This is a genomic window from Gordonia marina, assembly GCF_052036135.1.
In the GTDB taxonomy this organism is placed as follows: domain Bacteria; phylum Actinomycetota; class Actinomycetes; order Mycobacteriales; family Mycobacteriaceae; genus Gordonia.
In genome coordinates, this window is the sequence record NZ_JBPSDN010000026.1 from 1 (window position 1) to 56,809 (window position 56,809).

General features: G+C 71.2%; 50 protein-coding genes, 1 other RNA gene and 1 pseudogene (1 of these 52 cut by a window edge). 23 read left to right on the plus strand and 29 right to left on the minus strand.

Annotated elements, in window-relative coordinates; genetic code table 11:
• Positions 1-995: 995 nt before the first annotated feature.
• Together ACSEEN_RS15540 and ctaC are read right to left on the minus strand one after the other, a co-directional pair.
• A complete protein-coding gene (locus tag ACSEEN_RS15540; RefSeq protein ID WP_247864078.1) occupies positions 996-1,412 on the minus strand; it encodes a cytochrome c oxidase subunit 4 in 417 nt (138 codons plus the stop codon).
• Between the two features lie 17 nt (positions 1,413-1,429).
• Positions 1,430-2,590, minus strand: a complete 1,161-nt coding sequence (gene ctaC, locus ACSEEN_RS15545) for an aa3-type cytochrome oxidase subunit II (RefSeq protein WP_247864079.1) — start codon at positions 2,588-2,590, stop codon at positions 1,430-1,432.
• Between the two features lie 297 nt (positions 2,591-2,887).
• Between ctaC and asnB the strand changes: the two genes are divergently transcribed.
• Entirely contained in the window at positions 2,888-4,813 is a 1,926-nt protein-coding gene (gene asnB, locus ACSEEN_RS15550; RefSeq protein WP_298446416.1) for an asparagine synthase (glutamine-hydrolyzing), read from the plus strand.
• Positions 4,814-4,859: 46 nt separating this feature from the next.
• Here the strand turns inward: asnB and ACSEEN_RS15555 are convergent, their stop codons facing one another.
• The 5 genes from ACSEEN_RS15555 to ACSEEN_RS15575 form a co-directional block, all read right to left on the minus strand.
• The gene (locus ACSEEN_RS15555; RefSeq protein ID WP_247864081.1) at positions 4,860-5,831 is read right to left on the minus strand and encodes a carbohydrate kinase family protein; all 972 of its coding nucleotides are present in this window, start codon (positions 5,829-5,831) and stop codon (positions 4,860-4,862) included.
• 89 nt (positions 5,832-5,920) lie between these two features.
• Complete coding sequence (locus ACSEEN_RS15560; protein WP_247864082.1) at positions 5,921-6,271, minus strand: HesB/IscA family protein; 351 nt, start codon at positions 6,269-6,271, stop codon at positions 5,921-5,923.
• Between the two features lie 138 nt (positions 6,272-6,409).
• Entirely contained in the window at positions 6,410-6,625 is a 216-nt protein-coding gene (locus ACSEEN_RS15565) for a ferredoxin (protein WP_247864083.1), read from the minus strand.
• 7 nt (positions 6,626-6,632) lie between these two features.
• Positions 6,633-7,757, minus strand: coding sequence for a 3-ketosteroid-9-alpha-monooxygenase, oxygenase component (locus ACSEEN_RS15570; protein WP_440713664.1), 1,125 nt, complete (start codon positions 7,755-7,757; stop codon positions 6,633-6,635).
• A 53-nt stretch (positions 7,758-7,810) separates the two neighbouring features.
• Complete coding sequence (locus ACSEEN_RS15575; RefSeq protein ID WP_440713665.1) at positions 7,811-8,332, minus strand: VOC family protein; 522 nt, start codon at positions 8,330-8,332, stop codon at positions 7,811-7,813.
• 65 nt (positions 8,333-8,397) lie between these two features.
• On the opposite strand from ACSEEN_RS15575, the gene ACSEEN_RS15580 reads away from it, so the two are divergent.
• Both ACSEEN_RS15580 and ACSEEN_RS15585 read left to right on the plus strand, forming a co-directional pair.
• Positions 8,398-9,018, plus strand: a complete 621-nt coding sequence (locus tag ACSEEN_RS15580; RefSeq protein ID WP_440713666.1) for a TetR/AcrR family transcriptional regulator — start codon at positions 8,398-8,400, stop codon at positions 9,016-9,018.
• A gap of 11 nt (positions 9,019-9,029) precedes the next feature.
• Positions 9,030-9,779 (plus strand): SDR family NAD(P)-dependent oxidoreductase, encoded by a 750-nt coding sequence (locus tag ACSEEN_RS15585; protein ID WP_440713667.1) that lies wholly within the window; start codon positions 9,030-9,032, stop codon positions 9,777-9,779.
• Here ACSEEN_RS15585 and ACSEEN_RS15590 read toward each other — a convergent pair.
• A complete protein-coding gene (locus tag ACSEEN_RS15590) occupies positions 9,773-10,852 on the minus strand; it encodes a glycerate kinase family protein (RefSeq protein WP_440713668.1) in 1,080 nt (359 codons plus the stop codon). The genes ACSEEN_RS15585 and ACSEEN_RS15590 overlap by 7 nt on opposite strands.
• Before the next feature lie 67 nt (positions 10,853-10,919).
• Here ACSEEN_RS15590 and ACSEEN_RS15595 point away from each other — a divergent pair, with 67 nt between their 5' ends.
• The 3 genes from ACSEEN_RS15595 to ACSEEN_RS15605 are packed head-to-tail and all read left to right on the plus strand — an operon-like array spanning position 10,920 to position 14,155.
• Complete coding sequence (locus ACSEEN_RS15595) at positions 10,920-11,597, plus strand: DUF3043 domain-containing protein (RefSeq protein WP_371308644.1); 678 nt, start codon at positions 10,920-10,922, stop codon at positions 11,595-11,597.
• 6 nt (positions 11,598-11,603) lie between these two features.
• Positions 11,604-13,370, plus strand: a complete 1,767-nt coding sequence (cobT, locus tag ACSEEN_RS15600; RefSeq protein ID WP_247864090.1) for a nicotinate-nucleotide--dimethylbenzimidazole phosphoribosyltransferase — start codon at positions 11,604-11,606, stop codon at positions 13,368-13,370.
• Positions 13,367-14,155 (plus strand): adenosylcobinamide-GDP ribazoletransferase, encoded by a 789-nt coding sequence (locus ACSEEN_RS15605; protein WP_440713669.1) that lies wholly within the window; start codon positions 13,367-13,369, stop codon positions 14,153-14,155. Before cobT ends, ACSEEN_RS15605 begins: the two co-directional genes overlap by 4 nt.
• A gap of 37 nt (positions 14,156-14,192) precedes the next feature.
• Here ACSEEN_RS15605 and ACSEEN_RS15610 read toward each other — a convergent pair whose 3' ends face one another.
• The gene (locus tag ACSEEN_RS15610; protein WP_440713670.1) at positions 14,193-15,293 is read right to left on the minus strand and encodes a branched-chain amino acid aminotransferase; all 1,101 of its coding nucleotides are present in this window, start codon (positions 15,291-15,293) and stop codon (positions 14,193-14,195) included.
• A 37-nt stretch (positions 15,294-15,330) separates the two neighbouring features.
• Entirely contained in the window at positions 15,331-16,440 is a 1,110-nt protein-coding gene (gene gcvT / locus ACSEEN_RS15615; RefSeq protein ID WP_247864093.1) for a glycine cleavage system aminomethyltransferase GcvT, read from the minus strand.
• A gap of 72 nt (positions 16,441-16,512) precedes the next feature.
• Here gcvT and ACSEEN_RS15620 point away from each other — a divergent pair, with 72 nt between their 5' ends.
• The 6 genes from ACSEEN_RS15620 (at position 16,513) to ACSEEN_RS15645 (ending at position 23,714) form a co-directional block, all read left to right on the plus strand.
• A complete protein-coding gene (locus ACSEEN_RS15620) occupies positions 16,513-18,069 on the plus strand; it encodes a leucyl aminopeptidase (protein WP_371308645.1) in 1,557 nt (518 codons plus the stop codon).
• Positions 18,070-18,175: 106 nt separating this feature from the next.
• Positions 18,176-19,909, plus strand: coding sequence for a 2-oxoglutarate dehydrogenase, E2 component, dihydrolipoamide succinyltransferase (gene sucB / locus ACSEEN_RS15625; protein WP_440713671.1), 1,734 nt, complete (start codon positions 18,176-18,178; stop codon positions 19,907-19,909).
• A 27-nt stretch (positions 19,910-19,936) separates the two neighbouring features.
• Positions 19,937-20,818 carry a TIGR01777 family oxidoreductase gene (locus ACSEEN_RS15630; protein WP_298446029.1) on the plus strand — a complete coding sequence of 294 codons (882 nt, stop codon included), beginning with the start codon at positions 19,937-19,939 and terminating at the stop codon, positions 20,816-20,818.
• Complete coding sequence (gene lipB / locus ACSEEN_RS15635) at positions 20,811-21,518, plus strand: lipoyl(octanoyl) transferase LipB (protein WP_440713672.1); 708 nt, start codon at positions 20,811-20,813, stop codon at positions 21,516-21,518. Before ACSEEN_RS15630 ends, lipB begins: the two co-directional genes overlap by 8 nt.
• Positions 21,476-22,570 (plus strand): lipoyl synthase, encoded by a 1,095-nt coding sequence (gene lipA / locus ACSEEN_RS15640; RefSeq protein ID WP_440713673.1) that lies wholly within the window; start codon positions 21,476-21,478, stop codon positions 22,568-22,570. The genes lipB and lipA overlap by 43 nt, the downstream gene beginning before the upstream one ends.
• A 385-nt stretch (positions 22,571-22,955) precedes the next feature.
• Positions 22,956-23,714 carry a DUF4191 domain-containing protein gene (locus tag ACSEEN_RS15645; RefSeq protein ID WP_440713674.1) on the plus strand — a complete coding sequence of 253 codons (759 nt, stop codon included), beginning with the start codon at positions 22,956-22,958 and terminating at the stop codon, positions 23,712-23,714.
• Positions 23,715-23,796: 82 nt separating this feature from the next.
• Here the strand turns inward: ACSEEN_RS15645 and ACSEEN_RS15650 are convergent, their stop codons facing one another.
• The 6 genes from ACSEEN_RS15650 to ACSEEN_RS15675 all read right to left on the minus strand — a co-directional run bounded on the left by ACSEEN_RS15650 (position 23,797) and on the right by ACSEEN_RS15675 (position 29,801).
• Positions 23,797-24,078, minus strand: a complete 282-nt coding sequence (locus tag ACSEEN_RS15650; RefSeq protein ID WP_440713675.1) for a DUF2277 domain-containing protein — start codon at positions 24,076-24,078, stop codon at positions 23,797-23,799.
• Positions 24,079-24,166: 88 nt separating this feature from the next.
• Entirely contained in the window at positions 24,167-25,606 is a 1,440-nt protein-coding gene (locus ACSEEN_RS15655; RefSeq protein WP_298446040.1) for an amino acid permease, read from the minus strand.
• 148 nt (positions 25,607-25,754) lie between these two features.
• Positions 25,755-27,263: a flavin-containing monooxygenase gene (locus ACSEEN_RS15660; RefSeq protein WP_440713676.1), complete on the minus strand. Its 1,509-nt coding sequence runs from the start codon at positions 27,261-27,263 to the stop codon at positions 25,755-25,757.
• Entirely contained in the window at positions 27,260-28,219 is a 960-nt protein-coding gene (locus ACSEEN_RS15665; RefSeq protein ID WP_440713677.1) for a patatin-like phospholipase family protein, read from the minus strand. Before ACSEEN_RS15665 ends, ACSEEN_RS15660 begins: the two co-directional genes overlap by 4 nt.
• Complete coding sequence (locus ACSEEN_RS15670) at positions 28,216-29,151, minus strand: SDR family oxidoreductase (RefSeq protein ID WP_440713678.1); 936 nt, start codon at positions 29,149-29,151, stop codon at positions 28,216-28,218. Before ACSEEN_RS15670 ends, ACSEEN_RS15665 begins: the two co-directional genes overlap by 4 nt.
• 107 nt (positions 29,152-29,258) lie before the next feature.
• Complete coding sequence (locus tag ACSEEN_RS15675; RefSeq protein WP_440713695.1) at positions 29,259-29,801, minus strand: RDD family protein; 543 nt, start codon at positions 29,799-29,801, stop codon at positions 29,259-29,261.
• 557 nt (positions 29,802-30,358) lie between these two features.
• On the opposite strand from ACSEEN_RS15675, the gene glnA (ACSEEN_RS15680) reads away from it, so the two are divergent.
• The 3 genes from glnA (ACSEEN_RS15680) to ACSEEN_RS15690 all read left to right on the plus strand — a co-directional run bounded on the left by glnA (ACSEEN_RS15680) (position 30,359) and on the right by ACSEEN_RS15690 (position 33,900).
• Positions 30,359-31,792 (plus strand): type I glutamate--ammonia ligase, encoded by a 1,434-nt coding sequence (gene glnA / locus ACSEEN_RS15680; RefSeq protein ID WP_247864102.1) that lies wholly within the window; start codon positions 30,359-30,361, stop codon positions 31,790-31,792.
• Positions 31,793-32,119: 327 nt separating this feature from the next.
• Entirely contained in the window at positions 32,120-33,121 is a 1,002-nt protein-coding gene (locus ACSEEN_RS15685) for a serine hydrolase (RefSeq protein WP_440713679.1), read from the plus strand.
• 200 nt (positions 33,122-33,321) lie between these two features.
• Positions 33,322-33,900 (plus strand): FKBP-type peptidyl-prolyl cis-trans isomerase, encoded by a 579-nt coding sequence (locus ACSEEN_RS15690; protein ID WP_440713680.1) that lies wholly within the window; start codon positions 33,322-33,324, stop codon positions 33,898-33,900.
• A gap of 30 nt (positions 33,901-33,930) precedes the next feature.
• Here the strand turns inward: ACSEEN_RS15690 and ACSEEN_RS15695 are convergent, their stop codons facing one another.
• Both ACSEEN_RS15695 and glnA (ACSEEN_RS15700) read right to left on the minus strand, forming a co-directional pair.
• On the minus strand, positions 33,931-36,933 hold the full coding sequence (locus ACSEEN_RS15695; RefSeq protein WP_440713696.1) for a bifunctional [glutamine synthetase] adenylyltransferase/[glutamine synthetase]-adenylyl-L-tyrosine phosphorylase: 3,003 nt from the start codon (positions 36,931-36,933) through the stop codon (positions 33,931-33,933).
• Between the two features lie 36 nt (positions 36,934-36,969).
• Positions 36,970-38,307, minus strand: a complete 1,338-nt coding sequence (gene glnA, locus ACSEEN_RS15700) for a type I glutamate--ammonia ligase (RefSeq protein WP_247864109.1) — start codon at positions 38,305-38,307, stop codon at positions 36,970-36,972.
• 187 nt (positions 38,308-38,494) lie between these two features.
• On the opposite strand from glnA (ACSEEN_RS15700), the gene panB reads away from it, so the two are divergent.
• The 3 genes from panB to ACSEEN_RS15715 are packed head-to-tail and all read left to right on the plus strand — an operon-like array spanning position 38,495 to position 41,861.
• A complete protein-coding gene (gene panB / locus ACSEEN_RS15705) occupies positions 38,495-39,346 on the plus strand; it encodes a 3-methyl-2-oxobutanoate hydroxymethyltransferase (protein ID WP_247864110.1) in 852 nt (283 codons plus the stop codon).
• A 44-nt stretch (positions 39,347-39,390) separates the two neighbouring features.
• On the plus strand, positions 39,391-40,377 hold the full coding sequence (pip, locus tag ACSEEN_RS15710) for a prolyl aminopeptidase (protein WP_440713681.1): 987 nt from the start codon (positions 39,391-39,393) through the stop codon (positions 40,375-40,377).
• Positions 40,374-41,861 (plus strand): CYTH and CHAD domain-containing protein, encoded by a 1,488-nt coding sequence (locus tag ACSEEN_RS15715; protein WP_440713682.1) that lies wholly within the window; start codon positions 40,374-40,376, stop codon positions 41,859-41,861. The genes pip and ACSEEN_RS15715 overlap by 4 nt, the downstream gene beginning before the upstream one ends.
• Before the next feature lie 109 nt (positions 41,862-41,970).
• Here the strand turns inward: ACSEEN_RS15715 and ACSEEN_RS15720 are convergent, their stop codons facing one another.
• The 6 genes and pseudogenes from ACSEEN_RS15720 to cobC all read right to left on the minus strand — a co-directional run bounded on the left by ACSEEN_RS15720 (position 41,971) and on the right by cobC (position 47,672).
• Positions 41,971-43,398: an RNB domain-containing ribonuclease gene (locus ACSEEN_RS15720; RefSeq protein ID WP_440713683.1), complete on the minus strand. Its 1,428-nt coding sequence runs from the start codon at positions 43,396-43,398 to the stop codon at positions 41,971-41,973.
• Positions 43,399-43,548: 150 nt separating this feature from the next.
• Positions 43,549-43,960, minus strand: an RNA gene (gene rnpB, locus ACSEEN_RS15725) — RNase P RNA component class A.
• 15 nt (positions 43,961-43,975) lie between these two features.
• A pseudogene (locus ACSEEN_RS15730) lies at positions 43,976-44,722 on the minus strand (bifunctional RNase H/acid phosphatase); the annotation flags it as partial.
• A complete protein-coding gene (locus ACSEEN_RS15735) occupies positions 44,668-45,426 on the minus strand; it encodes a zinc ribbon domain-containing protein (RefSeq protein WP_247864115.1) in 759 nt (252 codons plus the stop codon). The pseudogene ACSEEN_RS15730 and the gene ACSEEN_RS15735, both read right to left, overlap by 55 nt.
• A 30-nt stretch (positions 45,427-45,456) precedes the next feature.
• Positions 45,457-46,572 (minus strand): Nif3-like dinuclear metal center hexameric protein, encoded by a 1,116-nt coding sequence (locus ACSEEN_RS15740; protein ID WP_247864116.1) that lies wholly within the window; start codon positions 46,570-46,572, stop codon positions 45,457-45,459.
• Positions 46,569-47,672 (minus strand): Rv2231c family histidinol phosphate aminotransferase CobC, encoded by a 1,104-nt coding sequence (cobC, locus tag ACSEEN_RS15745; protein WP_247864117.1) that lies wholly within the window; start codon positions 47,670-47,672, stop codon positions 46,569-46,571. Before cobC ends, ACSEEN_RS15740 begins: the two co-directional genes overlap by 4 nt.
• A 55-nt stretch (positions 47,673-47,727) precedes the next feature.
• Here cobC and ACSEEN_RS15750 point away from each other — a divergent pair, with 55 nt between their 5' ends.
• Genes ACSEEN_RS15750 through ACSEEN_RS15760 form a run of 3 tightly spaced genes read left to right on the plus strand, consistent with a single transcriptional unit; the run spans position 47,728 to position 49,853 of the window.
• On the plus strand, positions 47,728-48,399 hold the full coding sequence (locus ACSEEN_RS15750; RefSeq protein WP_247868052.1) for an HAD hydrolase-like protein: 672 nt from the start codon (positions 47,728-47,730) through the stop codon (positions 48,397-48,399).
• The gene (locus tag ACSEEN_RS15755) at positions 48,389-48,874 is read left to right on the plus strand and encodes a low molecular weight protein-tyrosine-phosphatase (protein WP_283255219.1); all 486 of its coding nucleotides are present in this window, start codon (positions 48,389-48,391) and stop codon (positions 48,872-48,874) included. The genes ACSEEN_RS15750 and ACSEEN_RS15755 overlap by 11 nt, the downstream gene beginning before the upstream one ends.
• A 28-nt stretch (positions 48,875-48,902) precedes the next feature.
• A complete protein-coding gene (locus ACSEEN_RS15760; protein WP_440713684.1) occupies positions 48,903-49,853 on the plus strand; it encodes an SURF1 family cytochrome oxidase biogenesis protein in 951 nt (316 codons plus the stop codon).
• A gap of 41 nt (positions 49,854-49,894) precedes the next feature.
• Here the strand turns inward: ACSEEN_RS15760 and ACSEEN_RS15765 are convergent, their stop codons facing one another.
• Together ACSEEN_RS15765 and ACSEEN_RS15770 are read right to left on the minus strand one after the other, a co-directional pair.
• Complete coding sequence (locus tag ACSEEN_RS15765; protein ID WP_440713685.1) at positions 49,895-51,817, minus strand: FUSC family protein; 1,923 nt, start codon at positions 51,815-51,817, stop codon at positions 49,895-49,897.
• Between the two features lie 80 nt (positions 51,818-51,897).
• On the minus strand, positions 51,898-52,866 hold the full coding sequence (locus tag ACSEEN_RS15770; RefSeq protein ID WP_440713686.1) for a cobalamin biosynthesis protein: 969 nt from the start codon (positions 52,864-52,866) through the stop codon (positions 51,898-51,900).
• 3 nt (positions 52,867-52,869) lie between these two features.
• On the opposite strand from ACSEEN_RS15770, the gene ACSEEN_RS15775 reads away from it, so the two are divergent.
• Together ACSEEN_RS15775 and ACSEEN_RS15780 are read left to right on the plus strand one after the other, a co-directional pair.
• Positions 52,870-53,673 carry a spermidine synthase gene (locus ACSEEN_RS15775; RefSeq protein WP_247864121.1) on the plus strand — a complete coding sequence of 268 codons (804 nt, stop codon included), beginning with the start codon at positions 52,870-52,872 and terminating at the stop codon, positions 53,671-53,673.
• Positions 53,674-53,716: 43 nt separating this feature from the next.
• Entirely contained in the window at positions 53,717-54,961 is a 1,245-nt protein-coding gene (locus ACSEEN_RS15780) for an arginine deiminase (protein WP_440713687.1), read from the plus strand.
• 22 nt (positions 54,962-54,983) lie between these two features.
• Here the strand turns inward: ACSEEN_RS15780 and ACSEEN_RS15785 are convergent, their stop codons facing one another.
• The 3 genes in view from ACSEEN_RS15785 to ACSEEN_RS15795 are tightly spaced (each overlapping or abutting the next) and all read right to left on the minus strand, a layout consistent with a single transcriptional unit that may run on beyond the window.
• Positions 54,984-55,970, minus strand: a complete 987-nt coding sequence (locus ACSEEN_RS15785) for a glycine betaine ABC transporter substrate-binding protein (protein ID WP_247864122.1) — start codon at positions 55,968-55,970, stop codon at positions 54,984-54,986.
• Positions 55,967-56,728 carry an ABC transporter permease gene (locus ACSEEN_RS15790; RefSeq protein ID WP_440713688.1) on the minus strand — a complete coding sequence of 254 codons (762 nt, stop codon included), beginning with the start codon at positions 56,726-56,728 and terminating at the stop codon, positions 55,967-55,969. Before ACSEEN_RS15790 ends, ACSEEN_RS15785 begins: the two co-directional genes overlap by 4 nt.
• Positions 56,725-56,809, minus strand: the 3' end of a protein-coding gene (locus tag ACSEEN_RS15795) for an ATP-binding cassette domain-containing protein (RefSeq protein WP_440713689.1). It continues 1,142 nt past the right edge of the window; the window shows 85 of its 1,227 coding nt (coding positions 1,143-1,227); its start codon lies beyond the right edge, outside the window; it ends in the stop codon at positions 56,725-56,727. Before ACSEEN_RS15795 ends, ACSEEN_RS15790 begins: the two co-directional genes overlap by 4 nt.

Here is a 56,809-nt window from a genome sequence, read left to right on the forward strand (position 1 = left end):
ACCGGACCCGCTCCCGACGGGAGCTCCTCACAACTTCGCCCGAACCGGGCGAACAGCAGTAACCAACCATCAAAGGGGGTCAGGTTTCAGACGTCGATAGGGGGTCAGATTTCACCCGCCGTTGACACGGGACGATCTCCGTCGTGCCGGTGAACCGCTTACGTACCAGGTACGCGATCATTGCTCCGTTGGTGGCCGGGTACCTGATCGCGATAGTCCGCACCCTCCGGCGCCCGAGCTAGCTTCAGCCCGGGGCCGGCATCGCAAGAACACGGCGGCCGGCCCGCTGCGCCTCGATCAGCAGGCGCGCCGGCCGGTCGCCTGACTACGACGCATCGAGTCGACGGTGACCGTTCTCGCGTATCCCGCGATCAGTGGTCGCGAGCACGTCGTCGGTGAATCGCACCACGGCACGCGCTACGGCCTGATCCCGGTCACCCGGTCAGCGGCCACCCGCTGACGGTACGGGTTTTTGCGGCAGCCACGACCACCGTCTCGAAGCACGGCGCACAGGCCCACAGTGAGCGCAGCGCGCACGGGCACGCGAAACCCCTGGGTTACGCATTATGGCGCCACGGAAGCAAATACCGGGGTCCTGTGGGCTGCCGCGTAGTGACGTCGAGCAACGAACGCGGCCGGAGCCTCTGCCCGCGCCACCGTCGTCGTATTATCGTCGGCCGGCGTCGACACGAGGCGTGGGCTCGACGGAGCGATCCGACGACAGCGGGCCGAATACGCGACGAGGACCGTCCCGATTCCTCCCGTCGCCACCACCCCACCACGACGCCGCGGGCAGCCCCGTCTGGCGTGCGACTGATCATCGTCACCGAGAACCGACGGTGCCCGTCCGCTGCCCATGCGGCGTCTCACGGAGTGCGGTCGCCACGCGGACACCGGCCCGACCCGCGACTTCAGCCCCCCATCGGCTGATACCCCCAGACGACGAAGGCCGCACCCGGCGAACCGGGTGCGGCCTCGACGACTCGGGAGCGACGTCAGTGCTTCTCGGGCCCCACGTGGTACTCCATCACCAGGCCGACGACGGCGGCCACCAGGAACAGGGCCACGCCGATCGAGAACCAGAAGTTGCCAGTGGCGAAGCCGATGGCGAACAGCGCGGCGGCACCGGCGATCATGATGGGCCAGTAGCTGTGCGGGCTGAAGAAGCCCAGCTCGCCGGCACCGTCTTCGATCTCGGCCTCGTCGTAGTCCTCGGGGCGGATCTCCACGCGGCGCGCCACGAACCGGAAGTAGCTGCCGACCAGGAGCGAGAGCGCGGCGGAGAAGAACAGGCAGGCCACGCCCGCCCATTCGACGCCGGTCCGGTAGAAGTAGGTCGCCACGGCGTAGATGATGCCCATCACGATGAAGAACACCGCGATGGCTTCAAAGATTCGAGATTCGATCTTCATAGCGAGTCGTGCTCCTCTTACTTCGCCGGAGTGCAGTTCGGGATGGACGTGTCGTTCTTGTTGCCCAGGTTCTTCGGGACATCGGTGTTCGCCACCCGGCGGGTGTTGAACGGCACCGTGACCACCGACTCCGGCTCCTGGCACACGGCCGTGAGCGCCTCGGCGTTGGTCTTGTCCGGGTTGTTCTTGCGGTAGTTGATGTACTGGTCGAAGACCTCGCGCGGCACGGCGCGGACCTCGAAGTTCATCATCGCGTGGTAGGTGCCGCACATCTCCGCGCAGCGACCGACGAAGGCGCCCTCACGCTCGATTTCGCTGATCTGGAAGGTCGACTCCTGCTTGTTCTCCTTGGGGAACGGCATGACGTCGCGCTTGAACAGGAACTCCGGAACCCAGAACGAGTGCACGACGTCCGCGGAAGCCAGATCGAACTGGATACGGGTCTTGGTCGGCAGCACCAGAATCGGGATCTCCGAGGAGGTGCCCAGGGTCTCGATCTTGTCGAAGGTCAGGTAGTTGCGGATGTCGTCGTCGCGACCACCAGCGGGGCCCGGCTTCTCCATCTCCTTGCCGTGGAACTCGATGTAGTCCGGCTGCTGCTGGATCTCGAAGGGGCCGCCCTTGCGGGACTGGTCCTTCGACACCAGGGTGTCGCCGTTCGAGGTCTTCACCTGGTTGTAGCCGAACTTCCAGTTCCACTGGAACGCGGTGACGTCGACCACCACGGCCGGATCGTCGACCTTCTTCTCCACCTTCGTCTGGGTGATGACGGTGAAGTAGAACAGGATCGCGATCAGCACGAACGGGATCGCGGTGTAGGCCAGCTCCAGCGGCACGTTGTAGCCGGTCTGGCGCGGGAACTCCGAGCCGGGATCGGTCGCGTCGAGCTCGGTCTGGTTCTTCTTGCGGCGATGGAAGGTGATGGTCCAGAAGATCAGGCCCCAGACCAAGATGCCCATCACGAGGGCCGCGATGCAGGCCCACTGCCAGAGCCGGAGCATGTCGTGGCTCTCCGGAGTCACACCGGCAGGCCAGCCGAAACGCACCGCTTCTTCCGGACTGCAACCGGTAAGGAACAGCGCGGCAGCCGCCAAAGCGCCGAGTCCGCCGACTCGCTTCACCGTGCGCGACGCAGTGATGCGCCGGGCCGACTTACGTCCACCGTGAGTCAATGTCACGCCTTCCTGCTGACAGGGAGCTGTTTGCGCGCGAGGAGTCCGTCGTGCAGCACTCGCTGATGGACATTCTCGCACCATGTACTACGCAGCGTAGACCAACACGGCGAACTGGTCGCGATTGGGTCTCCCCGTCGTGTCACCACCACCGGCGACCTGGGCGAAGGCACCGGTCCTGCGTCTTCGGCGGTGCGCCGGGTTCGCCGCCGATCACCGCTCTGCGGCATAGTAGAGAGGTTGGCACCCGATCCGGATCGGGCGCCTTTTTCACGACACCGAACAGTAAGGGGCGCGGCAGACGTGTGCGGCTTGCTCGGAATGCTCACCGCCGACGGCTCGGCGCCGTCGCTCGTCGACCTGATCGCGGAGGCCTCGCACTGCATGCGCCACCGCGGGCCGGACGATGCGCTCACCTGGAACGACCAGGACGTCGTCTTCGGTTTCAATCGGCTCTCGATCATCGACATCGAGCATTCGGCTCAGCCGCTGCGCTGGGGGCCGCCGGAGGAACCGGAACGCTACGCGCTCGCCTTCAACGGGGAGATCTACAACTACCTGGAGCTACGCGAGGAGTTGCAGCGCGAGTTCGGCGCGGAGTTCGCCACCGACGGCGACGGCGAGCCCATCGTCGCCGGCTTCCACCACTGGGGCCCGGACGTGGTGCGCAAGCTCCGCGGCATGTTCGCCTTCGCGGTCTGGGACACGGTGACCCGGGAGCTGTTCCTGGCCCGCGACCCGTTCGGCATCAAGCCGCTCTACCTGGCGACGGGCCCCGGCGGCACCGCGTTCGGCAGCGAGAAGAAGAGCCTGCTGCAACTGCTCGACGCCCTCCGACTCGACTCCGAGCTGGATCCGCGTGCCGTCGAGCACTACACGGTCCTGCAGTACGTCCCGGAACCGGAGTCGCTGCACGCCGACATCCGGCGTCTGGAATCGGGCACCTACGCGACGCTGCGGCCCGGCGAGGCGCCGACGACCACCCGCTACTTCCGGCCGCGGTTCGCCGTGCAGCCGTTCGCCCGGCCCGGCGAAGCGGCCCGGTACGACGAGATCGCCGACGTCCTGCGCGATTCTGTCGCCAAGCACATGCGGGCCGACGTCACCGTCGGGTCGTTCCTGTCCGGCGGCATCGATTCGACGGCGATCGCCGCGCTGGCCATCCAGCACAACCCGGATCTGATCACCTTCACCACCGGTTTCGAGCGCGAGGGCTACTCGGAGATCGACGTCGCCGCCGAATCGGCCGAGGCGATCGGCGCGCGACATGTGATCAAGGTGGTCAGTCCCGAGGAGTACATCGCGGCCATCCCGAAGATCATCTGGTACCTCGACGATCCGGTGGCCGATCCGTCGCTGGTCCCGCTGTACTACGTGGCCGCCGAAGCCCGCAAGCATGTGAAGGTGGTGCTGTCCGGGGAGGGCGCGGACGAGCTCTTCGGCGGCTACACCATCTACAAGGAGCCGCTCTCGCTCCGGTCGTTCGAGAAGCTGGGACCGCGGATGCGCCGGGCCGCAGGCAAGCTCAGCCAGAAGATCCCCGAGGGCACCCGCGGGAAGAGCCTGCTCGACCGGGGATCGAAGACCCTGGAGGAGCGCTACTACGGCAACGCCCGCAGCTTCGACGACGAGCGGCTGCGCCGCGTGCTCCGCAATTACCGCGCGGACTGGACGCACATGGACGTCACCGCGCCGATCTACGCCACGAGCACCGGCATGGATCCGGTGGCGCGCATGCAGCACCTCGACATGTTCACCTGGCTGCGCGGCGACATCCTGGTCAAGGCCGACAAGATGACGATGGCGAACTCACTGGAACTGCGGGTGCCGTTCCTCGACAAGGAGGTCTTCGCCGTCGCCGAACGACTTCCGTTCGACGAGAAGATCAGTCATGGCACCACCAAGTACGCGCTGCGCAAGGCGCTGGAGCAGATCGTGCCGGCGCACGTGCTGCATCGGAAGAAGCTCGGTTTCCCGGTCCCGCTGCGCCACTGGCTGGCCGGGCCGGAGATGTACGACTGGGCGCGGTCGACCATCGTCGCCTCCGACACCGATCACCTCTTCGACAAGCGGTTCGTGTTGCAGATGCTCGACGAGCACCGGGCCGGGGTGGTGGACAACAGCCGGCGGCTGTGGACGGTGCTGTGCTTCATGATCTGGTACGGGATCTTCGTCGACGGCTCCATCGATCCGCAGATCGAGGAGCGCGACTACCCGGTCCGGCTCTGACGGGACGTCCCGGGGCCGCGGTGGCCCCGGGACCGTCCGGCCGGGTTCAGAGCACCGCGTGGATGTCGGCGGCCGCCTGATCGCCGTACGCGCCGCGGATACGCTCGACGGCGCCGTCGCGATCCCACTCCCAGCCCTGCGTCGACTCGCATTCCAGGACGAGGGTGGCGACCATCGCGCCGAGCTGGGCGGCGCGCTCGAAGTTCAGGCCGCGTGACCGGCCGGTGAGGAATCCGGCGCGGAAGCCGTCGCCGACGCCGGTGGGATCGACCGCTTCGGCCACCGGGACCACCGGGACGTGGATCGCGTCGCCGCCGGTCGGCACGATGTCGATGCCGTCGGCCCCGCGCGTGGTGATGCGGATCTTGACCAGGGCGGCGACGTCGTCGTCGGTCAGACCCGTCTTCTGCCGGAGCAGACCCCACTCGTAGTCGTTGGTGAACAGGTATTCGGCACCCTCGATGAGGTTCCGCGCGGTGTCTCCGTCGAGCCGGGCGAGCTGCTGGCTCGGGTCGGCCGCGAAGGCGATGCCGTGGTCGCGGCACAGCTCGGTGTGCCGGACCATGGCCTCGGGGTCGTCCGGGGCGATCAGGACCAGGTCGGGACGGCCGGTCTCGTCGAAGACCTCGGTCACGTCGATGCGGCGGGCCTCAGACATCGCACCCGGGTAGAACGAGGCCAGCTGCGCCATCGTCTCGTCGGTGGTGCACATGAATCGCGCGGTCTGCTGGGTGCCCGAGATGCGCACACCGCGGCAGTCGACGCCGTGGTCGCTGAGCCAGTCGCGGTAGTCGCCGAAGTCCTCACCGGCCGCGCCGATCAGCAGCGGATTTCCGCCGAGCGCACCGATCGCGAAGGCGATGTTGCCGCCCACGCCGCCGCGGCGGACCACCAGGTCCTCCACCAGGAAGCTCAGCGAGATGTGCTCCAGCTGGTCGGCGACCAGCTGTTCGGAGAACTTTCCGGGGAACTTCATCAGATGGTCGGTCGCGAGCGACCCGCATACGGCAATGAACATTCGCTCAGCCTAAACGGAGGCGGAACGACGACGGCCGCCTCCCCCTGTTCGGGGGACGGCGGCCGTCGGGGTCGCTGCGCTGCGCGCGATCAGTTGAACGAATCGCCGCAGGCACAGCTGCCGGTGGCGTTCGGGTTGTCGATGGTGAAGCCCTGCTTCTCGATCGAATCGACGAAGTCGATGGTCGCGCCCTTCATGTACGGGGCGCTCATCCGGTCGACGGCCAGCTTGACGCCGCCGAAGACGTCGACGATGTCGCCGTCGAGGGTGCGGTCGTCGAAGTACAGCTGGTAGCGCAGGCCGGCGCAGCCGCCGGGCTGCACCTCGATGCGCAGGGCCATGTCGTCGCGGCCCTCCTGGTCGAGCAGGGCCTTGGCCTTGGCGGCGGCGGAATCGGTCAGGACCACACCCGACTGTGCGGTCTCGTTCTGGACGGTCATGGGTGCTCCCTCATGTCTGCGGGCAAAGGCGGTGACGCCTTCCGATCTACCGGCGGCGCCTCCACCACGGGCGGTGAAGCGCAGCCGTCGGCTATAACGGTACTCCGCGATCGGATATTCCCCCACCGCCGTGCCCGGTCAGGCCTCCCTCGGCAGGCGCGGGTCGACCAGCCCGATGGCCCGGGCCGGGCACAGCGGCGCGACGATGCGCCGGAGATAGTCTTCGTCGTCACCGTCGACGACGATCCGGCGCAACCGGTCCGGGGTACCGCGCGGCGCGAAGACATCGGGGGCGAGCGCCGCGCAGCGGCCGCTGTTCGCGCAGCGGGCGGCATCGTGCATGACGATCTTCATGAGCGGCTCACCGCCTCTCCAGCAGATTCCGCTGGATCTCCGCGTCCCATTCCCGGCGCGCGTGACGCACGTCGATCTCGCTCTCGTACCGCGCGGTCATGTCCGCCGTGACCTCGGACTTGTCGAGATAGAACTGCTCGTACCAGCGGCGTTGCTGATATACCGGCCCGTCCTCCTCGGTGAGCAGCGGGTTGTCGATCCTCGTCTTGTGCCGCCAGACCTCGACGTCTTCGAGGAAGCCCTCGGAGAACTTGGCGGAGAAGGCCCGGGCCAGCGCGCGGGTCTGCCCGGGCCCGGCTCCGGGGAGGGCCGCCACCGCGACACCCCACTGCAGCACGAACGAGTCCTGAGTCACCGGGTAGTGGGCGTTGGTCAGCACCACCTCGATGGTCGTGCCGTCGCCCAAGTCGTTGTGGAGCCAGTTGATCATGTACGCGGGACCGAAGTAGGTCGCCTCCGACCGCAGCAGCGAGTCGGGGTGGTAGTACGGCGAATCCCCGAAGATGTCCTCGCGCGCCTTCGAATGCATGAGCTGGGTGGCCGTCTGGCCGTCGAGCACGTTCTTGAAGTACGTCGGGTAGGCGTGATGGATGTAGAAGAAGTGCGCCATGTCGACGTTGTTGTCGACGATCTCCCGGCAGTGCGACCCGGTGATGAGTTCGCTGCGCCAGGCCCACTCGCTCCAGCGGCCCTCGGCGAATCCGTCGATCGCCGGCGGCAGCAGATCCGGCGGCGGCGGGTCCTGCTCGTGGTCGTGCCAGACGAGCAACTGCCCGTTGATCTCCGCGTTGTGCCAGGTGCGGGTGCGCGCCAGCTTCGGGGTTCGTTTGGCGTACGGTACGACGGCGCAGCGGCCGGTGCCGCCGTCCCATTGCCAGCCGTGGAACGGGCACGCCACGCGACCGTCCCGCAGCGTTCCCGCGCCCAGGTCCGCGCCCATGTGCCGGCAGTAGCCGTCGAGGACGCGCAGCTCACCCCCGGCGTCGGCGAACACCACCAGCCGGGTCCCGAAGGCGTCGACCGCGTGCGGCCTGCCGTCCCGGAAGTCCTCGGCGAGCCCGAGGCAGTGCCAGCCCCGCGCGAATCTGTCGAAACCGGTTCCGGTGTCGATCTCCCGGATGTCTGTCGCCATCGATCATTCCTCCTGTCGTCCGCCGCGGTCGTCGCCGCGGCTCCGGGTGGCGGTCACGCCTGGGTCAGGTACTCGCGGAGACCGGTGCTCATCTCCAGGAGTTCGACGAGCAACCCGGCCGGCCCGTCGGGCTCGACGTACGCGAAGCGCAGTGCGCCGCCGGCCATCACCCCCTCCTGCACGATGGGGTGCCCCGCGGCGGCGAGCCGGGCCTTCGCGGCATCCAGGTCGTCCGGCAGCACCGCCACGTGATGCAGCCCGCCCGTATCCGCGCGTTCGAGGAATTCGTGGTAGACGGAGACGCCCGCCCGCGGTTCGATCACCTCGATCTGCAGATCGCCCGACATCCCGAAGGCCACCGCCGCGGTGAAGTCCGCCGGCGCACCCCGGTACCGGCACGACCCCGGCGTGAACGCGACGTCGTCGAGTCGAAGCCATCGCGGCACCCCGAGCCCGGCCCCGAGACCGGCGGTCGCACGCGAGAGGTCCGGGACGACGAAGGCGATCTGCACCACCGCCCCCAGGGCCTCGATCTGGTGAACGGCGGGGTCCGCGCAGTGCTGGTCGTGACGCATGGCCCCGACTTTAATCACATATGATTATTCTTGTAAATACTTTCGCTTAATACTAGGCTCGCGGCATGACCTCCGGCGGTACCCGACAGGGACACGAACAGCTCCTGCTCGCGGGCGAACGATTGATCGCCGAACGCGGCCCGGACGTCGCTCTGCGCGACATCGCCCTGGCCGCCGGCCAGCGCAACAACTCCGCGGTGCACTATCACTTCGGTTCCCGCGACGGGCTGATCGTCGGGATCGTCGAACGCCGGCAGGCCGGCCTCGACCAGCAGCGCATGGCGATGCTCGCCGACATCGCGACCGGCGAGACGGAGCCGGTCGGCCTGCCCGCGCTGGTACGCGTGCTGGTGGAACCGATGTTCACGGTGCCGTACGCGCAGGGCTCCACCCACTACGCGCGGTTCCTCGATCGGGTACGCACCCACCCGGAGGTCCTCACCGCCCAGCGCCTCGACCGCTGGCCCGCCACCGACAAGCTCGCGCGCCTCCTGCACGCGGAGATGCGCGATCTTCCGCCCGACGAGCGGGTGCACCGGCTGACCGGGACCACGAGCGCGCTGTTCGCCCTGCTCGCCGACTACGAAGCCACCCACGCGGGCGACCCCGCCGCCATGGATCCCGACCGGCAGCGGTCGATCATCGCGATGACCACCGGCATGCTCGGCTACCGGGCCGACGAGTGAGGAGAGAACGTATGGAGGCAGACACGAAGCGCGGGGCCGTCGTCCTCGGCGGGAGCCGCGGCATCGGCCTCGCGGCCGCGCGCGCTCTCGCCGGCGCCGGTTCGGATGTGGTGATCGGCTACCGCTCCGACCACGCCGCCGCGGACGAGGCCGCCGACTCGATCGCCGCGGAATCCGGGCGCCGGGTCCGGAGCGTGTGCGCCGACCTCGCCGACATCGCACGCACACGAGAGGCGATCGGCGCGGCGGCGCAGTGGCTCGGCGGCACGATCGACGTGCTCTGCATTCCGGCCGGCATCGAGCACCTCGAACACATCGACGAGGCCACCCCGGAGATCTACGACACGGTCTTCGGCACCAACACCCGGGGCGTCTACTTCGCGATCCAGAGTGCCCTGCCGTTCATACCCGACGGCGGGCGCATCGTGTGTCTGTCGTCGATCAGCGCCAGCACGCCGTTCGCCAACCATGCGATCTACAGTGCGAGCAAGGCGGCGGTCGAAGCCTTCGTCGGCTGCCTGGCCGTCGACCTGGCCGCGCGATCGATCACCGTGAACGCCGTGGCACCGGGCGGCACCCACACCGGGCTCGCGCTCGACACCGCGCAGCGCTTCGGCGCGCACCTCGATCCCCGGATGTTCCATCTGCCGTTCGGCCGCCTCGCCGAACCGGCCGAGATCGCCTCGGTCATCGAATTCCTCGCCTCACCGGCGGCCGGCTGGATCACCGGCCAGACCATCCGGGTGGCCGGCGGTCAATAGCCGGAACGAGCGCCACGCGCGCCGGTCCACCCCGCGGCCAGCTCCGCGGTGAGGCTGGTCAGCTCCGGCCCGGCGTTCGCGAGTGCGGCGGCGCGCGACCCGGCGTGATGGGTCAGCGAATGGACCTCACCGAACCGCGCCGCCTCGGCGTCGGTCAGCCGCGACTCGCCGACCAGCACGATCAGCGGGACGCCCGCGGCCGTCGCCTCGGCCGCGATCGCGTCGACCACCTTGCCGTGACCGGTCTGCGCGTCGATCCGGCCCTCCCCGGTGATCACCAGGTCGGCACCGGCGATCGCCGCGGGTCGCCGCGTCAGCTCGGCGATGAGACCGGCCCCGGAGACCCGCCGGGCGCCGGCGGCCAGGAGCGCCGCGCCGAGTCCACCGGCCGCTCCGGCACCCGGCAGATCGCGCACGTCGCGGCCGCCGGCCGCGGCCAGCTGGTCCGCCCAGCGCGTCATCCGCTCCTCGAGGAACGCCACGGCCGCCGGATCGGCACCCTTCTGCGGCCCGAACGTCGCGGCCGCACCGTCGGCGCCGAGCAGCGGATTGTCGACGTCGGTGGCCACGATGAGTTCCACGTCGCGGCACAGCCGGCCCGCGGCGGCCGGCCCGCCGAGCCGTTCGCAGGCCCCTCGCCCGCCGTCGGTGCTGGCCGAACCGCCGAGTCCGACGACGATGCGGCTGCTCCCGGCCAGCAGCGCCGCCGCGATCAGGTCGCCGACGCCCGCGGTGTCGGCCTCGACGGCGGTGCGCGGGTCCGGGTCGGGAACCAGGTGCAGACCGCACGCCTGGGCCACCTCCAGATAGGCGGTGCGGTCGTGCAGCAGCCACGATGCCCGCACCGGGGTACGCAGCGGACCGTCGACCGTCTGGGTGCGGACTCGCACGCCGAACGCGGTGGCCAGCACCTCGACAAAGCCCGGACCGCCGTCGGATTGCGGGGCGAGCGAGACGGCGTCGTGCGGGCGGGCGGCGTGCCAGCCGGCCCCGATCGCCGCCGCCGCTTCCACCGCGTCGAGCGTTCCGCCGAACGAGTCCGGCATCACCAGCACCCGCGCCCCCACCGTCATGGTCAGCGACTCTAGCTATGCCGGGCGGCTCCGCGGGGAGGTTCGGCGATGGCTTAGGCTCGTGGGCGTGAAGATGCCCTGGAAATCCGGCGCGGACGCGGCCGCCGACAGTTCCGCCGACACCGCCGAGAACGCGAGTGACACCGCCGCCGACAACGGCGCGAAGCAGTCCGGCGCGACCACCCCCGGCAAGGGCCGCCCGACTCCCAAACGCCGCGATTCCCAGCGGCGCCGCACCGGACCGGTCGCACCGCCGCCGACCACGCGCGCCGAGGCCCGGGCCCGCAAGAAGGCCCAGAAGTCGACACTGACCAAGGAAGAGCGCAAGGAGCTGCGCGCCGAGCGGAACAAGGCCCGCGCCGATCAGCGCGAGAAGATGATGGAGGGCGACGAGAAGTACATGATCGCCCGCGACCGCGGGCCGGTGCGCGCCTACACGCGCGATCTGGTCGATTCGCGGCGCAACTTCGCCGGGCTGTTCATGCCGTTCGCCGTCGTGCTGATCGTGACGATGATGATTCCGAGCGTCAGCCAGTACATGTCACTGGTGATGCTGCTCTTCGTGGTGCTCATGGTGATCGATTCCCTGATCCTGGGCCGCCTGGTCAACAAGCGTGTGCGCGAGCGGTTCCCGGACAGCACCGACGGCGGCTTCAGGCTCGGTCTGTACGCGTTCACCCGGGCCATGCAGCTGCGCATGATGCGGGCGCCGCGGCCCCGGGTCTCGCTCGGCGCCAAGGTCTAGCCGCGCATGCGCACACTGATCCTCGGCGGCACCCGGTCGGGCAAGTCGGCGCGGGCCGAGGCGCTCCTCGCCGGCCCGCCCGCCGTCCGCTATCTCGCGACGGGTGCGGTGCCCGGCGGCGACGAGTCGTGGGCGCGCCGCGTCCAGGCCCACCGCGACCGGCGCGACACCCGGTTCACCACCGTCGAGACGACCGATCTGGCCGGGCAGCTACGCGACGGTGACGGGGTGCCGACCCTGATCGACGACCTCGGGAACTGGGTCACCGCCCTGCTCGACGCCACCGGCGGCTGGGACGATCCCGGCGCCGATCTCGGCGCGGAGATCACCGAGCTGGCGACCGCGGTCGCCGCCTACGACGGCGACCTGGTGATCGTGAGCCCGGAGGTCGGGCTGTCCGTGGTGCCGTCCACCAACGCCGGCCGCCGCTTCGCCGACGTCCTGGGCGCGGCGAATCTGGCCGTCGCGGCGGCGTGCGACGACGTCGAGCTGGTGGTGGCCGGGCGGATCCTGCAGCCCGTGGCCACGACCGGGCCGCTGTCACGCCGGCAGACCGAGGCCGACCCTCACCGGCCCGCCCCGCCGAGCGAGGCCGCCCCTGACCAGCCCGCCCCGCCGAGCGAGGTGCGAGCCGAGCTCGAGCCTGGCCCTGAGCATGCGGGGCGGAGCCTGCGACGGCCCGCGGCCGAAGGGTCGAAACGACCCCCCGCAACCGCGGCGGGCCCCACCGACGCCGACTTCCCCCCGGTCGACCTGCCCGACGAGACCGTCGCCGAACAGGCCCGGGCGCGCCTGCTGACGCTCACCAAGCCGCCGGGCTCACTCGGCCGCCTGGAGGACCTCGTCGTCTGGGTCTCGTCGTGCCAGGGCGTCTGTCCGCCGCGGCGGATCGTCGCCCCGCAGGTGGCGGTCTTCGCCGGCGACCACGGGGTGGCCCGCGACGGGGTGTCCGCGTTCCCGCCGGAGGTCACCGCGCAGATGGTCGCCAACATCGCCTCGGGCGGCGCCGCGGTCAACGTGCTGGCGCGCCGCGCCGGCGCGGCGGTCCAGGTGCTGGACATGTCCGTCGACACCGATGACGCCGATCCCGTCGTGGCCCGCTACAAGGTGCGCCGCAGCACCGGCGACCTGCGGCGCGGGCAGGCGATGACGCTGGACGAGGCGCGCCGCAGCGTCGCCGCCGGGCGGGCCGTCGCCGACGAACTGGTCGATGCGGGCGCCGATCTGCTGATCGCCGGGGACATGGGCATCGGCAACACCACCCCGGCCGCCGTGCTGACCGGGATCGTCACCGGCAAGGAGCCGGTGGTCGTGGTCGGCCGCGGCACCGGCATCGACGACGCCGCCTGGATCCGCAAGACCGCCGCGATCCGCGACGGCATGCGCTTCGGCCGCCCTCACCGGCACGACCCGCTGAATCTGCTCGCGGCCGTCGCCGGGCCCGATCTCGCCGCCATGGCGGGCTTCCTCGCCCAGGCCGCGGTCCGTCGTACCCCGGCGATCCTGGACGGCATGGTCGTGACGTCGGCCGCGCTGGTCGCGAATCTGCTCGCACCGGGCGCGAGCGCCTGGTGGTGCGCGGGACACCGGTCCACCGAACCGGCGCACGGCTTCGCACTGCTCGAGCTCGGGCTGGAACCGATCCTCGACCTCTCGATGCGGCTCGGCGAGGGCTCCGGCGCGGTGACCGCGCTGCCCGTCGTCACCGACGCGGTCGACATCCTGATCGACATGGCGACGTTCACCTCGGCCGGCGTCGACGACGGATCGTGACCGCGCGGCCGGGCGGGGTGCGGCTGGCACTGAGCTGGCTGACCGTCGTCCCGGTCCCCCAGCCGCGGTCGGCACCCGATCGCACCGACGGGCGCCGCGTGATCGCGGCCGTGCCGGTCGTCGGCGCCCTGCTCGGCGCCGCGACGGCCGCACTGGCCTTCGGTCTCGGGTACACGGCGCTCCCGGCGCCGGTGACCGGCGCACTGTGCGTGGTCTTCCTGGCGCTCGCCACCCGCGGCATGCACCTCGACGGCCTCGCCGACACCGCCGACGGGCTCGGCTGCTACGGCGACCCCGAGCGCGTCCGTGCCGTGATGCGCAGCGGCGACGTCGGACCGTTCGGCGCCGCCACCCTGGTGCTCGTCCTCCTGTTGCAGGCCCTCACCGTCGGCGGTCTGGCGGCCGAGAGTCACTGGTACGACCTCGCGTTCGCGGTCTTCCTCGGCCGGGTGGCCGTGGTGATCGCGTGCCGCTCGGGTCTGCCGTCGGCCAATCCGGACGGTTTCGGGGCGCTGGTCGCCGGTACGCAGCGCGCGGCGATCGCGGTGTGGCTCGTCGTCGCGGCGATCGCGGTGGCCGGGGCCGGGTGGCTCGGCGCCGGTGCGACGCCGGCCTTCCAGCTCGGCGCACCGATCCGCGCGGCGATCGCCCTGATCGTCGTCGTCGCGTTCGGTTACGCGTTCACCCGGCACTGCGCGCGCCGGATCGGCGGCGTCTCCGGCGACGTCCTCGGCGCGACCATCGAGCTGTCCACGACACTCGCGCTCGTCGTGCTCCTCGCCTGACCGCCGCCGACGGAGACTCGTCCCGGCATGCTCGCGGCTACGGGTAGAGCGTCGTCATCCAGCCGTAGCGGTCGGCGAAGGTGCCGCGCTGCAGGCCGGTGAGGGTGTCGCGCAGGGCCTGGGTCACCGGGCCGGTGGTGCCGTCGCCCACCAGGTAGTCGTCGGTATCGCTCTTGACGCGGCCGACCGGGGTGATCACCGCGGCGGTGCCGCAGGCGAAGACCTCGGTGATGGCGCCGGAGTCGACGCCCTCGCGCAGTTCCCGGGTGGAGATCTTGCGCTCGGACACGCCGTAGCCGGCGTCGGCCGCCAGCGTGAGCAGCGAGTCGCGCGTGATGCCGGGCAGCAGCGAACCGGAGAGCTCAGGGGTGACGATCTGCGCGTCGGAGCCGCTGCCGAACACGAAGAACAGGTTCATGCCGCCCATCTCTTCGATGTACGTGCGCTCCACCGCGTCGAGCCAGACCACCTGGTCGCAGCCCTGCTCGGCGGCCTGCGCCTGGGCGAGCAGCGACGCGGCGTAGTTGCCGCCGAACTTGGCGGCGCCGGTACCGCCGGGCGAGGCCCGGACGTACTCGGTACAGAGGTACACGCTGACCGGCTTCACCCCGCCGGAGAAGTAGGCGCCGGCCGGCGAGGCGATCAGCACGTAGCGGTACTCGTTGGACGGCCGGACACCGAGACTCGGCTCGGTGGCGAACATGAAGGGACGCAGGTAGAGCGACTCCTCGCCACCGGCGGCCGGGACCCAGCCGTGGTCGACGGCGAGCAACTCGCGCAGCGAGTCGAGGAAGTGCCCGGTCGGCAGCGGCGGCATCGCCAGGCGCTCGGCCGAGGTCGCGAACCGCGCCGCGTTGGCCTCCGGACGGAAGGCGGCGATGGAGCCGTCGGGCTGGCGGTACGCCTTCAGTCCCTCGAAGATCTCCTGCGCGTAGTGCAGGACCATCGCCGCCGGATCCAGGGCGATCGGGCCGTAGGGGGTCACCTTCGCCCGATGCCAGCCCCGCTCCCGGTCGAAGTCCATGGTCACCATGTGATCGGTGAAGTGATTGCCGAAGCCGGGCGCCTCCAGGATCTCGGCGCGACGGCCCTCCGAGACGGGATGGGGGTGGTCGGTACGGATGAACTCCAGCGTCATGGGACAACAATAGCGCTGCGCCCGAGCCGCGATTCGCTCAGACGTGGCTCTCGACGAACGGCGGATTCACCACGACGGCGGGCACGCTGCGGCCGCGCACGTCGACCACCACCTCGTCGCCCGCACTGACCCCCGCGAGGGTGTCCAGGAAGGCCAGGGCGATGCCCGCCTTCAGGGTCGGCGAGAAAGTCCCCGAGGAGCATTCGCCGATCACCGGGCCGCCCGGCATCAGGTGCACGGTGCAGCCGGCGCGCAGCACGCCGCGGCCGGTCGCCTTCAGGCCGGCGAGGCGCCGCGCCGGGCCGGCCTCGCGCTCGGCGAGCAGGGCGTCCCGCCCGAAGAACGACGGCTTGTTCCAGCCCACCGCCCACGAGCTGCGCGCCTGCACCGGGGTGATGTCCTCGGTGAGTTCGTGGCCGTGGAGCGCGTAGCCCATCTCGGTCCGCAGCGTGTCGCGGGCGCCGAGGCCGCAGGGCTGACCGTCACGCGCGGTCACCTCGGCGAGCAGGGCGTCCCAGACGGGGCCGGCGTCGTCCCAGCGCGGCAGGATCTCGTAGCCGCGTTCGCCGGTGTAGCCGCTGCGGCAGACGCGCACCGGGTAGACGGCATCCCCGGCACGCAGCTCCGCGTCGGCGAAGGCCATGTACTCCATCTCGGTCGGGAGGCCGAGCGCCGCCAGCACCTCCGGCGCCCGCGGTCCCTGCACGGCGAAGACGCCGTAGTCGCGGTGCTGATCGGTCACCGCCACCCCGTCGGGGGCGACGGCGGCGAGCGCCGCCACCACGTCGGCGGTGTTGGCCGCGTTGGGGACCAGAAAGACCTCGTCGTCGGACACCAGGTAGGCGATCAGATCGTCGATCACGCCGCCGCGGTCGTTGCAGCAGAGCGTGTACTGGGCCTTGCCGGGGGTGATCTTGCCGAGGTCGTTGGTGAGGGTGTCGTTCACGAGGGCCGCGGCGCCGGGGCCGGCGACCAGCGCCTTGCCGAGGTGGCTGACGTCGAACAGACCGACGGCCTCGCGGACGGCGGCGTGCTCGGCGGAGGTTCCGGAGTACGAGACGGGCATGTCCCAGCCGCCGAATTCGGCGAAGCTGGCGCCCAGGGCGGCGTGGCGGTCGGCGATCGGGCCGGCGAGGAGTTCGGTCATGCGCTCACCGTATCGCGCCACCTGCGCGACTCTCCCGATCACCTCCGCCCGGGCGGGCTACAGTGGGTCGGCGTGAGCAGCAACGACATCCTGAACCGTGCCCGCGGACCCCGCATCGACCTCGCCACCGGCCTGACCAAGAACGACGACGTTCTGGTGATCGGCCTCCTCACCGGCGACACCGACGACGACGCGAAGACGTCGCCGACCGACCCGGATCCGGTCCTGCTCCTGACCGACGACCTGCTCGACGACGAGGCCGCCGAGGCCCTCACGGCGGCGCTCCGCGCCGTGCGCGCCAGCGGTAAGACCGGCCAGGTGGTGACCGTTCCCGCCCCCGCGGCCCTGCCCGTGCGGCTCGTCGTGGCGGTCGGACTCGGTGCGGCCGAGGACGCCGAGGACGCCGAGACCGTGCGGCAGGCGGCCGGTGACGCGATCCGCACCCTCGACGGCGCCGGCCCGGTGGTGTCGACGCTGTCCGCGGCCGGTCTCGGTGCCGCCGCGGAGGGTTTCTACCTCGGCGCCTACCGGTTCGACGAGTTCCGTTCGGCGGCGTCCCGATCGCCGAAGGAGCCGGCCGGTGAGATCTCGCTCCTGGTCCCCCAGAAGACCAAGCAGGCGCGGGCCGAACTCGACCACGCGCTCGTCGTCGCCGACGCCGTCGCGCTGGCCCGCGACTTCGTCAACACCCCGCCCAGCCACCTCTACCCCGGTGAGTTCGCCGACCGCGCACGACGCGCGGGCGGTGCGGCCGGCCTGACCGTGGAGATCCTCGACGAGGAGGCGCTCGCGGCGGGCGGCTACGGCGGCATCGTCGGCGTCGGACAGGGCAGTTCCCGGCCACCGCGCCTCGTGCGGCTCGCCTACACGCCGTCGGCCAAGAACGACGCCCGCAAGAAGGTCGCGCTGGTCGGCAAGGGCGTCACCTTCGACACCGGCGGCATCTCCATCAAGCCGGCCGCCGGCATGGATCACATGACCTCCGACATGGGCGGCGCGGCCGCGGTGATCGCGACGGTCATCGCCGCCGCGCGGCTCGGGCTCGACGTGGCCGTGACCGCCACCGTGCCGATGGCCGAGAACATGCCGTCGGGCACCGCGCAGCGGCCCGGCGACGTCCTGACGCAGTACGGCGGCACCACCGTCGAGGTGCTCAACACCGACGCGGAGGGCCGGCTGATCCTCGCCGACGCCATCGTGCGGGCCTGCGAGGACGACCCCGACTACCTGATCGACACCGCCACCCTGACCGGCGCCCAGATGGTCGCCCTGGGCACCCGCACCCCCGGCGTACTCGGCACGGACGAGTTCCGCGACCGGGTCGCCGCGATCTCCCGCGCCGTGGGCGAGAACGGATGGGCGATGCCGCTGCCCGCCGAGCTCCGGTCAGACCTCAACTCGCGCGTCGCCGACCTGGCGAATGTCACCAATCACCGCTGGGGCGGCATGCTCAGCGCCGCCATCTTCCTGCGCGAATTCGTGAGCGACGGCGTCGGCTGGGCCCACCTCGACGTCGCCGGGCCGGCGTTCAACACCGGCGGCCCGTGGGGCTACACGCCGAAGGGCGGGACCGGTGTCCCGGTGCGCACGCTGATCGCCGTGCTGGAGGACATCGCCGAGGCCGGCTGAGCCCCTACCCACGGGTACCCCGGACCGCCCTGAAGGCCGGTCATTCAAGGGGTAGGGTCTCGGGTGAAAAAGTTCATCGAGCGAACTGACTAGGGAGCAACACGCAATGGCCTTCTCCGTCGAGATGCCCGCACTGGGTGAAAGTGTCACCGAAGGTACCGTCACCCAATGGCTCAAGAACGAGGGCGACACCGTCGCCGTCGACGAGCCCCTGCTGGAGGTCTCGACCGACAAGGTCGACACCGAGATCCCGTCGCCGGCGGCCGGCGTGCTGATCAAGATCGTCGCCCAGGAGGACGACGTCGTCGAGGTCGGCGGCCAGCTCGGTCTGATCGGTGAGGCCGGTGAGGCCGGCGGCGATGCGCCCGCCGCCCCGGCCGAGCCGGAGCCCGCCCCCGAGCCGGAACCGGCCGCTCCCGCCGCCGCGTCCGCTCCCCCGGCCCCCGCCGCGCCCGCCGCTCCGGCACCCGCGGCCGCCGCGTCGTCCGGGAACGACGTCACCATGCCCGAGCTGGGCGAGTCGGTGACCGAGGGCACCGTCACCAACTGGCTCAAGCAGGTCGGCGACACCGTCGCCGTCGACGAGCCGCTGGTCGAGGTGTCCACCGACAAGGTCGACACCGAGATCCCGTCGCCGTTCGCCGGTGTCCTGCTGGAGATCGTGGCCGACACCGACGACGTCGTCGCCGTCGGCGGCCGTCTCGCGGTGATCGGCGAGCCCGGTGCCGCCCCGGCCGCGGCCCCCGCGGAGCCCGAGCCGGCTCCGGCCGCCGCCGCTCCCGAGCCCACGCCCGCTCCGGCGGCGCCCCCGGCTCCCGCTCCGGCCGCCCCGGCCCCGGCGGCTCCCGCCCCGGCCGCGCCGGCACCCGCCGCGCAGACCGACGGCAACGACCTCGAGTCGACGCCGTACGTGACCCCGCTGGTGCGCAAGCTCGCCGCCGAGAACGGCATCGACCTGGCCACCGTCACCGGTACCGGCGTCGGCGGACGCATCCGCAAGCAGGACGTGCTCGCCGCCGTCGAGGCCGCCAAGGCGCCCGCCGCACCGGCTCCCGCCGCCCCCGCCGCGACTCCGGCGGCCGCCGCGGCCCCGGCGCCGAGTTCGGAACTGGCCGCCCTGATCGGCACCACGCAGAAGATCAACCGGATCCGGCAGATCACCGCCGCGAAGACCCGCGAGTCGCTCGCCACCACCGCCCAGCTCACGCAGGTGCACGAGGTCGACATGACCAAGATCGCCCAGCTGCGCAAGCAGGCGAAGGCCGGCTTCGCCGCGGCCGAGGGCGTCAACCTGACGTTCCTGCCGTTCTACGCGAAGGCCGTCGTCGAGGCGCTCAAGGTGCACCCGAACATCAACGCGTCGATCGACGAGGCCAAGAAGGAGATCACCTACCACGGGAAGGTGAACCTCGGTATCGCCGTGGACACCCCGCAGGGTCTCCTCTCGCCGGTGATCCACAACGCCGACGACCTGTCGCTGGCGGGTCTGGCCCGCGCCATCGCCGACATCGCCGCCCGCGCCCGCTCCGGCGACCTCAAGCCCGACGAGCTGGCCGGCGGCACGTTCACCATCACCAACATCGGCAGCGCCGGCGCCCTGTTCGACACCCCGATCCTGGTGCCGCCGCAGGCCGCCATGCTCGGCACCGGTGCCATCGTCAAGCGTCCGGTGGTCCTCACCGCCGCCGACGGCACCGAGTCGATCGCCGCCCGGTCGATGGCCTTCCTGCCGATGACCTACGACCACCGGCTGATCGACGGCGCCGACGCGGGCCGTTTCCTCACCACGGTGCGCCATCGCCTGGAAGGCGGCGAGTTCGCCGCCGATCTCGGCCTGTAGCCCACCGAGAGCAGGTAGCAGATCTCCATGCGAATCGCCGTCGCCGGGAGCCACGGGCTCATCGGGTCGGCGCTGGTCGACGCGCTGACGCGCTCCGGTCACGACGTCGTGCGCCTCGTGCGCACGCCGGTGACCGGAGCCGATCAGGTGCGCTGGGATCCGGAGACGTTCGGCGTCCCGCCCGGCGCGCTCGACGGCGCCGACGCGGTGATCGGCCTCGGCGGAGTGGGACTGGGCACCCGGCGCTGGAGCGGCTGGGTGAAGCAGCGGCTCCGCGACTCGCGGATCACCCCCACCTCGGTGCTCGCCGAGGCCGTCGCCGACGCCGGGGTGCCGGTCTTCGTCAGCGCCAGCGCGACCGGCTTCTACGGCGACACCGGGGAGGACGCGGCCACCGAAGACTCCCCGCCCGGCGACGGCTTCCTCGCGGACCTGGCGGTCGACTGGGAGGCCGCCACCCTGGCCGCCGCCGGCGCGCGCATCGTCCGGCTGCGCACCGCTCCGGTCCTCGCCCCGTCCGGCGGTCTCCTCGGACGTCTCCGGCCCCTGTACCGGCTCGGCGCCGGCGGGTCGATCGGTGACGGCCGGCAGTTCTTCTCGTGGATCTCACTGCACGACGAGGTCGCCGCGATCGAGTTCCTCCTCGAACAGCGGCATATCGCCGGTCCGGTGAATCTCGCCAGCCCGCAGGCCGTCCGGTACGGCGATTTCAGTGCGCTCCTCGCGCAGCAGGTGCACCGTCCCGCCTGGTTCCGCGTGCCCGCCGCGCTCGCGCACGCCGTCGGCGGCGAACTGGTCGACGAACTGATCCTGACCTCCTCGCGGGTCGAACCGAAGGTCCTCACCGACCACGGCTTCGTCTTCGCGCATCCCACCCTCCCGCAAGCCCTGGAGTACGCCCGTGCGTAACGGTTCCGCCCGTGCCGAGACCGGCCGCCTCGAGGTCCGCAGACTCGGTCTCGTCGACTACGAGACGGCCTACGACCTGCAGCACCGGCTGGCCGCCCAGCGGGCGTCCGGTGAACTCGATCACGACCTGCTCCTCCTGCTCGAGCACCCGTCGATCTACACCGCGGGCAAACGCACCGAGGACGGCGACCGGCCGGTCAACGGCGCCCGGGTGATCGACGTCGACCGCGGCGGCCGGATCACCTGGCACGGCCCCGGACAGCTGGTCGGCTATCCGATCGTCAAGCTCGCCGAACCGCTCGACGTGGTCGACTACGTCCGCCGCGTCGAGGAGGCCCTGATCCGGTTCTGCGCCGACCAGGGACTCGTCACGACGCGGGTGGCGGGTCGTTCCGGGGTGTGGGTCGTCGATCAGCCCGGCGCCGGGAGCGGGCCGAATCTCCAGGGCGAACGCAAACTCGGGCAGATCGGGATCCGCGTGTCCCGCGGGGTGACCCTGCACGGCTTCGCCCTCAACGTCGATCCCGACATGTCGGTGTTCTCCGCGATCGTGCCGTGCGGGATCGCCGACGCCGGGGTCACCTCCCTCGCCGCCGAGCTCGGCCGGCCGATCACGGTCGACGAGACGCTCGACGGCGTCGCCGCCCACGTTCGGGAATGCCTGGACGCCGATCGCACAAGCGTAGGATCGACACAGTGACCGCCTCGCCCGACTCCGCTGCCAAGGCCGCTCCCGAAATCAAGTCCGAGGGCCGCAAACTCCTCCGCCTCGAGGTCCGCAACGCGCAGACCCCGATCGAGCGCAAGCCGAAGTGGATCAAGACCAAGGCGACGATGGGCCCGGAGTACTCCGAACTCAAGGGCCTGGTCCGCAGCGAGGGCCTGCACACCGTGTGCGAGGAGGCCGGCTGCCCCAACATCTACGAGTGCTGGGAAGACCGCGAGGCCACCTTCCTGATCGGCGGTGAGCAGTGCACCCGGCGCTGCGACTTCTGCCAGATCGACACCGGCAAGCCGGCTCCGCTCGACCGCGACGAGCCGCGACGCGTCGCCGAATCCGTCCAGTCGATGGGCCTGCGGTATTCGACGATCACCGGCGTCGCCCGCGACGACCTGCCCGACGAGGGCGCCTGGCTGTACGCCGAGACGGTCCGCAAGATCCACGAATACAACCCGGGCACCGGTGTGGAGAACCTGATCCCGGACTTCCACGCCAAGCCCGACCTGCTGGCCGAGGTGTTCGACGCCCGGCCCGAGGTGCTGGCCCACAACCTGGAGACCGTTCCCCGGATCTTCAAGCGGATCCGCCCGGCCTTCCGCTACGAGCGGTCGCTCGACGTCCTCACCCAGGCCCGCGATTTCGGGCTGGTGACCAAGTCGAACCTGATCCTCGGCATGGGCGAGACGCCCGACGAGGTCCGCGAGTCGCTGCGTGACCTGCACGAGGCGGGCTGCGACATCGTCACCATCACGCAGTACCTCCGCCCCTCCCCCCGCCACCATCCGGTGGAGCGCTGGGTGAAGCCGGAGGAGTTCGTCGAGCACTCGGACTACGCGACCGAACTCGGCTTCGCCGGAGTGCTGGCCGGGCCGCTGGTGCGGTCGTCGTACCGGGCCGGCCGCCTGTACGCGCAGGCGATGGCCCGCCACGGCCGCCCCCTCGATCCGGCGATGGCGCACCTGGCGAACGAGGGCAGCACCGCCCAGGAGGCGTCGTCGGTGATCGCCCGCATGGCCGCCGCCGCCCGATAGCCCGTTGAGCCGGTCGAGGCGATAGCCGAGACCGAGTCGAAACGCCCCCCAACCACAGAAGGCCGTTTCGACACGGCCGGGCCCCGGGGGCCCGCCCGGCTCAACGAGCTACCTGCGACCGCCGCCCGTTGAGCCGGTCGAAACGCCCCCAGCCCGTTGAGCCGGTCGAGCCGCCAGGCGAGACCGTGTCGAAACGCACCCCCGACTGCAGAAGGCCGTTTCGACACGGCCGGGCCCCAGGGGGCGCGCCCGGCTCAACGAGCTGCTTGAAGCCACCGCAATCAGCCCACCGAGCCACCCCGACCCCCACAGCCCGCCCCGCCGGTCGCGCCGCAAGACGAGACCGTGTCGAAACGCACATCGAACCCCCACTAGACTGGACACCATGGCACAGGCGAAGAACGACGCGAGCAAAGAGGCCAAGAAGGCCGCGAAAGCCGCCCGCAAGGCCGCTTCCAAAGAGCAGCGCCAGCAGATCTGGCAGGCCTTCAACATGCAGCGCAAGGACGACAAGGCGCTCATCCCGCTGATGATCGGCGTGCTGGCCCTGTCCGTGCTGGTGTTCACGCTGATCGGCGTCTTCGTCGGCGGACTCTGGTTCATGGTGGTGATCGGCGTCGCGATCGGTCTGCTCGGCGCGTTCGTGCTGTTCACCCGCCGCGTGTCGCGCAGCGTCTACAAGAAGGCCGAGGGTCAGCCGGGTGCGGCGGGCTGGGCGCTGAGCAACATGCGCGGCCAGTGGCGCGTGCAGCAGGCGGTCAGCGGCACCAGCCAGCTCGACGCCGTGCACCGGGTGATCGGTAAGCCGGGCATCATCCTGGTCGGCGAGGGCACGCCGTCGCGCGTGAAGCCGCTGATCGCGCAGGAGAAGAAGAAGGCCGCACGCGTGGTCGGCGACACCCCGATCTACGAGGTCGTGGTCGGCAACGGCGAGGGCGAGGTCCCGCTGTCGAAGCTGGAGCGCCACCTCAAGAAGCTGCCGTCGAACATCGACCGCGACCGCATGGAGGCCCTGGACGGCCGCCTCGCCGCGCTCAAGGCGAAGGGCGCGTCCGGGCCGGCCATGCCGAAGGGCCCGATGCCGCAGGGCGCGAAGGTGAAGAACATGGCGCGCACCGCGCGCCGCCGCGGTGGCGCCGCCTGATCCCGTCCGGAGACTGAAGACATTCCGTCCTCCGCCGAGTACCGAAAACGGTAGACGGCGGAGGACGAATCGCTTTCCGGCGCTATCCGGCGGCTGCCGTGCCGAACCGTGCCGCCGACCGCGCCTTGGCCTTGGCCGCCTCCACCGCGCGATCCTTCGGCGGCGCCGTCGTCACCAGATGGTCGAGCAGGTGCGCCGTCGCATGCGCCACCGCTTCCACGGCCTCGTCGAACGCGGCCTGGTTGGCCTGCGAGGGCTTGGTGGTCCCGGCGATCTTGCGCACGTACTGCAGGGCGGCGGCATGTACCTCGTCGTCCGTGGCCGGCGGGGCGAAGTTGTGGAGCGTCTTGATGTTTCGGCACATGCCCCGACGCTACTCCCGGGCCGGCCCGACGACGATGCACTGCGCCCCGGTCCTCGGGACCGGGGCGCAGCGTGAAAAGCAGACGGCGCTAGCGTTCGTCGTCGCCGGTGATCTCGGCGTACCGCGCGAGGGCCAGCCGGGACGCGGCCCGCGACCAGACGAAGTAGCCGATGATCACCAGGGCGAACCAGACGGCGCCGACGATCAGCGCGATCCGGCCGTCGTGGTCGAAGAACAGCAGCACGAAGACCAGCACCATGAAGGCGAGCGCAGCGACCGTCGTGTACGGGGCGCCGGGCACGCGATAGTCCGAGGCGGGCAGCTCTCCCCGGCTCACCCGGCGCCGGTACACCATCTGGCAGAGCAGGATCGTCGACCAGACGACGATGATGCCGACCGTCGACACCGACGTGATGTAGGCGAAGGCGTGGTCCGGGTCGACGACGTTGACGATCACCCCGATCACCATCACCAGCGCGCTGAGCACGATGCCGCCGACCGGGACCTTGCGCGACGACAGCGCGGTGAGCCGCCGCGGCGCGTCCCCGCGGCCGGCGAGCGAGCGCAGCATGCGGCCCGTCGAGTAGATCCCGGAGTTGCACGACGACAGCGCCGCGGTCAGCAGGATGAAGTTGACGATGCCCGCCGCGCCCGGCATGCCGATGTCGCGGAAGACCGTGACGAAGGGGCTCTGCCCCTCGTGGAAGTCCTTCCAGCTGCGCATGCAGAGGATCACGAAGATGGCGCCGACGTAGAAGATGCCGATACGGAACGGCACCGAGTTGATCGCCTTGCGCAGGGTGACGCGCGGGTTCTCCGCCTCACCGGCGGTGACGCCGACCAGCTCCACGCCGACGTAGGCGAACATCACGATCTGCAGGCTCAGCAGCGCGTTGGTGAAGCCGGTGGCGAAGAAGCCGCCCTGGTTCCACAGGTTGGTGACCGACGGCCCGGTCTCCGGTCCGAATCCGGTGATCGGCAGGAGCACGCCGATACCGATGATGATCATGCCGATGATCGCGGTCACCTTGATCGCCGAGAACCAGAACTCGGCCCAGCCGAACAGCCCGACCGAGATCAGGTTCGCCGTGAACAGCACAACGAGCGCCACCAGCGCCGTCAGCCAGATCGGCACCGACGGCCACCAGTAGTTGATGTAGTGCCCGGCCACGGTGATCTCGGCCATGCACGTCGTCACCCACACCGCCCAGTACGTCCAGCCCTGGCTGAACCCGGCGAACCGGCCGAGGAACTCGTCGGCGTATTCGCTGATACCGCCGGAGATGGGCCGGTAGATCAGCAGCTCGCCGAGCGCCCGCATCACGATGAACACCGCCAGGCCGGCCAGCGCGTAGGCCAGCAGCAGTGCCGGACCGGCCTTCTCGATGGCCCGGCCGGATCCGTAGAACAGGCCCGTGCCGATCGCGCCGCCGATGGCGATCATCTGGATGGTGCGCGAACTCAGGCCACGCTGGTAGCCCTCGTCACGCTCGGGAACGGTGCTGTAATCGAGCTGCCGGTCGGCCACGGGTTCCTCTCGTCGGTCGGTGCTGATCGGGCCAATGTACGACTGTCCGACTCGTCGCGCGCGCCCGGGGTCGGCCGTTTCGGCGACCCGGACGACGACACGCCTCGCCTCCTCGACGGCGCGGTCCTCGGGCAGATCGACGTCTGGATCACGCGTTCGGCGAGCGCGACGGCTCTCGCCGAGTTCCTGGACTGGTCCCCATCGTCACATGGAAATCGGCGTCGTCGGGCTCGCCGAGCATCTCGATCATCGTCTTGCGGTCGAACGGCCACAGGTCGATGGCGCCGCCTGACGTGAAGTACCAGGAATTGCAGCCGGTGTTCCACACGGTCGGGCCCATCGCGGCGGCGACGTCGTCGTAGAACGCCGCGGTCGCCTCCTCGGTGACCTCGACGCGGTCCGCCTCGCCCCGGGACCACCGTTCGATCCACCGCGCGATGTACCGGCTGGTCAGCTCGGCGGAGAACTGCAGCGAGATCGACCCGGTCGGCGAGTTCGGGCCGAGCACGGTGAACAGGTTGGGGAAGCCGGGAATCGCGGTCATCCGGTAGGCCCGGGGCCCCGCGGACCACGCCTCGTCCAGCGAGATCCCGTCGCGGCCGCTGATCCGCATCGGCCGCATGTAGTCGTGGGCGCGGAAACCGGTGGCCAGCACGATGAGGTCGGCCCGGTGCAGCTCGCCGTCGTCGGTGACGATCCCGTCGGGCACCACCCGTTCGATCCCGGCGGTCACCAGGCGCGCGTTCGGCGCCTGCACCGCCTGGAAGTACGTCCCGGAGACCACCTGGCGTTTGCACAGCGGCTCGTAGTCGGGGGTGAGCGCTTCGCGCAACTCCGGGTCGCGGACCTGCGCCCGCAACGACAGCTTCGCGTACTCCTGTACCAGCTTCCGGCGCCACGACGGCCGCAGCACGACGTCGGCGAAGATCCCCGAGCCCCAGAGCAGACCTCGGTACAGCTCGCGATGCACCTTCGGCAGCGCACCCAGGAGCAGCGACGTGCCGGGAATCTGCGGCATCCTCATCGGCGCCCAGAGCACCCACTGCGGCGAGCGCACGAAGTGCGTCAGCCGCTCGGCGTCCGGCTGCAGGGCCGACACCACCTGGACGCCGGTCGACCCGGTGCCGAGCACCGCGATGCGCTTGCCCTCGGTCTCCGCATCGTCGTCCCAGCGCGCCGTGTGCACCACGGGGCCGGCGAAGTCGTCCAGGCCCTCGATCTCCGGGATGTTCGGATTGTGCAGCACGCCGGTCGCGCACAGCACGAAGTCGGCGACCAGCTGCTCGCCGGCGGCCGTGGTCAGCGTCCACTCCCCCGCGACGTCGTCGAACTCCGCCGCCGTGACCTCGACACCGCAGCGGATCCGCTCGGTCAGCCCCAGCGCGTCGACCACGTCGCGGTGGTAGCGCTGGATCTCCGCGCCGGACGCCCACAGCCGGGTCCAGTCGGCCTTCGGCGCGAACCCGAACTGGTAGATCTGCGAGGGCACGTCGCAGGTCAGCCCCGGATAGCGATTCCAGTACCAGACGCCGCCGACGTCGGCGCCCTTCTCCAGCACCGTGACTTCGGTGAAGCCCGACTCGGTCAGCACGTGCGCGGCGGTGATCCCGGCGACGCCGGCACCGATGACGACGATGCGGGGTTCACGGCAGGTCATCGCGCGTCCTCGGTGTTCAGGGCCGCGGCGACGGTCTCGCGGGTGCTGTCCAGCGAGCTCGCGAACGCCGCGGCACGACGATTCCGGTTCATGAAGTTGGCGCCGAGCGCGGCCAGCTCCGCGGCCGTCGGCGAGATCACCACGACGCGGGTGCCGCGCGCCCGGACGGCGGCCACCTCCCGTTGCAGTACCGCCGACATCGGGCGCCGCAGCAGCGTGTACTCGGCGAGTCCACCGGCCCCGGGCCCGCGGGTGCCGTCGAGACCGGCCATCGAGGCGACGCAGTAGATCACGTCCGCCTCGTCGGCGCCGATCAGGTCGACCGATGCGGTCGACGCCGCACCGCCGTCGACGTAGTCGCGCCCGTCGATCGGGACCGCGGGCATCCAGCCGGGGATCGCCCACGACGCGCGCAGCGCCTCACTCAGCGTCGCCGCCGAGCTCCGTGCCGGGTTCGCGCCGACGGACTCGCCCGGACCGGTGAACACCACCCGGGTGTCGTCGTCCGGGCGGTAGGCCAGCAGCCGGATCCCCGGCCGGTCCACCCACGACGATCCCGGCGCGCAGACCGATGTCGCCAGGCGATCGAGCCAGCCGGCGTCGCCGCGACCGCGCGGCGCGATCCCGACCAGCGACCGGTGGCCGCCGCGCCGGCCGAGGGTCCGTACATCGGGTATGCGCGGGCGCGGCAGCGGCGGGAACGACGCCGGCGTGTCCGCCAGGTGCGCCGCCAGGCGGTCGTCGACCGCCTTGCCCAGCTGCATGTCGACCAGTTCGCCGATCGAGAAGCCGACGCCGAGCATCGTGGTGATCTCGGCGCCGGCCGAGGCGCCCTGGATCACGTCCGCGTCGCGCGGGTCCCACCGCAACTGCTCGGCCAGAGCGTTCAGCGCGGCGATCGACCAGGCGCCGCCGACGGTGCCGCCGCATCCGATGGCGAGCGCGATCCGGGTCACTTCGCGACCTCCGATTTCGTTCGTGCCTGCGCGGCGGCGCTGCGGCCGGCGTGCCGTTCGATCCGCTCCAGATAGTCCTTGCGGCCGACCGGATCGAGCGCCAGCGCCTGGTCGTGCCCGATCGCCCGGCGCGCCAGCCGTTCGATCGTCTCCGGCACGAACGCCTCGACCAGCGTCCAGGCCGGCAGCACCCAGGCCGGCGACGACGTCTTCGCCGCACGGGTGGTCAGTGTCCCCACGATCTGCCGGGCCACCTGGTCCGGGTCGACGGTGGGCAGCACGGACAGGTCCGCGCCCGAGGAGAGTTCGGTGCGGACCGCCGCCGGCATGATCGCCGACACGGTCACGCCGGTGCCGTCGTACTCGCGACGGGCGGCCAGCGAGGCGCCCAGCGCACCGTACTTGCTGGTGTTGTAGGTGACCATGCCGGGCAGCGGGATCATCCCGGCCATCGACGACACGTTCACGACGTGCCCGCGACCGGCCCGTGCCATCAGCGGCAGCACCGCGTACATGCCGTTCAGGACGCCGCGGACGTTCACATCGAGCATCAGATCGGTGGTGGCCTCGGGCTCGTCGGCGAACGGCCCCACCGGCATCACGCCCGCGTTGTTGACCAGGACGTCGATCCGGCCGTGCTCGGCGATCATCTCGTCGATCAACGACGCCCACGATTCCCGGTCGGTCACGTCCAGCCGCCGGGACACCGCGCCGGGAATCGACGACGCGGCCTGGTTCGCGACGTCCTCGTCGAGGTCGCCGATCCAGACCGTCGCCCCGGCGTCGGCGAAGGCCCGCGCGGTCTGCTCTCCGATGCCGCGGGCTCCGCCGGTGACGAGCACGACGGCGTCGCCGAGCGGGATCCGCGGCACGTTCCGGAGGTAGCCGATGCGCGAGGTGACCGCGCGGGTCGCCGTTCCGAGAATGTCCATGTCACGCAACCTCTTTCACCATCAGGCGCGTCGAGGAAGCGCCCGGGTCCTGTGACCCGAGCCATAGCCTACCGCGAGGTAGGAACAATCGCTGGAACGTGTTCCAACTATCGTGTGCGGACGACGGCGGTGCCGGTGGCGCGGTCGTGCATGGCACGGCCGTTGTAGTCGTTGATCAGCGCCGGGACCACGAACGGGATCAGCAGCTGCCGGAAGAACGCGCGCACCGGACCGACCGCGGCCCGGGGCTCGGTGCCCGCCGCCTCCGCCGCGCCGCGCTCCGGACCGAGGTCCGCCCGCGCCACGCGCGTCCCGGCCGCGAACTGGCCCGGAGTGAAGCCGAAGAACATCACCGTGGCCAGCCCGAGGACGAACCAGATGCCGATCTGCCACCACGCCATCGCCTGGACGGTCACCTCGAAGGCGCTGTAGACATGCCCGTTCACCTCGATGGCGTTCCGCGGCCCGACGACGAGGAAGGCGAGGCCACCGGCGATGAGCCAGTCGACCAGCAGGGCCAGCACCCGTCGCCAGCCGCCGGCGATCGAGCCGGGCCCGGATTCGGGGAGCCCGAGATCGGAGCCGCGGTACTCCACCTCGCCCTTCGCCACGTACGGGCCGGTGAGCCAGCTGCCCGCGGCGTCGCGCATCGTCGAGCCCGTCGACCCGGAATCGGGACGGGACCGGTTCTTCGAAGCCATGCACCCATCCTAGATGAGTGATTTCCGGGTCTCCGGAGCGCGACGAGCGGAGTTCGGCGGGGCCCTCGAGGGGCCCACCGGCCGGCAAACCGGACCTGGACCGTGCTCGCGAATTTGGACCGCGCTGGCGAATCTGGACAGTGCGGTTCAAGTAGCGCCAGCGCAGTCCAGATCCGGCAGACTCACGGAAGAACGCCAGCGGCGCCAACTCGACTCGGCGACCGGGCAGGCATACGGCCACCCCTCGGCCGGGCCTCCGGGCGGGCAACCGTGCCGCGCCGAACTCCGCGAACCGACCGCAACCGGACGACACGCCTCCCCAGACGTGACGAAATCGACACAATCGAGAACCCGCGTAACACGGGGGAAACATTCGGTTGATCGTCGGGCAATGTCATGTCCTTACCGTCGAAACCAACGATTCGCACCCGGCACGCGAGAGAATGCCTGTGTGAGTTGCCGGGCCAGAGAGGTTCTGGCCCACCCGAGTAAGGAGTACGGCGCACGTGTACACCACGAACGAAGAACTGCTCGAAGGAATCAAGGCCGAGGGCGTCGAGTACGTCGACATCCGGTTCTGCGATCTCCCCGGCACCATGCAGCACTTCTCGATCCCCGCGGAGGCGTTCAACGAGGACGTCTTCGAGGAGGGACTGGCCTTCGACGGATCGTCGGTCCGCGGCTTCCAGTCGATCGACGAGTCCGACATGATGCTGCTGCCCGACCCGGCGACGGCGCGGATCGACCCGTTCCGCAAGGCCAAGACGATGAACGTCAGCTTCTTCGTGCACGACCCGTTCACCCGTGAGGCCTACTCGCGCGACCCGCGCAACGTCGCCCGCAAGGCCCAGGACTACCTGACCTCGACCGGCATCGCCGACACCTGCTTCTTCGGCGCCGAGGCCGAGTTCTACATCTTCGACGGTGTCTCGTACGGCTCGGACATGAACGGCACCTTCTACAAGGTGGAGTCGGAGTCGGGCGCTTGGCGCGCCAAGGAGGAGTTCGACCTCGACGGCACCCCGAACCTCGGCTACAAGGTCCGCCCCAAGGGCGGCTACTTCCCCGTCGCCCCGTACGACCACTACGTCGACCTGCGCGATGAGATGTCGACCAACCTGATCAACTCGGGCTTCACCCTGGAGCGCGGCCACCACGAGGTGGGCACCGGCGGCCAGGCCGAGATCAACTACAAGTTCAACACGCTGCTGCACGCCGCCGACGATGTCCAGCTGTTCAAGTACATCATCAAGAACACCGGCTGGCAGAACGGCAAGTCCGTCACCTTCATGCCGAAGCCGCTGTTCGGTGACAACGGCTCGGGCATGCACGCGCACCAGTCGCTCTGGAAGGACGGCAAGCCGCTGTTCTACGACGAGTCCGGCTACGGCGGCCTGTCGGACCTGGCCCGGTTCTACATCGGCGGCATCCTGCACCACGCCCCGAGCCTGCTGGCCTTCACCAACCCGACGATCAACTCGTACAAGCGCCTGGTGCCCGGCTACGAGGCCCCGATCAACCTGGTGTACAGCCAGCGCAACCGTTCGGCCTGTGTGCGCATCCCGATCACCGGCAACAACGCCAAGGCCAAGCGCATCGAGTTCCGCTGCCCGGACAGCTCGGGTAACCCGTACCTGGCGTTCGCCGCGATGATGATGGCCGGCCTGGACGGCATCAAGAACAAGATCGAGCCGCACGAGCCGGTCGACAAGGACCTCTACGAGCTTCCGCCGGAGGAGGCCAAGGGCATCCCGCAGGCCCCGACCTCGCTGGCCGACGTCATCGACCGCCTCGAAGAGGACCACGACTACCTCACCACCGGTGGCGTCTTCACCGAGGACCTCATCGAGACCTGGGTCGCCTACAAGCGGGAGAACGAGATCCTCCCGACCCAGATCCGCCCGCACCCCTACGAGTTCAGCCTCTACTACGACTGCTGACCTCATCGGTCCACCGCGGCGGCCCGCTCCCCTTCCCGGAGAGCGGCCCGCCGCGCGTATGCGCACCCGTACGGGACGACGACCTGGGACGACGCACTGGTAGCCTGGCCGGAGCTCGGCGGGGAGGACGCCGAGCGACGATTCCGATGAACCAGGACACTGATGGCTAAGCACAGGGCGAGCGACCGGCCCGGCGACCAGCCACCCTTCTGGATGCGGCAGCCACCGCCCGACCCGGTCGCCTCCACGCCGCCCGACCCGGTCGCCTCCACGCCACCCGAGCGACCTCGAACGCCGGTCGAGCAACCCCGCACGACGGTCACCGCCATGACGGTCGAGCCGAGCGTCGCCCCGAACTCGCGCGACGGAGCCCGCGACGATGCGCGGTCGAAGGATCGAGACCACCCGCCGACACCCGCGCCGAGGCCCGCGCCGGCGGCCCGGTCCCGGCGCTCACGACTCCCCTGGGCCCGCGCTGCCCTCGGTATCGCCGGCATCGCGATCATCGCGACCGCCTCGGTCTTCCTCGTCCATCACGAACCGCCCCGGCAGAAGCCGCGCGTGGCGGCCCCTGCCCCGTCACTGCCCGACGCCGAGGCTCGCAGGCAACTGCAGGCCGGATTCGCCGCCCTCGACCTGAAGGTCCCGGTCGGCGTCGCGATCGTGCCGGTCGGCGGCGGGGGTGTCCCGATCCTTCTGGGCGACCAGGAACCGCAGGACGCGTGGTCGACCATCAAGGTGCCCCTGGCGCTCGCCGCCGAACGCCGCAACGGCGAGAACCGCACCGAGACCAAGGCGGTCATCGACTCCGACAACCGCTCGGCGCGCCTGCTCACCCGCTCGCTCGGCACCCCGGCGGAGGCCACCGCGGCCGTCACCGACGTCCTCCGGGAGGGCGGCGACCGGGGCACCGTCGTGCAGCCGGCCGCCGACGACGGCGAGTGGCCGCACCTGGGCGAGACCACCTGGACCCTCACCGACTCCGCCGTCTGGACCGCGCACCTTCCGTGCATGCCGGGCAGCGAGCACGTCCTCGACCTGATGGCGCATGTCGCACCCACCCAGGACTGGGGCCTGAACAAGATTCCCGGCGACCGCACCGCCGTCAAGGGCGGCTGGGGCGTCGACGAGGGCGACGAGGGCTATCTGGTCCGTCAGATCGGCCTCATCACGCTGAACGACGGCAAGCGGGTCGCGGTCTCGATGAGCGCGCACGAGCCGAAGATGACCTTCGACGCCGGGGCGATCGCCCTCAACACCGTCGGCCACTGGCTGGGCGACAACCTGAACCTGCTGCCGGGCGGGTCGTGCCCGGGCGCCGGCGGCTGATCCGGTATCAAAGACAGCGACTGCTCACTCTGAGCGACAACCACGAACGCCGCGGCACGTTGTCGCTCAGAGTGGGCAGCGATCGATAAGTTTCACCGGACGCTGCGAACGACCGCATGCCCGGTGACACCGGACGGCTCCGGCACCGAACACCTCGCCGACCGCCGCCGCACCCTGACCGCCCGGTAAGGTGGCCTCCCATGAGAAAGACCTCCCTCCTGCTGGTTCCCGCCGCCTGTGCACTGCTGCTCACCGGGTGTTCCTCGGATCACGCCAAGTCGTACGACCCGAACAACACGTCGTGCCCCAGCACCGACGCGCCGGACGACACCAAGACGCAGTGGACGGTGAAGGGCACCACCGGCGAGGCGCGGATCGCCGCCGGCACCGACAAGTACAGCCCGGTCATCGACATCACCACCCCGTTCTCGGTCGACGAGACCCAGGTCAAGACCCTCACCACCGGCGACGGCCCGGTCGTCAAGGAGGGTGACACCGTCTACGTCTGCTACGAGGGCGTCAACGGCCGCACCGGCGACGTCTTCGACTCCAGCTACGGGCACGGCGAGGCCGCCAGCTTCCCCGCTCAGGAGCCCAGCGCCACGCAGAACGGCGTGATCACCGGCTTCGTCAAGGCGCTCGTCGGCCAGAAGGGCGGCTCGCACGTCGGCGTGGTGATCCCGTCGAAGGACGGCTACGCGCAGGGCTCGCCGGACGGCTCGATCAAGCCGGGCGACACCATCGTCTTCGAGATGAAGATCGCCCGCGTCGGCGACTGACCCGCCGTCGCGGACCGGGCGCGCCGCGACCTACGCGCCGAAGACCTCGGTCACGACGCCCTTCGCCCGCCGGGTGACCCGCAGGTAGTGCTCCAGGAACTCCGCGGCCTCGTCCTGCGGCCAGCCGGCCGCGTAGGCGATGGCCCGGAGTTCCCGGCCCGGTCCCGGCAGCTGGTCGACGGGTTTGCCGCGCACCAGGACCAGCGCGTTGCGCGCCCGTGTCGCCGTCAGCCACGCGTCCTTGAGCATGGCGACCTGATCCTCCGGGATCAGCCCCGCCTCCCCGATCGCGTCGAGCGTCTCCACGGTCGACGTGCGGTGCAGCGCGGGATAGCGGTGGGCGTAGCGCAGCTGCATCAGCTGCACGGTCCACTCGACGTCGGCCAGGCCGCCGCGCCCGAGCTTGGTGTGCGTCATCGGGTCGGCGCCGCGCGGCAGCCGCTCGGCGTCGACCCGCGCTTTGATCCGCCGGATCTCGCGCACCGCCTCCGGCGACACCCCGCCGTCCGGGTACCGGATCTCGTCGATCATGTGCAGGAATTCCAGACCCAGGCCGGGATCGCCGGCGCAGGCGTGCGCCCGCAGCAGCGCCTGCACCTCCCACGCCTGCGCCCACTGGTGGTAGTAGGCCCGGTACGACGCCAGGGTGCGCACGATCGGCCCGTTCTTGCCCTCCGGCCGCAGCCCCACGTCCACCTCGAGCGGCGGATCGGCGCTCGGTGTACCGAGGAGCGAGCGCACGCTGTCGGCGACGTTCTGCGCCCAGCGCAGCGCGACCGTCTCGTCGGCGCCCGCCACCGGATCGCAGACGAACAGCACGTCGGCGTCCGACCCGTAGCCGAGTTCACCGCCGCCGAGGCGGCCCATTCCGATCACCGCCATCCGGGCCGGTGCGGGGGCTCCGGTCTCCGCGGCGGTCGCGGCCATCACCTTCTCCAGCGCGGCGTCGATCACCGCCGCCCACACCGTCGACAGCGCCCGGCACACCTCCTGGACGTCCATCAGGCCGAGCAGGTCGGCCGAGGCGATGCGCGCCAGTTCGGCACGGCGATGCGAGCGCGCCACGGCGATCGCCTTGCGCGGATCGGAGTGCCGCCGCATCGAGGCGATCAGGCCCTTGACGACGTCCTCCGAGGTCACCTCGCACAGCTTCGGCCCGGTAGCGCCCGTCGAATACAGCTGGATCACGTCGGGTGAGCGCATCAGCAGGTCGGCGATGTACTCGGAGGTGCCCAGCACGTGCATCAGGCGTTCGGCGACGACGCCGTCGTCGCGCAGCAGGCGCAGGAACCAGTCGGCGCCGATCAGCTCGTCGCACAGGCGCCGGTAGTTGAGCAGGCCGGCGTCCGGGTCGGGCGTGTCGCTGATGTGCTGCAGCAGGCTCGGCAGGATGAGCATCTGCACCTGGCCGCGCCGGCCCGGGGCCGAGCCGAGCGCCTTGATGTGCGCCAGGGCGCGTTCGGGCTGGGCGTAGCCGAGGGCGGCCAGCTGCCGTTCGGCCGATTTGTTGTGCAGGTACAGCGAGTCCTTGTCGAAGCGGGTCACCGCCTCCAGCAGCGGCCGGTAGAACAGCTTCTCGTGCAGCTGGCGCACCCGTGTCCGCTGCTGCCGCAGGTCGCGCCGCAGCACCTCGGCGGCCACCAGCGATCGCTCCGGCCGGATGTGCGCGGCCCGCGCCAGCCAGCGCATCGCCGCGTCGTCGGCCGGATCGGGCAGCAGATGCGTGCGCGAGAGCCGCTGCAGTTGCAGCCGGTGTTCCAGCAGGCGGAGGAACTCGTAGGAGGCGTGCAGGTTCGCGCCGTCGGTGCGGCCCATGTACGCCTTGCGGGTGAGCACGTCGATCGCTTCCAGGGTCGACCGCACGTGCAGCGACTCGTCGGCGCGGCCGTGCACCATCTGCATCAGCTGCACCGCGAACTCCACGTCGCGCAGGCCACCGCGGCCGAGCTTGAGGTTCCGCTCCTTCTCGGTGTCGGGCACCAGCGACTCGACCCGGCGGCGCATGGCCTGCACGTCGGTCACGAAGTCGTCGCGCTCGGCCGCCGACCAGACCATCGGTCCGGTCGCCGCGGCGTAGTCGGCGCCCAGCGCCATGTCGCCGGTCATCGGCCGTGCCTTGAGGAGCGCCTGGAACTCCCAGGTCTTGGCCCACCGCTGGTAGTACGCGAGATGCGACTCCAGCGTGCGCGTCATCGCCCCGCGCTTGCCCTCGGGCCGCAAGGCGGCATCGACCTCGAAGAAGGCGAGCGAGCCGACCCGCATCATCTCGCCGGCGAGACGGGCCGAAGTGGTGTCGGCCGGTTCGGCGACGAAGACGACGTCGACGTCGCTGACGTAGTTCAGTTCGCGCGCCCCGCACTTGCCCATCGCGATCACCGCCAGGCGCGTGGTCAGCGGTTTGTCGCCGAGCACCTCCCGGATCGCGACCGCGAGCGCCGCGGTCAGCGCCGCGTCGGCGAAGTCGGCCAGGTGCCCGCCCACTTGCGGCAGGTAGAGCACCGGCTCGTCCTCGACGGTCGCCGCCAGGTCCTGGGCGGCCAGCCGCAGCAGCAGGTTCCGGTACGCCACGCGCAGCCGGCCGATCGCCTGCGGGCCGGTCACCTCGGCCCGGAACAGCAGGCTGCCCGCGGTCTGATCCGGCTCCGGCTCGGCGCCGACCGAGGCCAGCATCTCCGTCCGCGCCTGCTCCGCCGTCGGCAGGTCCCGGGGCAGCAGGTGCCGCCAGACGCCGGGTTCGGCCACCAGATGATCACCGAGGGCGTCGGACGCGCCGAAGACGGCGAACAGGCGCCCGCGGAAGGTCTTGTCGGTGCGGATCAGCTCGTCGATCTCGGCCCAGTCCGCGGCATCGGCGGCCTGCCGGAACCGCACCAGCGCTTTCAGCGCCAGATCGGCGTCGGCGGCGCGGGAGAGCGCCCACAGCACACCGACGGAGGCCTCGTCGTACCAGCCGAGAGTGTCCAGGTCCGCCCGGGCGGTGGCCTCCAGGAGCCCGAGCCGACCGGGACTCGGTACCGCCGACCGTCCACCCATCGAAGTCACGTCAGTCAGACTAGACCGCTCGAGAGGTCAGAGCGGCAGGTAGTGCTGCAGCTCGAACGGGGTCACCTGACCGCGGTAGTCCGACCACTCACGCCACTTGTTGCGGAGGAAGTAGTCGAAGACGTGCTCGCCGAGCGCCTCGGCCACCAGCTCGGACCGCTCCATCTGATGCAGGGCCTCCGACAGCGAGTTCGGCAGTTCGCGGTAGCCCATGGCACGCCGCTCCGCGGGGGTCAGCGCCCACACGTTGTCCTCGGCCTCCTCGGGCAGCTCGTAGCCCTCGGAGATGCCGCGCAGACCGGCCGCGAGCAGCACCGCGAAGGTCAGGTACGGATTGCAGGCCGAATCGGGGGTCCGGATCTCGACCCGCCGCGACGACGACTTGTTCGGCGTGTACAGCGGCAGGCGCACCATCGCCGAGCGGTTGGCCCGCCCCCACGTCGCCGCGGTCGGCGCCTCGCCGCCGTGCACCAGCCGCCGGTAGCTGTTGACCCACTGGTTGGTCACCGCGCTGATCTCGTTGGCGTGCGTGAGGATGCCGGCGATGAACTGTTTGCCGGTGGCCGAGAGCTGCATCGGGTCGTCCGGGTTGTGGAAGGCGTTCGACTCGCCCTCGAACAGGCTCATGTGCGTGTGCATCGCCGAACCGGGGTGATCGCTGAACGGCTTGGGCATGAACGTGGCGCGCACGCCGTCGCCGATCGCCACCTCCTTGACCAGGTAGCGGAAGGTCATCACGTTGTCGGCCATGGACAGCGCATCGGCGTAGCGCAGGTCGATCTCCTGCTGGCCGGGGCCGCCCTCGTGGTGGCTGAACTCCACCGAGATGCCCATCGATTCGAGCGCCTCGATGGCGTGGCGGCGGAAGTTCGGGGCGGCGTCGTGCGTCGTCTGATCGAAGTAGCCGCCGTTGTCGGCCGGGACCGGCACGCTGCCGTCGCCCGGCATGTCCTTGAGCAGGTAGAACTCGATCTCCGGGTGCACATAGCAGGTGAACCCGGCCTCGGCGGCCCGGCTGAGCTGGCGGCGCAGCACGTGCCGCGGGTCGGCCCAGGCGGCGGTGCCGTCGGGCATCGCGATGTCGCAGAACATGCGAGCGGAGTAGTTCCGGCCGTCGCTCTCCCACGGCAGCACCTGGAAGGTCGACGGATCCGGCTTGGCCACCATGTCGGCCTCGAAGACGCGGGAGAAGCCCTCGATCGACGAGCCGTCGAACCCGATGCCCTCGGCGAACGCCCCCTCCAACTCGGCCGGCGCGATCGCCACGGATTTGAGATAGCCCAGGATGTCGGTGAACCACAGCCGTACGAAGCGGATGTCCCGCTCCTCCAGAGTGCGCAGCACGAATTCCTGTTGGCGATCCATGACCGCACCCTATGCCCGGCCTGTTACGCCCGTGTTACGCACGGCGATTCCGGGGACCGCGACCGGGTCTGTGACAAAGACCACCGGACACGACGGTGACGCTCCCGGCCCCCGGTGGAAGAATCGGGGTGTCCACACCAACCCGGGTACCCGCCGAGCGGGACTCGAGGCAGAAATGAGACCAGTCATGTCGGATGCAGCCATCTACGGTTCCACAGACTCCCCCGCGCCGGCCGCCGCGCCGCGACGCAAGACCCGGCTTCAGCACCTCGCCGAATGGAAGGCGGAGGGCCACAAGTGGCCGATGCTGACCGCCTACGACTACTCCACCGCCCGGATCTTCGACGACGCCGAGATCCCCGTTCTTCTCATCGGCGATTCCGCCGCGAACGTCGTGTACGGCTACGACACCACCGTGCCGATCAGCTGCGACGAGCTGATCCCGCTGGTGCGCGCCGTGGTCCGCGGCGCCCCGCACGCGCTGGTGGTGGCCGACCTGCCGTTCGGCAGCTACGAGGTGAGCCCCCAGCAGGCACTCGAGTCGGCCATCCGGTTCTTCAAGGAGGGCGGCGCCCACGCGGTCAAGATCGAGGGCGGCGAGCGGATCGCCCCGCAGATCGCGGCGCTCACCGCCGCCGGCATCCCGGTGATGGCCCACATCGGCTTCACCCCGCAGAGCGTCAACAACCTGGGCGGCTACCGCGTGCAGGGCCGCGGCGCGGGCTCCGATCAGCTGATCGCCGACGCCATCGCCGTGCAGGAGGCCGGCGCGTTCGCCGTCGTCATGGAGATGGTCCCGGCCGAGCTGGCCGGCCAGATCACCCGCAAGCTCACCATCCCGACCGTCGGCATCGGCGCCGGCCACGAGACCGACGCCCAGGTGCTGGTGTGGCAGGACATGGCGGGCTACACGCACGGCCGGACCGCGAAGTTCGTCAAGCGCTACGCGAACGTCGGCGACCAGTTGCTCGACGCCGCCCGCACCTACCGCGACGAGGTGGCCCGGTCGGTGTTCCCGGCCGCCGAGCACGAGTACTGACGCACGCCACGCCGCGGCCGTCATTCGCCGATAGGGTGGGCGGTATGAGCGGTCTCTACCCACCCCTCGAGCCGTACGCGTCCGGTCATCTCGCCGTCGGCGACGGCCAGGAGATCTACTGGGAGACCTCGGGGAATCCCGCCGGGAAGCCGGTGGTCTTCGTGCACGGCGGCCCCGGCGGCGGCACCTCCGGTGAGCAGCGCCGCTTCTTCGATCCGGAGCGCTACCGCATCGTGCTGTTCGACCAGCGCGGCTGCGGGCGGTCGCGCCCGCACATCGCCGACGCCGAGACCGCCGGGCCGGACGCGCTCGCCGCCGCTCTGGCGGCGAACAACACCGCCGCCCTGATCGGCGATCTGGAGAAGCTGCGCACGCACCTCGGTATCGACCGCTGGCAGGTCTTCGGCGGATCGTGGGGGTCGACGCTGGGCCTGGCCTACGCGCAAACCCACCCGGATCGGGTGACCGAACTGGTGTTGCGCGGCATCTTCCTGCTGCGTCGCAGCGAGATCGACTGGTACTACAACGGCGGCGCGGCGCACCTGTTCCCCGACGTCTGGGAGAGCTATCTCGCGCCCGTGCCGGAGGATGAACGCGACGGCGACCTGGTCGCCGCCTACCACCGCATCCTGACCGGCTCGGACCGGGCGGCGGCAGCCCGCGCCGCCGCGGCCTGGACGGGCTGGGAGAACCGGACCTCGCACCTGCTGCCGCGGAGCGATTCGGGCGACGGCGACCGCTTCGACCTCGCCTTCGCTACCATCGAGAATCACTACTTCGTTCACGGCGGCTTCCTCGACGAGGGCCAGTTGCTGTCGAATATCGGGGCGCTGCAAGACATTCCGGGGGTCATCGTGCAGGGACGGTACGACGTCGTCTGTCCGATGCGCAGCGCCTGGGATCTGCACCGCGCCTGGCCGCAGGCGCGCTTCGTCGTCGTCGACGATGCCGGACACGCATCGTTCGAGCCCGGGATCGCCGCGCAACTGGTCGCGGCGACCGACCACTTCGCCAAGGAGGCACCTCGTTGAACCCCCGCGCCGAGATCATCGAAGTGGAGTGCAAGTTCGACGTCGACGCCGGGCTGCCGGCCCCCGACCTGAGCGTCCTGGTCCCGGGCGGCCGGGCCGGCGAGCCCCAGCAGTACGAGCTGGTGGCGACCTACCTCGACACCCCCGCCCACGACCTCGCCGCGCATCGCATCACGCTGCGGCGCCGCACCGGCGGCACCGACAGCGGCTGGCATCTCAAGCGGCCGGCCGGCGGCGACGCCCGGCGGGAACTGCAGGTCGACTTCTCCGAGGCGCCCGCCGACGGGCCGGTCCCCGCGGCCATCGCGAGCGCCGTGCTGGCGATCGTGCGCGACCGGCCGCTGATCCCGGTCGCCGAGATCAGCACCGCGCGCACGGTCACCGTCGTGTACGACGAGGACGGCGACTCGCTCGCCGAGTTCTGCGAGGACCGCGTCCTCTCACACGCGCACCAGTCGCAGGTCACCAAGGAGTGGGCCGAGTGGGAGTTCGAGCTCACCGGCGGTGACACGCGCCTGCTCAAGAAGGCCCGTTCGCTGCTCCGCGGCGCCGGTGCGCGCCCGGCGTCGAGCGTCTCCAAACTGGCCCGCGCCATCGGCTCCGAACCGCGCAACCACAAGCCGGCCAAGCTCGCCAAGCACCCGACGGGCCTCGATCTCGTGGTGCATTCCCTTGCCACACACCGGGATTCGCTACTGCACTGGGATCCCCTGGTCCGCGAGAACGCATGGGACGCCGTGCACCAGATGCGGGTGACCGCCCGGAAACTGCGATCGGTGCTGACGTCGTTCCCGACGGTGCTCGACGCGGAATCCGTCGCGGGGCTCTCCGAGGAGTTGCGCGCACTCGGCGAGGTGCTGGGCGAGGCGCGCGACCGCGAGGTGCAGCTGGAGATCAACGCCGGGCTCCTCGACTCGGAGAACGATCCGCCCGCCGACCTGCGCGTCGCGCTGATCGACGACGAACTGGTCCGCCAGCAGCGCTCCCTCCGGTCGCTGCGGTACGCGCTGTCGACCCGCCGGTACCTGCAACTACTCGACACCCTCGACGCGCTGATCGCGAATCCGGCCCCCGGCCCCGATGCCGACCGCGGCGCGGAGAAGGTCGCGATGGCGGGCATCGAGCACGCCGCCAAACGGATGCACAAGGCCGAGAAGAAGCTCGACGACTTCGACGAGTGGTCCGAGGAGTGGGTGGAGCAGGTGCACCGCATCCGCAAGCGCGCCAAGGCCGTCCGGTACACCGCCGACGCCGGCAAGCCGCTGGGCCTGAAAAAGGCGGCGAAGGCCGCCGCGGAGGCCGCCGGCGTGCAGACCCACCTGGGCGATTTCAACGACACGGTCGTCAATCGCGAGAATCTGCAGAAGGTCGTGGCCGTCCCCGGTCTCTCGGCCCGCGCGGTCTTCGTGCTCGGCCGGCTGGATGCCCGGGAGGAAGAGCGCGGCCGCCGCGCCGTCCAGGCGTTCCTCGACGAGCGCCCTTAGCCGGCTGAGCCCCTTTAGCCGGCTGAGCCGCCACCGAGCCCCATTAGCCGGCTGAGCCGCCACCGAGCCCCCTGGGGCGAGGTGGCGAGTCGAAGCCCCCCCACGCCCGCTAAACGACGGTGAACTCGACGGTTCCGCCGTCCGGGTCGGCGGCGGTCACCTCGACCGTGCAGCACTGACCGGCACCGGGCGCCCCGGAGCAGGGTGCGATGATCGCGGGCGATTCGATGAAGATCTCCGCTTCCTTGCGGCCGTTCGCCTCGCGCATCACCGTGGCCTCGAAACGCGCGCCGAGCTGGTCGGCGAGCACCACCGCCTCGGCCAGATCGACACTCCGCCGCGCCGCCGTCGCCGCGACCGAGTCCGCGCCGCTCATGACCTTGCCGAGCCCGGGCAGCGCCGTGCTCACCCAGCCGGGCACCGGCGCCCCCGAGGTCACCGCGAGACAGACCTCGGTGGCGTGGCGGTCGGCGAGCCGGCGCAGCGGCGCGGTGACGTGCGCGTAGATCCCGCCGACCCCGGCGTGCGCCAGCGTGTCGTCGTCCACCTGCTCCCCCGGCGTGAGCGCGCGGTAGCCGGCGCCGCGCATCAGGCGGGCCCCGGCGCTCATCAGGGCGAGGGTGGTGGGTGCGTCGGGCGCGAGACCGGCGAGGAACTGTCCGGGCGTGGCGCCGTCCGGCCACGGGACGCCCAGGCTGCCGGCCACGGCCCGCAGTTCGTCCACGGCCCCGGCCGTCGCCGCGGGCAGCGTGCGGAAGAAGCCGGTTCCGGCGTCGCGCATGAGCGCGCCCGCACACATTCCGACCAGCAGCGACACCTGGGCGTTCCAGCCGTCGACGGGTGTCCGCGGCGCCAGCGCGAGTGTCCAGGCGCGGGGGCTGGCCCCGGTGTTGGGCAGCACCTCCTGGTCGGGCAGATTCAGCGAGACCGCGCCGCGCGCCAGCGTCCACGACTCGCGGACGCGCCCGAAATCGGCGAGCGCCGCCACGGCCGGATGCACCGAGCCCGCCGCGACGTCGGCGGCCACCCCGGCGTAGTCGAGGCGGGCGCGCGAACGCACCGTCGCCCGTTCCACCGCGGTGTGCAGCACGTCGCCGCCGGGGCCGACGCGCACCGTCCAGAGCGCGGCGGGCCGGTCCTGATCGGGCAGCAACGACCCCGCGCCCTCGGACAGCACGCGCGGATGCAGCGGGACGTTGCCGTCCGGGAAGTACACGGTCTCGCCGCGGCGGGTGCTCTCGGCATCGAGTGCTCCCCCGGGTTCCACCAGGGCGGCGACGTCGGCGATCGCGTAGTGCACCAGGAAGCCGTCGTCGTCGCGCACCACGCGCAGCGCCTGGTCCAGATCCATCGAGCCGGGCGGGTCGATGGTGACCAATTCCAGGTCGCGGCGGTCGGCGCGGTCGTCCGCGTGCCGGTCGGCCGCCGCGGCGGCCTCCGCGGTCACGTCGGCCGGGAACTCGGCGGCCAGTCCGAGTTCGGCGCGGAGCCGGTCGAAGTCGAGCGCGGGTGCGCGCAGCCGCCACTGGGTCGTCATCGTCGTCTCCACTCTCACCGGCCGGTGACCTCATCCCTCGATGGGGTCTTCCACACGAAGTCCGAGTTCGGCCGCGCCCCGCGGCAGGCTCGCATCGTGTGTGACGACGATCATGTCACTGCCACAAGCCAGTGCCTCTTCTCGAGGGCGCGAACGAGCCGGCCTGTAAGCCGGATCCTGTCCCGGCCGGTGAGGCCGGGGGCGACCATCCATCTGGGCACACCGTCGCCGGGTGCCTCGAGCAGCCAACCCGCGAGCTCGGACGAGCAGTCCTCATCGCTCGCGCACCCGCACCGCCGTGAAGCGGTGCGGACTTCGGCCTTGCTCCGGGTGGGGTTTACCGAGCCGCCGCGATCACTCGCGGCGCTGGTGCGCTCTTACCGCACCGTTTCACCCTTACCCGCCGCACGCGGCGGGCGGTCTGTTCTCTGTGGCACTGTCCCGCGGATCACTCCGGGTTGCCGTTAGCAACCACCCTGCTCTTCGGAGTCCGGACTTTCCTCGACTCGCGCCTGCGCGGTGCCCCGCGTGGTTCGCTCGCCGCGGCCGCCCGGCCGGCTCGTTCGCGTCCTACAGACTACTGCAGATGCGCGGTGTCGTTGACCAGGCGGACGACCGATCCGCCGTCCGGGTAGTACTCGGCGATCGACAGCGAGGCCAGATCGAGATGCAGACGGAACAGCAGTTCCGGTCCGACGTGCAAGGCGTCGCGCAGCAGCGTCTTGATCGGCGTGACATGGCTGACCGCGAGTACCCGGGCACCCGGGTACGACGCGATCAGGTCCGCCTTCGTCGCGGCGAGCCGCTCGGCGACCCGCGCGAAGCTCTCCCCGCCGGGCGGGGCCACCTCGACGTCGCCCAGCCATTCCCGGTGCAGTTCCGGATCACGCTGCGCCGCCTCGCGGAAGGTCAGTCCCTCCCAGGCCCCGAAATCGGTTTCGATCAGCCCGTCGTGCACGACGACCTCCAGACCCAGCCGGTCGGCGACCGCCTGCGCGGTGGCCCGGGCGCGGCGCAGCGGCGAGGACACGATCACCTCGATGCCGCCCTGCCGCCCGAGCCGGCCGGCCGCGGCGTCCGCCTGCGCGCGGCCGAGGTCGGTGAGTTCGGGGTCGCCGTGACCGGAGTAGCGGCGATCCACCGAGAGCGCCGTCTGACCGTGCCGCAGCAACAGCAGACGCGTCGGTTCGCGGACCTGTCCCTGCCAGCTGGGCGCCGTCCCGCCGCTCGTCACTTCCGCCCCGCCGGCTGTCCCCGCTCCGCCGTCCGTCACCGCGGTGCCTGCGGCGACGGCAGCCCGGACTGCTCGGTGCGCACGACGATCGCGTTGCACTCCTCGCAGCGGACCACCTCGTCCTCGGCCGCCGCGGCGATCGCGGCGAGGGCACGCGGATCCAGTTCCATCCGGCATGCGCCGCAGCGGCGCTGCCGGAGCAGCCCGGCGCCGACCTTGCCCTGATCGCGCAGCCGGTCGTAGGCGGCGAGCAGGTCGTCGGGCAGTTCCCGGGCCACCGCGTCACGGCGGTGCAGGAACTCGGTGATCTCGTTCTCGGTGACCGCCATCGCCTGGTCACGGGCGGTCCGCGCCTGTGTCCGCCGCTCCTCGAGAGCCACCACGGCGGCCTGGGCGCGGTCGCCCTCCATGCCCTGCGCCTCCTGGCGCTCCATGATCTCCAGCAGATCCGACTCCAGCACGTCGCGCCGCTTGGTCAGCCCGGTCATCTCGTGCTGCAGCTCGGCGAGCACCTTGGGCGGCAGACCGCCCGAGTCCAGCTTGGCCTGATCGCGCCGGGCGTGCTCGGTCATCCCGGTCAGTTCCTTGTCGACCACGTCGTACTCGGCCTGCAGATCGGCGGCGACGGACTCGGCGCGCGTCACCTCCTCGTAGGCCGCGGCGAGTTCGACGTCGATCTCGACCAGCGCCTCGTTCTCCGGGAGATGACTCAGCCGGTGATGCGCGCGGGCGAGTTCGGCGTCGAGGTCGGCGAGATCGAGGAGTCGGCGCTGATGCGCGGGCGCGGCTTTCATGCGTTCCACCTTCTCATCTTCCGGCCCGGGTCACGCCGGTACCACGGTGAACGGGTCGGTCGGCGGCAGGTAAACCGTTGCCGGGCAACCGATCCGGGCCAGTTGTTCGACGGCGCTGACGCACCAGGGGAACTCGGTGGCCCAGTGCCCGGCGTCGATCAGCGCGGGGCTGCCGGCGCGCAGCGCCTCGTCGACCACGTGATGCCGCAGATCCCCGGTGAGGTAGACGTCGGCCCCGGCCGCGGTCGCCGCACCGATCAGCGAGTCGCCCGCGCCGCCGCAGACCGCCACGGTCGTGATCAGCGCGCCCGGGTCGCCGGCCGCGCGGATCCCCCAGGCAGCCCGCGGCAGCACCCTCGCCGCATGCGAAACGAACTCGCGCAGCGGCATCGGCTCGGCGAGGGTGCCGACCCGGCCGAGCCCGATGTCGCTGCCGATCGGGGCCTGCGCGAACACGTCGAACGCCGGCTCCTCGTAGGGATGCGCGGCGCGCAGGGCCGCCAGCACCGTCGCCCGCAGTCCCTTCGGCGCGACCATCTCGAGGCGTTCCTCGTCGACGCGGGTCAGGTCGCCCACCGCGCCGATCGCCGGGCTGGCCCCGTCGGCCGGCCGGAACTGGCCGGTGCCGACCACGCTCCAGAGGCAGTCGGTGTAGTCGCCGAGCGCCCCGGCGCCGGCGTTGAACATCGCCTCGGCCACCTGCTCGGCGCTGCCCTCAGGGACCATCACCACCCATTTGTCCAGGGGCGCGACCGGTTCGGGTTCCAGCGGCACGGTGTCGCGCACACCGAGGACGTCGGCCAGCGCATCGGAGACGCCGCCGCGGACCTTGTCGGCGTTGGTGTGCGCCGAATAGAGCGCGCATCCGCCCCGGATCAGCTGGTGGATCAGGCGGCCCTTCGCCGTGTCGGCGGCCACCGAGTCGACCCCGCGCATCAGGAGTGGATGGTGCGCGACGATCAGGTCGGCGCCGGACTCCAGCGCCTCGCCGACCACCCCGTCGGTCACGTCGACGCAGACCAGCGCCGACCGCACCGGATCGTCGGGGTCACCGCAGACCAGGCCCACCGCATCCCACGGTTCGGCCAGCCGCGGCGGATACGCCGCGTCGAGTCCGGCGACCACCTGTCGCAGGGTCGGCATCATCGGTGTGCTCCCGTCGTCGTGGCGGCCGCCGCCGTCCGGGCGGCCTCCCGGGATGCATCCTCCCAGGCGGCCAGCAACGCGGTCACCCGCCCGGGCGGCCGCACCGCCAGACGCAGGTATTGCGGTCCCAGCCCGGTGAAGTTGGCGCAGCTGCGGACGGCGCATCCCCGCGTCCGCAGCGCCGCCTTGAGACCGAGACCGTCGGGCACCTCGACCAGTACGTACGGGGCGCGCGGTATCCCGGGCACCGTGATCCCGTGCGCCCGCAGACGCTCCACCATCGCGGCCCGGTCGGCGGCGATCGCGGCGGCCAGTCCCGCGGCGTGCGCCTGGCCGCGCGGGCCGAGGCATTCGGCGAGCGCGACGAGCGCGAGGGTGCCGAGCGGCCAGTGCCGCCGCCCGGCCGTCAGCCGCGCGATCACCTCCGGCGCGGCCAGCAGATAGCCGACCCGCAGCCCGGCCAGCCCGAAGGTCTTGGTCGCCGAGCGGATCACGATCACTCCACTCGGCAGGCCGTCGGCCAGCGACTGCGGTTCACGGCGCCCGTCGTCGCCGAGAGTCAGGTCGGCGAAGGCCTCGTCGACCACCACCAGCCGGCCCGGCCGGATCAGCGCCTCGAGGTCGCTGCGCGGATGCAGCACCGACGTGGGATTGGTCGGATTGCCGACGATCACCAGGTCGGCGTCGTCCGGCACCAGCGATGCGTCGAGCCGCCACGGCGGCGGCAGCACCACCCGGCTGATCCGCGCCCCGGCCGCGCGCAGCACCCGTTCCGGTTCGGTGAACGACGGCTCGATCACCGCGACGTGCCGCGGCCGGAGCCGGGCCAGCAACTCGAAGCCCTCGGCGGCGCCGTCGAGCAGCAGGATCTCGTCGGTGCGGCGGCCGTGCAGCGCCGCTGCCGCCGCGACCGCGGCGTCCGCATCGCGGGCCGACGGATAGGCGGCGAGATCGCCGAGCCGGGCGGCCAGCACGTCCCGGACGAACGGCGGCGGCCCGGGCTGCACGTTGACGGCGAAGTCGATCAGGCCGGGCTCGGCGTCGGCGTCGCCGTGCCGCCCCGGCTCGAACAGATCCGGCAGCTCACGACCCGTCGACATACCGTGCACCCTACGTGTCACGCCGCCGCGGGCGACCGGCACCATGGGAGCCGTGATGCTGCGTACCGCCGACCCGGCCGACCCCGCGACCGTGCTCCTCGTCGATCTCGACGGCACCCTCACCGACAGCTATCCGGGGATCGCGGCGTCGTTCCGGCACGCCCTGGACGCGATGGGCGCACCCGCCCCGAGCGACGACCTCGTGGCCGGGATCGTCGGGCCGCCGATGCTCGACACCATGCGGGCCTGCGGTTTCTCCGACGACGACGCGCAGGCCGCCGTCACCGCGTACCGCGCCCGCTACGACCGGATCGGCTGGCGGGAGAACCGGGTGTACGACGGCGTGCCCGAACTGCTCGCCGATCTCACCGCGGGCGCGCGGACCCTGGCCGTGGCCACCAGCAAGAACGAGACCATCGCGCGGCGGGTTCTGGAGCACTTCGGGCTCGACCGGCACTTCGCGTTCATCGGCGGATCCAGCGACGACGGCACCCGCCGAAGCAAGGCGCAGGTCATCGCGCGCGTGCTCGGCGTACTAGAGTTGGACCCGGCGACGAACCCCGTCGTGATGATCGGTGACCGCTCCCACGACGTCGACGGAGCCGCGTCATTCGGTGTTCCCACGATCGCGGTGGGTTGGGGTTACGCTCGTCCGGGGGAGGTCGACGAAGCCACGTGGACCGTGCAGACGGTCCCGCAACTGCGCGAGGTACTCGGTGTCCGATAGCCCTGACCGGCTGCATGTCTGTTTCATCTGTACCGGCAACATCTGCCGGTCGCCCATGGCGGCGGCGATCTTCGCCAAGGCGATCGACGATGCCGGGCTGACCGATGAGGTGCAGGTGACCAGCGCGGGCACCGGTGGATGGCACGTCGGCGAGCCGGCCGACAACCGCGCCCGCACCGAACTTCTGGCCCACGGCTACCCCGACAATCACGTGGCCGCCCAGCTCGATCCGGAGCATCTCTCGGCCGATCTGCTGGTCGCGCTCGACTCCAGCCATGTCAAAGAGCTGACCCGTAAGCGCCTCGGCGAGCGCGTCCGATTGCTGCGCAGCTTCGACCCCGGAGCCGACGGCGGCGACGTCCCCGATCCGTACTACGGCTCGCCGGAGGATTTCGCCGACGTGCGTGCGCAGATCGAGGACGCGGTCCCCGGGCTGCTCGCCTGGGTGCACGCCACCCTGGCCGAACGGGGCTGAGGAAGCCTCCTCGCCTATTCTGGACGGCGTGCACCTGCTGCGAACCTTCCTGCGGCCCGGATGGCTACTCGCCGCCGTCCTGGTGGCCGCGTTCGCCGCCGCGTGCTTTCTGATCCTTGCGCCCTGGCAACTCGGGAAGAACACCGCGACGCAGCACCGGAACGACCTGATCCAGACCGCCGCCAAGACCGCGGCCGCGCCCCTTGACCGGTTGGTGCCGGCCGGAGGCGTGCTGCCCACCGGCCACGAGTGGCGCGAGGTGACCCTCACCGGCCGCTACCTGACGGACAAGCAGATCGAGGTGCGGCTGCGCGTCGTCGACGAGCGACCTGCCGTGGAGGTCGTGACACCGTTCCAGCTCACCGGCTCCGAGCGCATCGTGCTCGTCGACCGCGGCTACGTCCGGCCCGACTCGGCCGGCCGGACCCAGATCCCCGCTCCGCCGTCGGGCGAGGTGACGCTGCACGCCCGCCTGCGCAGATCCGAGGCCACCAGTCCGGGCAAGGGCCCCAAGGTGGAGGGCGGCACGCTCACCGCGTACACCATCGACACCGCCGCACTGTCCGCCGCGGACGGCACCCCGCTCGATCCGTTCTACGTGCAGCTCACCGACCATCAGCCCGGCGGGCTCGGCACCATCGACCTGCCGCAGCTCGAATCCGGCCCGTATCTCTCGTATGGGCTGCAGTGGCTCGCCTTCGGTATCATGGCGCCGCTCGGCATCGGCTACTTCGTCTGGGCCGAGGTGAAGCACCGCCGCGCCCTCGCCCGGAAGCAGGAGAACGGCGAGGTGGTGGACGACACCCCGACCGAGGACGGCCGGGGCGCGGAGCGACGACGGATCCGCGACGAACTCCGCGAAGCGAGCGCACCCGGGACCGCCGACCCGCGCGTCGACGTCGAGATCGGCGGGGGCGTGGCCGTCGACAGCCACGAGGACGACGTGCGCGCCAAGCTCGCCCAGCGCTACGGGCGCTGATCCCGGGCGAGCGTCTTCTCTCGAACGCGGGGTACGGGCGGTCAGGTGTCGGCCAGATGCGCGCGGACCCGTGCCAGCCGGTCCGCAATCGGCCGCAGCGCGGGATCGGTGGGTGCCACCGCCTCACCGCTGCGCCCACCCTCACCGGCGTGCCGGATGTCGGCGGCGAGCGCCGCGCTCTCCGGTTCGTCGGGCGGGACGTCATCGGCCACCCGGTCCGTCGCGTACGCCGTCACCGAATCCGCCAGCACCTGCGCGGCGTCCACCGCCGGAATCCAGGCCCGGGCGACCGTGCCGGCGGGTGGCGGCTCGGCGAGCGCACGCTCCAGCCGCGTCTGCAGGTCGGACATCGCGCGACTGGCCGCCCGCCGGGCGCCGACGAGTTCGGCGTGCCGGTCCGCGGCCAGACCGGGATCGTCGGGCACCGCCGTACCGGCTACGCGCAGATGCGTCGCGATTCCGGCCATGGCCTCGGCGAACGTTCCAGCCACCCAGGCCCGGCGCGAATGCGGCCAGATCAGGTAGCCGAAGACGATCACGATCGCCCCGCCGATCGCCGTCGCCGCGAGCCGCTCCCACGAGAAGTTGCCGCCATCGCCCGGGGTGATCACGTCGACCAGGAAGATCACGATCGGCGTGATGGCCAGAGCCTGCAGCGCGTACGACTTCATCATGAGCCACGGCACCAGCGCCGCGAACGCCGCGATGAGGACGCCGAGCCCGACCCCCTTGGGCACCACCAGCAGCAAGAGTGAGGCGAGGGCGACGGCCACGACGGTGCCGATCACCCGCAGAATCGCCCGGGCGAACACCGAACCGAAGTCCGGCTTCATCACCATGCAGACGGTCAGCGGAACCCAGAACCAGTGGCCGTACGGGAAGTACTCCCTGGCCGCGACGGCGATGCCGTAGCAGAGCGCGAGGCGAGCGGCCGCCAGCACCACTTCGCGCCCGATACCGTCGGAGACCAGTCGTTCGTGCCGCGCCCCGGCGGGCCGCTTCCGGGGCCGCAGCGCGTCGGCGAGCTCGTCGATCCGGGTCGAGAGGAGTGCCGCGCCCCGGCTCGACCCGGCGACCGCCGGTTCCGTCGCGGGCTCGCCGGCGTCTGCGGACCGGCCGCCGGCGACCTCGGCGGCGAGTGCCCGCAGGCGCCTCTCGGCGATCTCGGCGGCCGCCGGATCGCGGTCGCCGATCAGGAAGGCCTGCACTCGCTCGGCGGCCCCGGTCACGTCGTCGTCGAGCGTCCACGACCCGGCCGAGCCTGCGGTGCGCACCGAGAACTCGGCGACGCGGGTGGTCGCCGCCCGCAGCGCCGCGGTGGCCCGGCCCCGCGCGGCCGCGGTGCGGTCGCCGCCGTCGGCGAGATCGTCGTGCCGGGCCCGCGCGAGATCGGCGAGGGCGGTGAGCATCGGCACGAGCACGGCGCGCTGCGGGCGCGCCGGGACCAGCAGCATCTCGATCGCCAGCAGGGCGGCGTAGAGGACGCCGCCCGCGAAGTACAGGCCGATCGGCTCCCACCAGTCGATCCCCTTGACCCCGAGCGCGATGCTGGCGACCAGGAGGAATTGCATTCCGCCGACCGAGAACGCCGGGCCCAGCCCGGCGATCGCGCCCATCAGGAAGGCGAGCAGCGCCGCCAGGACCACCAGGGAGGCGATCGGCGCGTCCTGGATGAAGCCGAGCAGATAGCCGGCGGCGGCGATCGGCGTGGAGATCGCGATGATCGTGAAGTTGAGACGGTAGGTGCCCTCGCGTTCGCCGGCCGCGAGCAACAGCGTCGCCAGTCCGATCCACATCGCCGTGATCAGGTGGCCGGTCAGCGAGCCCACGATGAACGGGCCGCCGACGGCGACCGCCGAACGGATCGAATGCCCCAGCGGAAACTCGGCGCGGCGTATCCGCAGCATCTCGACGATCCAGTCCGCGGGGCGGACTCGTCCCGGGGAGATCGGAGTCTGGCCCACACTGCTCCTGTCATCGAGCGCACCGCGCCCGCGCGGTTCCGGCCGCCCGATCATGTCACAGCGTGTGCCCGGTCTGCGCGCTATGTCACAGACCGGCGGCTCCGCGCGGATCGCGCTCCCACCGCGAGCACCGCGAGCACCGCGCTCACCACCTGCACCCGGCGCGACAACCGCACCGCCGCGCGCAGGTCCGCGGCGCGCGGTGCGGGGCCGTCGCCCAGTACCGGCCGCTGCTCCGCGCCGTGCGCGTACACCGTCAGCCCGCCGAGAGAGATACCGAGCGCCCCGGCGAAGGCGGCCTCGATGACGCCCGCGTTGGGGCTCGGATGCCGATGGGCGTCCCGGCGGACCGCCCGCGCGGTGCGCACCGGATGCCCGCTCAGCAGTCCGGCGAGCACCGCGGCGAGCCGGGCCGGCACCAGATTCGCGAGGTCGTCGGTGCGCGCCGCGGCCCAGCCGAAACGCAGGTACCGGGGCGACCGGTAGCCGATCATCGCGTCGAGCGTGTTGACCGCGCGATATCCGAGCAGGCCGGGCGCCCCGGCGATCGCACCCCAGAACAGCGGTGCGACGGTCGCATCGGGGGTGTTCTCGGCGATCGACTCCACCGCGGCGCGGCAGATCCCCGCCTCGTCGAGCAGGCTCGGGTCGCGGCCGACCAGGCTCGGCAGGATGGCGCGGGCACCGTCGAGGTCGCCGTCGTCGAGCGCGTCGGCGATCCGCCCGCCCACCCGGCAGAGCGAGGTGCCGCCGAGCGCGGAGAAGGTGGCCGCCGCGGTCCCGGCCGGACCGGCCACCGCGGCGAGGCGGCCCACGGCCGTCGCGGCGGTGATCCAGAACGCGGCGAACACCGCGCCCGCGGGCCGGGTGTCGCGGTAACACCGGCGCTCGCCTGCGGCCACCGCGGCGCCGAAGAGGGCCACCGGGTGCCCGCGGCGCGGATCACCGAAAGCGAGATCCGCCGAGGCGCCGATCGCCAGTCCCAGGGCCTCGCCGTCACGTCTGCGCACGCGGCGATGGTACCGGCACCCGACCGCTATCATCGGCATCCGATGGCCCACACACCCGCCCCCGAAGCCGGCAGCTTCGAGATCTCCACCGGCACCGCCGAACTCACCCGCGACGGGGTCGGCGGCTGGCTGCTGACCGTGAACGGTGCGCAGAGCAGTCACGTCGACCCGTTCGACGCCGCCAACCTGGAATTCGAGTACATGCGGCAGATGGCCGCGGCCATCGACGACGCGCATCCCGCCCGCGACGCGCCGCTGCGGGTGCTGCACCTGGGGGCCGCCGCGTGCGCACTCCCCCGCGCCCTCGCGCACCGCTACCCCAAGTCCCGGCACGTCGCCGTCGAGATCGACGCCGAACTGGCCCGGCTGGCCCGCGAATGGTTCGACCTGCCGCGCGCACCCCGCCTGCGCATCCGGGTCGGCGACGCGCGGGAGGTGGTCGAGTCGCTGACCGAGGGCACCCGCGACATCGTGATCCGCGATGCCTTCGCCGAGTCGCTCACCCCGGCGCATCTGAAGACCGTGGAGTTCACCGCCGCGGTACGCCGGGTGCTGGCGCCGGGCGGCCTCTACTTGGCGAACTGCGGTGACCGCCGCGATCTGGTCTCGGCGCGCGGCGAGGTCGCCACCGTCCGCGAGGTCTTCGCCGAGGTGGCCCTGATCTCCGATCCGGCGATGCTGAAGGGCCGCCGGAGCGGGAACATCGTCGTGGTGGCGAGCGACGGCCCGCTCCCCGGCTCCGCCGAGCTGCAGCGACTGCTGCGCAGCGACCCGGAACCGTCACGCCTGGTGACAGGCGACGATGTGGCCGCCTTCGCCCGCAGCGCCGCGCCCCTGCGCGACTGATCTCCCCCGGTCAGCCGTGCCTCGCCCGCCCGAAAGGACCGTCATGACCAGTCCCGCCACCACCTACGGCGTCCACTCGGAAGTCGGCAGGCTGCGCAAGGTGCTCGTCTGCGCGCCGGGCCTCGCGCACGAACGACTGACCCCGACCAACGCCGACGACCTGCTGTTCGACGACGTCCTGTGGGTGCAGAGCGCCAAGCGCGACCACTTCGACTTCGTCACCAAACTGCGCGACCGCGGCGTGGACGTCATCGAACTGCACGATCTGCTCGCCGAGACGATGGACCTGCCCGAGGCGCGGAGATGGCTGCTCGACCGCAAGATCGTGGCCAACGAGACCGGTGTCGGCCTGGTCGCCGCCACCCGCGAATACCTGGACGAGCTCGGTTCCCGCGAGCTGACACGATTCCTCCTCGGCGGCCTGTCGACGGTCGACCTGCCGAAGGAACTGCGGCCGTCGTACATCGCGCTGGCCGACGAGTCGACCGGCCGCGGCGAGTATCTGATGCCGCCGCTGCCGAACACGCTGTACACCCGGGACACCACCTGCTGGATCTACGGCGGCGTCACCCTGAATCCGCTGTTCTGGCCCGCCCGGCACGCCGAGACCCTGCTGATGAAGTCGATCTACGAGTTCCATCCGGACTTCGCCGGGTCGACCGTCTGGTGGGGCGACCCGGAACGCAGCTGGGGCAGCGCCACCATCGAGGGCGGTGACGTCCAGATCGCCGGCGACGGCGTGGTGCTCATCGGCATGAGCGAGCGCACCTCGCGCCAGGCGGTGACGCAGGTGGCCCGTGAACTGTTCGCGAACGGCGCGGCGCGCAAGATCGTCGTCGCCGGTATGCCCAAGCTGCGGTCGGCCATGCACCTGGACACCGTGCTGACCTTCGCGGACCGCGACCTGGTCTCGGTGTATCCGGAGATCATCGACGCCGTGCGCCCGTTCACTCTGCTCCCCAGCGACACCGAACCGGGCGTCGAGGTGATCGCCGAGTCGGGCCATTTCCTGACCGTGCTGCGCAAGGCGCTCGGCCTGCACGACCTGCGGGTGGTCGAGGCCGGCGGCAGCGCCTACGCCTCCGAACGCCAGCAGTGGGACAGCGGCAACAACCTGGTCGCCGTCGAACCGGGCGTCGTCTTCGCGTACGACCGCAACACGTACACCAACTCGCTGCTGCGCGAACAGGGCGTCGAGGTGATCACGATCGTCGGCGCCGAACTCGGTCGCGGCCGCGGCGGCGGGCACTGCATGACCTGCCCGATCATCCGCGATCCGCTGGACTGACTCCCCTCCCCGGGCACCGGACTCAGTCCGGCACCACCAGCTTCTGCTCGATCAGCCAGTCATAGGCGACGTCGGCCGGGTCCTGCCCGTCGATGTCGACCTTCGCGTTGAGCTGCTGGAGGCCCTCGTCGGTCAGTCGTCCGGCGATCTCGCCGAGGAGACCGCGCAACTGCGGGTACTTCCGCAGCGTGGCTTCCTGGACCACCGCGGCCCCGTTGTACGGCAGGAAGAACTTGCGGTCGTCCTGCATCACCACCAGGCCGAGGTTCTGGATGCGGCCGTCGGTGGTGTAGACCATGCCGAAGTTGCAGGGCTTCCCGGCGGCGGTCGCCGAATAGACGACGCCGGAGTCCATCCGGGTGACGTTGTTCTGCGGCACCCCGTCGGGGGTGTTGAACGGGATGCCGTAGGCCTCCAGCATCGGCCGCATGCCGTCGGCGCGGCTGAAGAACTCGTCGTCGATGCAGAACGTCCGCTCGTGCACCGGGAGCTTGGCGACCTCCGACAGCGTGTGCACGCCGAGCCGTTCGGCGTTGCGGCGCGACGTGGCGAAGGCATAGGTGTTGTTGAATCCGGCGGGCGGCAGCCAGATCAGGCCCTGCTTCTCCTCCAGGTCGTGCACGCGCTGCCACAGCTCGTGTGGATCGGAGATCGCCTCCGTCTGCCCGTGATAGGCCTGCCACGCGGTGCCGGTGTACTCCCAGGTGACGTCGGCGTCGCCGTTGACCATCACCTGACGGCCCGATGCCGAGCCCGGCGCCCCGGTGAGATCGGTGATCTCGGCGCCCGCCGCGGCCAGATAGGTCGCGGTGATCTTGCCGAGCAGCACCTGCTCGGTGAACGACTTGGAGACGACGGTCAGGTGGGCCCCGGCCAGCGGCCGGTCGCCGTCGGGCAGCTTCGCGCTGTGGAAGGTGCCCGAGGAGCTGACCAGACCGCAGCCCGCCAGCAGCGCCGCGGTCAGCAGCGCGACGATCGCCGGCGCGGCCCGCCGCGCCCGCCGCGTCATGACAGTCCCTTCGGTGTCGCCACCAGTTCGACGAGGCGGCCGAGCCAGTCGATGATCATCGCCAGCAGCGCGACCAGCACCGCGCCGGCGATCAGCAGTTTCGGCAGGAACAGCGTGATCCCGGTGGTGATGAGGGTGCCGAGGCTGGTGGCCCCGATGAAGGTGCTCAGCGTCGCGGTGCCGACCAGGATCACCAGCGCGGTCCGGACCCCGTTGAGGATCACCGGCACCGCGAGCGGCAGTTCCACCTGGATCAGGGTGCGGGTACCGGAGTACCCGATGCCGCGCGCCGCCTCGATCACCCGCCGGTCCACCTGCCGCAGACCGACGATGGTGTTCTGCAGGATGGGCAGGATCGCGTACACCACCAGGCCGATCACCGCGGTACGGAGGCCGGTCCCGAAGGCGAACGTGAACAGCACCAGCAGGCCCACCGCGGGCGCCGCCTGCCCGATGTTCGCGATGCCCACCGCGATCGGCGTCAGCCGCGTCAGCCGCGGCCGGGTGAGCAGGATCCCGAGCGGAATCGCGATCACCAGGACGATCGCCGCGGCGGTCACCGTGAGGATCACATGGTCGACGATCGTCTCCCAGAGCACCGCCCACTCCAGCTGCGCCGACTCGGTGCTGGTGAAGGTGGTCCGCGCGTACCAGAGGAAGAAGATCGCGCCGACCACCAGGATCACCAGCGGCTCGAACCACACGTCGACCGGCAGCCGGCGCAGCCGCCGGGCGACGGTTCCGGTCGCGGCCGTCATGACGCCCCCTCCTCGCCGGTGGCCTCCGCGAACTCGGCGTAGTCGGGTTCGTCCGCGTAGGCGTCGTCGAGCTGGCCGCGG

Bases quoted from the DNA above. Each gene is read 5' to 3' on its own strand.
- ACSEEN_RS15540 (WP_247864078.1), bottom strand. From the start codon at position 1,412: ATGAAGATCGAATCTCGAATCTTTGAAGCCATCGCGGTGTTCTTCATC.
- ACSEEN_RS15555 (WP_247864081.1), bottom strand. From the start codon at position 5,831: ATGTTCATTGCCGTATGCGGGTCGCTCGCGACCGACCATCTGATGAAG.
- ACSEEN_RS15560 (WP_247864082.1), bottom strand. From the start codon at position 6,271: ATGACCGTCCAGAACGAGACCGCACAGTCGGGTGTGGTCCTGACCGAT.
- ACSEEN_RS15565 (WP_247864083.1), bottom strand. From the start codon at position 6,625: ATGAAGATCGTCATGCACGATGCCGCCCGCTGCGCGAACAGCGGCCGC.
- ACSEEN_RS15570 (WP_440713664.1), bottom strand. From the start codon at position 7,757: ATGGCGACAGACATCCGGGAGATCGACACCGGAACCGGTTTCGACAGA.
- ACSEEN_RS15575 (WP_440713665.1), bottom strand. From the start codon at position 8,332: ATGCGTCACGACCAGCACTGCGCGGACCCCGCCGTTCACCAGATCGAG.
- ACSEEN_RS15580 (WP_440713666.1), top strand. From the start codon at position 8,398: ATGACCTCCGGCGGTACCCGACAGGGACACGAACAGCTCCTGCTCGCG.
- ACSEEN_RS15585 (WP_440713667.1), top strand. From the start codon at position 9,030: ATGGAGGCAGACACGAAGCGCGGGGCCGTCGTCCTCGGCGGGAGCCGC.
- ACSEEN_RS15590 (WP_440713668.1), bottom strand. From the start codon at position 10,852: ATGACGGTGGGGGCGCGGGTGCTGGTGATGCCGGACTCGTTCGGCGGA.
- cobT (WP_247864090.1), top strand. From the start codon at position 11,604: ATGCGCACACTGATCCTCGGCGGCACCCGGTCGGGCAAGTCGGCGCGG.
- ACSEEN_RS15610 (WP_440713670.1), bottom strand. From the start codon at position 15,293: ATGACGCTGGAGTTCATCCGTACCGACCACCCCCATCCCGTCTCGGAG.
- gcvT (WP_247864093.1), bottom strand. From the start codon at position 16,440: ATGACCGAACTCCTCGCCGGCCCGATCGCCGACCGCCACGCCGCCCTG.
- sucB (WP_440713671.1), top strand. From the start codon at position 18,176: ATGGCCTTCTCCGTCGAGATGCCCGCACTGGGTGAAAGTGTCACCGAA.
- ACSEEN_RS15630 (WP_298446029.1), top strand. From the start codon at position 19,937: ATGCGAATCGCCGTCGCCGGGAGCCACGGGCTCATCGGGTCGGCGCTG.
- lipA (WP_440713673.1), top strand. From the start codon at position 21,476: ATGCCTGGACGCCGATCGCACAAGCGTAGGATCGACACAGTGACCGCC.
- ACSEEN_RS15645 (WP_440713674.1), top strand. From the start codon at position 22,956: ATGGCACAGGCGAAGAACGACGCGAGCAAAGAGGCCAAGAAGGCCGCG.
- ACSEEN_RS15650 (WP_440713675.1), bottom strand. From the start codon at position 24,078: ATGTGCCGAAACATCAAGACGCTCCACAACTTCGCCCCGCCGGCCACG.
- ACSEEN_RS15660 (WP_440713676.1), bottom strand. From the start codon at position 27,263: ATGACCTGCCGTGAACCCCGCATCGTCGTCATCGGTGCCGGCGTCGCC.
- ACSEEN_RS15670 (WP_440713678.1), bottom strand. From the start codon at position 29,151: ATGGACATTCTCGGAACGGCGACCCGCGCGGTCACCTCGCGCATCGGC.
- ACSEEN_RS15675 (WP_440713695.1), bottom strand. From the start codon at position 29,801: ATGCGCGACGCCGCGGGCAGCTGGCTCACCGGCCCGTACGTGGCGAAG.
- ACSEEN_RS15685 (WP_440713679.1), top strand. From the start codon at position 32,120: ATGACGGTCGAGCCGAGCGTCGCCCCGAACTCGCGCGACGGAGCCCGC.
- ACSEEN_RS15690 (WP_440713680.1), top strand. From the start codon at position 33,322: ATGAGAAAGACCTCCCTCCTGCTGGTTCCCGCCGCCTGTGCACTGCTG.
- ACSEEN_RS15695 (WP_440713696.1), bottom strand. From the start codon at position 36,933: ATGGGTGGACGGTCGGCGGTACCGAGTCCCGGTCGGCTCGGGCTCCTG.
- glnA (WP_247864109.1), bottom strand. From the start codon at position 38,307: ATGGATCGCCAACAGGAATTCGTGCTGCGCACTCTGGAGGAGCGGGAC.
- panB (WP_247864110.1), top strand. From the start codon at position 38,495: ATGTCGGATGCAGCCATCTACGGTTCCACAGACTCCCCCGCGCCGGCC.
- pip (WP_440713681.1), top strand. From the start codon at position 39,391: ATGAGCGGTCTCTACCCACCCCTCGAGCCGTACGCGTCCGGTCATCTC.
- ACSEEN_RS15720 (WP_440713683.1), bottom strand. From the start codon at position 43,398: ATGACGACCCAGTGGCGGCTGCGCGCACCCGCGCTCGACTTCGACCGG.
- ACSEEN_RS15735 (WP_247864115.1), bottom strand. From the start codon at position 45,426: ATGAAAGCCGCGCCCGCGCATCAGCGCCGACTCCTCGATCTCGCCGAC.
- ACSEEN_RS15740 (WP_247864116.1), bottom strand. From the start codon at position 46,572: ATGATGCCGACCCTGCGACAGGTGGTCGCCGGACTCGACGCGGCGTAT.
- cobC (WP_247864117.1), bottom strand. From the start codon at position 47,672: ATGTCGACGGGTCGTGAGCTGCCGGATCTGTTCGAGCCGGGGCGGCAC.
- ACSEEN_RS15750 (WP_247868052.1), top strand. From the start codon at position 47,728: ATGCTGCGTACCGCCGACCCGGCCGACCCCGCGACCGTGCTCCTCGTC.
- ACSEEN_RS15770 (WP_440713686.1), bottom strand. From the start codon at position 52,866: ATGCCGATGATAGCGGTCGGGTGCCGGTACCATCGCCGCGTGCGCAGA.
- ACSEEN_RS15775 (WP_247864121.1), top strand. From the start codon at position 52,870: ATGGCCCACACACCCGCCCCCGAAGCCGGCAGCTTCGAGATCTCCACC.
- ACSEEN_RS15780 (WP_440713687.1), top strand. From the start codon at position 53,717: ATGACCAGTCCCGCCACCACCTACGGCGTCCACTCGGAAGTCGGCAGG.
- ACSEEN_RS15785 (WP_247864122.1), bottom strand. From the start codon at position 55,970: ATGACGCGGCGGGCGCGGCGGGCCGCGCCGGCGATCGTCGCGCTGCTG.
- ACSEEN_RS15790 (WP_440713688.1), bottom strand. From the start codon at position 56,728: ATGACGGCCGCGACCGGAACCGTCGCCCGGCGGCTGCGCCGGCTGCCG.